General features: G+C 63.1%; 57 protein-coding genes (2 of these 57 running past the window's edge). 15 read left to right on the top strand and 42 right to left on the bottom strand.

The window, feature by feature from the left end; genetic code table 11:
- The 8 genes from hflX to dusB all read right to left on the bottom strand — a co-directional run.
- Positions 1-1,195 carry the 5' portion of a GTPase HflX gene (hflX, locus tag D3227_RS17355; protein ID WP_120015300.1) on the bottom strand. It extends 197 nt beyond the left edge of the window, so the window shows 1,195 of its 1,392 coding nt (coding positions 1-1,195); its start codon is at positions 1,193-1,195; its stop codon lies beyond the left edge, outside the window.
- On the bottom strand, positions 1,196-1,441 hold the full coding sequence (gene hfq / locus D3227_RS17350; protein WP_006202172.1) for an RNA chaperone Hfq: 246 nt from the start codon (positions 1,439-1,441) through the stop codon (positions 1,196-1,198).
- A 144-nt stretch (positions 1,442-1,585) separates the two neighbouring features.
- A complete protein-coding gene (locus D3227_RS17345) occupies positions 1,586-2,449 on the bottom strand; it encodes a D-amino-acid transaminase (RefSeq protein WP_120015298.1) in 864 nt (287 codons plus the stop codon).
- Between the two features lie 103 nt (positions 2,450-2,552).
- Positions 2,553-3,914, bottom strand: a complete 1,362-nt coding sequence (gene ntrX, locus D3227_RS17340; RefSeq protein ID WP_006202174.1) for a nitrogen assimilation response regulator NtrX — start codon at positions 3,912-3,914, stop codon at positions 2,553-2,555.
- Positions 3,904-6,237 carry a sensor histidine kinase NtrY-like gene (locus tag D3227_RS17335; protein WP_425374516.1) on the bottom strand — a complete coding sequence of 778 codons (2,334 nt, stop codon included), beginning with the start codon at positions 6,235-6,237 and terminating at the stop codon, positions 3,904-3,906. Before D3227_RS17335 ends, ntrX begins: the two co-directional genes overlap by 11 nt.
- A gap of 217 nt (positions 6,238-6,454) precedes the next feature.
- Positions 6,455-7,915, bottom strand: a complete 1,461-nt coding sequence (ntrC, locus tag D3227_RS17330; protein WP_120015297.1) for a nitrogen regulation protein NR(I) — start codon at positions 7,913-7,915, stop codon at positions 6,455-6,457.
- Positions 7,912-9,054 (bottom strand): two-component system sensor histidine kinase NtrB, encoded by a 1,143-nt coding sequence (locus D3227_RS17325; RefSeq protein ID WP_120015296.1) that lies wholly within the window; start codon positions 9,052-9,054, stop codon positions 7,912-7,914. The genes ntrC and D3227_RS17325 overlap by 4 nt, the downstream gene beginning before the upstream one ends.
- Positions 9,051-10,073, bottom strand: a complete 1,023-nt coding sequence (gene dusB, locus D3227_RS17320) for a tRNA dihydrouridine synthase DusB (RefSeq protein ID WP_120015295.1) — start codon at positions 10,071-10,073, stop codon at positions 9,051-9,053. The genes D3227_RS17325 and dusB overlap by 4 nt, the downstream gene beginning before the upstream one ends.
- A 139-nt stretch (positions 10,074-10,212) precedes the next feature.
- Here dusB and D3227_RS17315 point away from each other — a divergent pair, with 139 nt between their 5' ends.
- Positions 10,213-11,442 (top strand): bifunctional 2-C-methyl-D-erythritol 4-phosphate cytidylyltransferase/2-C-methyl-D-erythritol 2,4-cyclodiphosphate synthase, encoded by a 1,230-nt coding sequence (locus D3227_RS17315; RefSeq protein ID WP_120015294.1) that lies wholly within the window; start codon positions 10,213-10,215, stop codon positions 11,440-11,442.
- A complete protein-coding gene (locus tag D3227_RS17310) occupies positions 11,439-11,942 on the top strand; it encodes a CinA family protein (protein WP_120015292.1) in 504 nt (167 codons plus the stop codon). The genes D3227_RS17315 and D3227_RS17310 overlap by 4 nt, the downstream gene beginning before the upstream one ends.
- Here D3227_RS17310 and D3227_RS17305 read toward each other — a convergent pair.
- From D3227_RS17305 to eno, 12 genes are all read right to left on the bottom strand, one after another.
- Complete coding sequence (locus D3227_RS17305; RefSeq protein ID WP_120015291.1) at positions 11,924-12,376, bottom strand: type II toxin-antitoxin system RatA family toxin; 453 nt, start codon at positions 12,374-12,376, stop codon at positions 11,924-11,926. The genes D3227_RS17310 and D3227_RS17305 overlap by 19 nt on opposite strands.
- Before the next feature lie 12 nt (positions 12,377-12,388).
- Complete coding sequence (lipA, locus tag D3227_RS17300) at positions 12,389-13,354, bottom strand: lipoyl synthase (protein ID WP_120015290.1); 966 nt, start codon at positions 13,352-13,354, stop codon at positions 12,389-12,391.
- Between the two features lie 135 nt (positions 13,355-13,489).
- Positions 13,490-13,747, bottom strand: a complete 258-nt coding sequence (locus D3227_RS17295; RefSeq protein WP_120015289.1) for a GlsB/YeaQ/YmgE family stress response membrane protein — start codon at positions 13,745-13,747, stop codon at positions 13,490-13,492.
- 102 nt (positions 13,748-13,849) lie between these two features.
- Complete coding sequence (lpdA, locus tag D3227_RS17290) at positions 13,850-15,295, bottom strand: dihydrolipoyl dehydrogenase (RefSeq protein ID WP_120015287.1); 1,446 nt, start codon at positions 15,293-15,295, stop codon at positions 13,850-13,852.
- Positions 15,296-15,314: 19 nt separating this feature from the next.
- Complete coding sequence (locus D3227_RS17285) at positions 15,315-15,953, bottom strand: SGNH/GDSL hydrolase family protein (RefSeq protein WP_120015286.1); 639 nt, start codon at positions 15,951-15,953, stop codon at positions 15,315-15,317.
- Positions 15,950-16,375, bottom strand: a complete 426-nt coding sequence (locus D3227_RS17280) for a hypothetical protein (protein ID WP_120015285.1) — start codon at positions 16,373-16,375, stop codon at positions 15,950-15,952. Before D3227_RS17280 ends, D3227_RS17285 begins: the two co-directional genes overlap by 4 nt.
- A 14-nt stretch (positions 16,376-16,389) precedes the next feature.
- Positions 16,390-17,754 (bottom strand): pyruvate dehydrogenase complex dihydrolipoamide acetyltransferase, encoded by a 1,365-nt coding sequence (locus D3227_RS17275; protein ID WP_120015284.1) that lies wholly within the window; start codon positions 17,752-17,754, stop codon positions 16,390-16,392.
- A 53-nt stretch (positions 17,755-17,807) separates the two neighbouring features.
- Positions 17,808-18,086, bottom strand: coding sequence for a hypothetical protein (locus tag D3227_RS17270; protein WP_120015283.1), 279 nt, complete (start codon positions 18,084-18,086; stop codon positions 17,808-17,810).
- A gap of 19 nt (positions 18,087-18,105) precedes the next feature.
- Positions 18,106-19,491 carry a pyruvate dehydrogenase complex E1 component subunit beta gene (locus D3227_RS17265; protein WP_120015282.1) on the bottom strand — a complete coding sequence of 462 codons (1,386 nt, stop codon included), beginning with the start codon at positions 19,489-19,491 and terminating at the stop codon, positions 18,106-18,108.
- 15 nt (positions 19,492-19,506) lie between these two features.
- The gene (pdhA, locus tag D3227_RS17260) at positions 19,507-20,538 is read right to left on the bottom strand and encodes a pyruvate dehydrogenase (acetyl-transferring) E1 component subunit alpha (protein WP_120015280.1); all 1,032 of its coding nucleotides are present in this window, start codon (positions 20,536-20,538) and stop codon (positions 19,507-19,509) included.
- 195 nt (positions 20,539-20,733) lie between these two features.
- The gene (locus tag D3227_RS17255; RefSeq protein WP_120015279.1) at positions 20,734-21,057 is read right to left on the bottom strand and encodes an FtsB family cell division protein; all 324 of its coding nucleotides are present in this window, start codon (positions 21,055-21,057) and stop codon (positions 20,734-20,736) included.
- Positions 21,058-21,193: 136 nt separating this feature from the next.
- Positions 21,194-22,468, bottom strand: a complete 1,275-nt coding sequence (eno, locus tag D3227_RS17250) for a phosphopyruvate hydratase (RefSeq protein ID WP_006205399.1) — start codon at positions 22,466-22,468, stop codon at positions 21,194-21,196.
- 199 nt (positions 22,469-22,667) lie between these two features.
- Here eno and D3227_RS43755 point away from each other — a divergent pair, with 199 nt between their 5' ends.
- Complete coding sequence (locus D3227_RS43755) at positions 22,668-22,790, top strand: hypothetical protein (protein WP_281034914.1); 123 nt, start codon at positions 22,668-22,670, stop codon at positions 22,788-22,790.
- Positions 22,791-22,860: 70 nt separating this feature from the next.
- On the opposite strand, the gene D3227_RS17245 is transcribed toward D3227_RS43755, so the two are convergent.
- From D3227_RS17245 to D3227_RS43750, 6 genes are all read right to left on the bottom strand, one after another.
- Positions 22,861-23,226, bottom strand: a complete 366-nt coding sequence (locus D3227_RS17245; protein WP_120015278.1) for a PRC-barrel domain-containing protein — start codon at positions 23,224-23,226, stop codon at positions 22,861-22,863.
- 87 nt (positions 23,227-23,313) lie between these two features.
- Positions 23,314-23,517 (bottom strand): dodecin family protein, encoded by a 204-nt coding sequence (locus D3227_RS17240; protein ID WP_120015277.1) that lies wholly within the window; start codon positions 23,515-23,517, stop codon positions 23,314-23,316.
- Positions 23,518-23,591: 74 nt separating this feature from the next.
- Positions 23,592-24,422, bottom strand: coding sequence for a 3-deoxy-8-phosphooctulonate synthase (gene kdsA / locus D3227_RS17235; RefSeq protein WP_120015275.1), 831 nt, complete (start codon positions 24,420-24,422; stop codon positions 23,592-23,594).
- Positions 24,419-25,291, bottom strand: a complete 873-nt coding sequence (locus tag D3227_RS17230; RefSeq protein ID WP_120015274.1) for a VOC family protein — start codon at positions 25,289-25,291, stop codon at positions 24,419-24,421. Before D3227_RS17230 ends, kdsA begins: the two co-directional genes overlap by 4 nt.
- Before the next feature lie 288 nt (positions 25,292-25,579).
- A complete protein-coding gene (locus D3227_RS17225; protein WP_120015273.1) occupies positions 25,580-25,867 on the bottom strand; it encodes a Dabb family protein in 288 nt (95 codons plus the stop codon).
- Between the two features lie 104 nt (positions 25,868-25,971).
- Entirely contained in the window at positions 25,972-26,106 is a 135-nt protein-coding gene (locus D3227_RS43750; protein ID WP_281034913.1) for a hypothetical protein, read from the bottom strand.
- Between the two features lie 334 nt (positions 26,107-26,440).
- Here D3227_RS43750 and D3227_RS17220 point away from each other — a divergent pair, with 334 nt between their 5' ends.
- Both D3227_RS17220 and D3227_RS41140 read left to right on the top strand, forming a co-directional pair.
- On the top strand, positions 26,441-27,712 hold the full coding sequence (locus tag D3227_RS17220) for an SAM-dependent methyltransferase (protein WP_167480732.1): 1,272 nt from the start codon (positions 26,441-26,443) through the stop codon (positions 27,710-27,712).
- 26 nt (positions 27,713-27,738) lie between these two features.
- A complete protein-coding gene (locus tag D3227_RS41140; RefSeq protein WP_147377617.1) occupies positions 27,739-28,161 on the top strand; it encodes a hypothetical protein in 423 nt (140 codons plus the stop codon).
- Between the two features lie 59 nt (positions 28,162-28,220).
- Here the strand turns inward: D3227_RS41140 and D3227_RS17215 are convergent, their stop codons facing one another.
- Both D3227_RS17215 and D3227_RS17210 read right to left on the bottom strand, forming a co-directional pair.
- Complete coding sequence (locus tag D3227_RS17215) at positions 28,221-30,200, bottom strand: bifunctional 2',3'-cyclic-nucleotide 2'-phosphodiesterase/3'-nucleotidase (protein ID WP_120015272.1); 1,980 nt, start codon at positions 30,198-30,200, stop codon at positions 28,221-28,223.
- Between the two features lie 142 nt (positions 30,201-30,342).
- Positions 30,343-31,608, bottom strand: coding sequence for an NAD(P)/FAD-dependent oxidoreductase (locus D3227_RS17210; protein ID WP_120015271.1), 1,266 nt, complete (start codon positions 31,606-31,608; stop codon positions 30,343-30,345).
- A gap of 167 nt (positions 31,609-31,775) precedes the next feature.
- Here D3227_RS17210 and D3227_RS17205 point away from each other — a divergent pair, with 167 nt between their 5' ends.
- Positions 31,776-32,435, top strand: coding sequence for a 5-formyltetrahydrofolate cyclo-ligase (locus tag D3227_RS17205; RefSeq protein ID WP_120015269.1), 660 nt, complete (start codon positions 31,776-31,778; stop codon positions 32,433-32,435).
- Here D3227_RS17205 and D3227_RS17200 read toward each other — a convergent pair.
- Positions 32,432-32,905 carry an Lrp/AsnC family transcriptional regulator gene (locus D3227_RS17200; protein WP_006205413.1) on the bottom strand — a complete coding sequence of 158 codons (474 nt, stop codon included), beginning with the start codon at positions 32,903-32,905 and terminating at the stop codon, positions 32,432-32,434. The genes D3227_RS17205 and D3227_RS17200 overlap by 4 nt on opposite strands.
- Before the next feature lie 157 nt (positions 32,906-33,062).
- Here D3227_RS17200 and ald point away from each other — a divergent pair, with 157 nt between their 5' ends.
- The gene (gene ald / locus D3227_RS17195) at positions 33,063-34,178 is read left to right on the top strand and encodes an alanine dehydrogenase (protein WP_120015268.1); all 1,116 of its coding nucleotides are present in this window, start codon (positions 33,063-33,065) and stop codon (positions 34,176-34,178) included.
- A 426-nt stretch (positions 34,179-34,604) separates the two neighbouring features.
- On the opposite strand, the gene D3227_RS17185 is transcribed toward ald, so the two are convergent.
- The 7 genes from D3227_RS17185 to D3227_RS17155 form a co-directional block, all read right to left on the bottom strand.
- Positions 34,605-35,072 (bottom strand): DUF1203 domain-containing protein, encoded by a 468-nt coding sequence (locus D3227_RS17185; protein ID WP_120015266.1) that lies wholly within the window; start codon positions 35,070-35,072, stop codon positions 34,605-34,607.
- Positions 35,073-35,144: 72 nt separating this feature from the next.
- Positions 35,145-35,951, bottom strand: coding sequence for a 4-hydroxy-tetrahydrodipicolinate reductase (dapB, locus tag D3227_RS17180; RefSeq protein WP_120015265.1), 807 nt, complete (start codon positions 35,949-35,951; stop codon positions 35,145-35,147).
- Positions 35,952-36,062: 111 nt separating this feature from the next.
- Positions 36,063-36,620, bottom strand: coding sequence for an OmpA family protein (locus D3227_RS17175; protein WP_120015264.1), 558 nt, complete (start codon positions 36,618-36,620; stop codon positions 36,063-36,065).
- 112 nt (positions 36,621-36,732) lie between these two features.
- Positions 36,733-37,296, bottom strand: a complete 564-nt coding sequence (locus D3227_RS17170) for a GNAT family N-acetyltransferase (protein ID WP_120015352.1) — start codon at positions 37,294-37,296, stop codon at positions 36,733-36,735.
- Between the two features lie 5 nt (positions 37,297-37,301).
- Positions 37,302-38,153: a 3-mercaptopyruvate sulfurtransferase gene (gene sseA / locus D3227_RS17165; protein ID WP_120015263.1), complete on the bottom strand. Its 852-nt coding sequence runs from the start codon at positions 38,151-38,153 to the stop codon at positions 37,302-37,304.
- Positions 38,154-38,190: 37 nt separating this feature from the next.
- The gene (locus D3227_RS17160; RefSeq protein WP_120015262.1) at positions 38,191-38,934 is read right to left on the bottom strand and encodes an alanyl-tRNA editing protein; all 744 of its coding nucleotides are present in this window, start codon (positions 38,932-38,934) and stop codon (positions 38,191-38,193) included.
- Positions 38,934-39,968: a cysteine synthase A gene (locus D3227_RS17155; protein ID WP_120015261.1), complete on the bottom strand. Its 1,035-nt coding sequence runs from the start codon at positions 39,966-39,968 to the stop codon at positions 38,934-38,936. Before D3227_RS17155 ends, D3227_RS17160 begins: the two co-directional genes overlap by 1 nt.
- Positions 39,969-40,192: 224 nt before the next feature.
- Here D3227_RS17155 and D3227_RS17150 point away from each other — a divergent pair, with 224 nt between their 5' ends.
- Both D3227_RS17150 and D3227_RS17145 read left to right on the top strand, forming a co-directional pair.
- Positions 40,193-41,014, top strand: coding sequence for an SDR family oxidoreductase (locus D3227_RS17150; RefSeq protein ID WP_120015260.1), 822 nt, complete (start codon positions 40,193-40,195; stop codon positions 41,012-41,014).
- Positions 41,015-41,216: 202 nt separating this feature from the next.
- Positions 41,217-42,191, top strand: coding sequence for an alpha/beta hydrolase (locus D3227_RS17145; RefSeq protein WP_120015258.1), 975 nt, complete (start codon positions 41,217-41,219; stop codon positions 42,189-42,191).
- Positions 42,192-42,282: 91 nt separating this feature from the next.
- Here D3227_RS17145 and D3227_RS17140 read toward each other — a convergent pair whose 3' ends face one another.
- Complete coding sequence (locus tag D3227_RS17140) at positions 42,283-43,734, bottom strand: DEAD/DEAH box helicase (RefSeq protein ID WP_167480731.1); 1,452 nt, start codon at positions 43,732-43,734, stop codon at positions 42,283-42,285.
- A 391-nt stretch (positions 43,735-44,125) separates the two neighbouring features.
- Here D3227_RS17140 and D3227_RS17135 point away from each other — a divergent pair, with 391 nt between their 5' ends.
- The 3 genes from D3227_RS17135 to waaF all read left to right on the top strand — a co-directional run bounded on the left by D3227_RS17135 (position 44,126) and on the right by waaF (position 47,882).
- Entirely contained in the window at positions 44,126-45,658 is a 1,533-nt protein-coding gene (locus D3227_RS17135; RefSeq protein ID WP_120015257.1) for an acyl-CoA carboxylase subunit beta, read from the top strand.
- A 194-nt stretch (positions 45,659-45,852) separates the two neighbouring features.
- Positions 45,853-46,794: a glycosyltransferase gene (locus D3227_RS17130; RefSeq protein ID WP_120015255.1), complete on the top strand. Its 942-nt coding sequence runs from the start codon at positions 45,853-45,855 to the stop codon at positions 46,792-46,794.
- Between the two features lie 62 nt (positions 46,795-46,856).
- A complete protein-coding gene (waaF, locus tag D3227_RS17125) occupies positions 46,857-47,882 on the top strand; it encodes a lipopolysaccharide heptosyltransferase II (RefSeq protein WP_120015254.1) in 1,026 nt (341 codons plus the stop codon).
- A gap of 16 nt (positions 47,883-47,898) precedes the next feature.
- Here waaF and D3227_RS17120 read toward each other — a convergent pair whose 3' ends face one another.
- Both D3227_RS17120 and D3227_RS17115 read right to left on the bottom strand, forming a co-directional pair.
- A complete protein-coding gene (locus D3227_RS17120; protein ID WP_120015252.1) occupies positions 47,899-49,902 on the bottom strand; it encodes a hypothetical protein in 2,004 nt (667 codons plus the stop codon).
- On the bottom strand, positions 49,899-51,431 hold the full coding sequence (locus D3227_RS17115; RefSeq protein WP_120015250.1) for an NAD(P)H-hydrate dehydratase: 1,533 nt from the start codon (positions 51,429-51,431) through the stop codon (positions 49,899-49,901). Before D3227_RS17115 ends, D3227_RS17120 begins: the two co-directional genes overlap by 4 nt.
- A gap of 356 nt (positions 51,432-51,787) precedes the next feature.
- Here D3227_RS17115 and D3227_RS17110 point away from each other — a divergent pair, with 356 nt between their 5' ends.
- Both D3227_RS17110 and glnA read left to right on the top strand, forming a co-directional pair.
- Positions 51,788-52,126: a P-II family nitrogen regulator gene (locus D3227_RS17110; protein ID WP_006205430.1), complete on the top strand. Its 339-nt coding sequence runs from the start codon at positions 51,788-51,790 to the stop codon at positions 52,124-52,126.
- A gap of 51 nt (positions 52,127-52,177) precedes the next feature.
- Positions 52,178-53,587, top strand: a complete 1,410-nt coding sequence (glnA, locus tag D3227_RS17105) for a type I glutamate--ammonia ligase (RefSeq protein WP_006205431.1) — start codon at positions 52,178-52,180, stop codon at positions 53,585-53,587.
- A gap of 232 nt (positions 53,588-53,819) precedes the next feature.
- On the opposite strand, the gene D3227_RS17100 is transcribed toward glnA, so the two are convergent.
- Entirely contained in the window at positions 53,820-54,860 is a 1,041-nt protein-coding gene (locus tag D3227_RS17100) for a glutamine synthetase beta-grasp domain-containing protein (RefSeq protein WP_120015249.1), read from the bottom strand.
- A 1-nt stretch (position 54,861) separates the two neighbouring features.
- A complete protein-coding gene (locus D3227_RS41610; RefSeq protein ID WP_167480725.1) occupies positions 54,862-55,233 on the bottom strand; it encodes a hypothetical protein in 372 nt (123 codons plus the stop codon).
- Here D3227_RS41610 and D3227_RS17090 point away from each other — a divergent pair.
- Positions 55,232-55,366, top strand: coding sequence for a DUF2735 domain-containing protein (locus tag D3227_RS17090; protein WP_245451781.1), 135 nt, complete (start codon positions 55,232-55,234; stop codon positions 55,364-55,366). The genes D3227_RS41610 and D3227_RS17090 overlap by 2 nt on opposite strands.
- Before the next feature lie 88 nt (positions 55,367-55,454).
- Here the strand turns inward: D3227_RS17090 and D3227_RS17085 are convergent, their stop codons facing one another.
- Positions 55,455-56,165 carry the final stretch of an MFS transporter gene (locus D3227_RS17085; protein ID WP_120015245.1) on the bottom strand. Its footprint extends 1,179 nt past the window's final position, so the window shows 711 of its 1,890 coding nt (coding positions 1,180-1,890); its start codon lies beyond the right edge, outside the window; it ends in the stop codon at positions 55,455-55,457.

The raw sequence follows: 56,165 nt of genomic DNA, 5'->3' as shown, positions 1-56,165 counted from the left end.
GCGTCTCGACCTGCGCCCTCAGGGCATCGAGGCCTTCGCCGGTGACGGCGGAAATCGCAATCGGCGGCGCCTTCCTGCCGTCATTGCCATCGGCAAGCAGCCTGGCGCGGTTGCCCTCGTCAAGCAGATCGATCTTGTTCCACACCTCGACGACGCGCTTGGCATCGCCGGCATCGACGCCGAGATCGGCCAGGATGCGCTCGACATCCTCGGCCTGCGCTGCCGTGTCGGGGTCGGAGATGTCGCGCAGATGGATGACCAGATCGGCCTCGACCACCTCTTCCAGCGTTGCCCGGAAGGCCGCCACCAGATGCGTGGGCAAGTCGGAGATGAAGCCCACCGTATCCGACAGGATGATCGGCGTGCCGTGCGGCAGCCGCACGCGGCGCAGCGTCGGATCGAGCGTGGCGAACAGCATGTCCTCGGCCAGCACCCCTGCCCCGGTCAGCTTGTTGAACAGCGTCGATTTACCGGCATTGGTGTAGCCGACGATCGCCACCACGGGGAACGGCACCTTCTTGCGCTTGGCGCGGTGCAGGTCGCGGGTGCGGCGCACCGTCTCCAGCTCGTGCTTCAGCTTGATGATCTTGTCCTGCAGGATGCGCCGATCGGATTCGATCTGCGTTTCGCCGGGACCGCCGAGAAAGCCTGCGCCGCCGCGCTGGCGTTCGAGGTGGGTCCAGCTGCGCACCAGGCGGCCCTTCTGGTAGTTGAGATGGGCGAGTTCGACCTGCAGCGTGCCTTCCTTGGTCCGCGCGCGCTCGCCGAAGATCTCCAGGATCAGCCCGGTGCGATCCAGCACCTTGGCGTTCAATTCCTTTTCGAGATTGCGCTGCTGCACCGGCGTCAGCGGATGGTCGACGATGACCACTTCAGCGTGGCCCTCTTTGACGATCTCGGCGAACTCCGCGACCTTGCCGCTGCCCAGCAAGGTCGCCGGGCGCGGATCGTTGACGGTCGCCACCGCCGTGTGGATCAGATCGAGGTTGATGGCGCGGGCAAGCCCGACCGCTTCGTCGTGGCGGGCCTCGGCCGAACGCGTCAGCCGCGGACGGTTCGACTCGTCGTCGCTACGCTGATGGCGGGTAAGCACGGGCACAATGACAACCGCCCGGGTCGGGCCCTTGGCTTCCGTCCCCGGCTGATGTGCCAATTTTCCGCGGACGCTGCGGTCCGCGTCTTTCTCACGTGCCAATCAGGCGCCCTGGCTTTCCTCGCCATCGAACATCTGAACCGGCTGGCTCGGCATGATCGTGGAAATGGCGTGCTTGTAGACAAGCTGGGAATGGCCGTCACGCCGCAGCAGAACACAGAAATTGTCAAACGAAGTGACCACGCCGGTCAGCTTCACGCCGTTGATGAGGAAGATGGTGAGTGGATTTTTGCTCTTGCGAACTGAATTCAGGAACAGGTCCTGAAGGTTTTGCGATCGTTCCGCCATTGTTCTTGTCTTTCGCCGATCCCCTTCGGTTTGCAGCCAATGCGCCAAATTACCTGGCGCATGTCAAGCGCACAAACACCCTCTTGCCGTCAGTAACGACAAGCAGAACGAGATAAATTGATGTTCATTCCACCTGTGCGGTTATCAGGCTGGACTTTTTTCCGCAATGTCAAAAAAGGCTTGGCGCAACGAAAGTGTTATTGAGCCGGGGTGGCCGTTGGCAATGGGAGCCCCGTCAATTGCCACGACCGGCATGGCGATCGTGGTCGCCGAACTGATGAAAGCCTCTCGCGCCGCCTTGGCCTCAGCCACCGAAAAACCCCGCTCCTCGACCTTCAGGCCGAGCTTGTCGGCCACCTCGAACAGCGTCGTGCGGGTGATGCCGCGCAAGATGCCGTGCTCGGCCGGCCGCGTCACAAGAACCCCATCCCTGGTGACGATCCAGGCGTTCGACGAGCCGCCTTCCTTGACGGTGCCGTCGGTGTCAACGAACCAGGCTTCCTGGGCGCCGGCCTCCTTGGCCTTCTGCTTGGCGAGCACGTTGGGCAGCAAGCCGACGGTCTTGATGTCGACCCGGTCCCAGCGGTTCTCCGGCACGGTGATCACCTTGATACCGGTCCCGGCCTTTTTGGCCGCCGCGGCCGGGTCGGCTTTCCTGGCCGTCACCACCAGCGACCGCTTCGTGCCCGCTGCCGGAAACAGAAAGTCGCGGCTGGCGACGCCGCGCGTCACCTGGACATAGACCAGGCCGTTGGCGACATGGTTGCGGCGCACCACTTCGCGCAGGATGAGCGGCAGCACGCCGCGTGTGACCGGCCAGTCGATCGACAGCTCGTTCAGCGAACGGTCCAGCCGCGCAAGATGACGCGGCATGTCGACGATGAAGCCGCGCGCCACCTCGCAGACCTCGTAGACGCCGTCGGCGAATTGATAGCCGCGATCCTCGATATGCACGGCAGCGTCGGCATGGGCGACATAGCGCCCGTTCACATAGGCAATACGCGGCATGGGAACCCCTCGAGAAAAGTCCCGACTTTCTTAGGCGATTCCGCCGCAGCCGTAACGGGCAATTGCGTGGGCCAGACCGGCCGACCTCACGCGTGTCCCGCGGTCAGACGCCGAGCGACTTCAACTTGCGGTGAAGCGCCGAGCGCTCCATGCCGATGAACTCGGCCGTCTTCGAGATGTTGCCGCCGAAGCGGTTGATCTGGGCGATCAGGTAGTCCTTCTCGAACTGTTCGCGCGCCTCGCGCAGCGGCAGCGCCATGATGTGCTGGTCGGACTGGTTCGGCGTGCGCGGCATGACGTCGCCGATCTCGGACGGCAACAGGTCGGCCGTGATCGGCGCATCGACATTGTCGCCGCGTGCCAGGATCATCAGCCGCTCGACATTATTGCGCAGTTGGCGGACGTTGCCCGGCCAGTTGTGCGCCTGCAGCACCGCCAGCGCGTCATCGCCGATGCGGCGCGGCTTGATGCCGGCCTGGCGCGCGATCTGTTTCATGAAATTGTCGACCAGATAAGGAATGTCCTCGCGCCGCTCGGCCAGGCCCGGCACCATGACCGGGACCACCGCCAGGCGATGGTAAAGGTCCTCGCGGAAACGGCCGTCGGCGATCATCGCCTCAAGGTTCTGGGAGGTCGAAGAGATGATGCGCACGTCGACCTTGACCCGCTTGGTGCCGCCTACGCGTTCGAATTGCTGCTCGACCAGCACGCGCAGGATCTTGTTCTGAGTCTCGCGCGGCATGTCGGCCACTTCGTCGATGTAGAGGATGCCGCGATGCGCCTCCTCCAGCGCGCCGACCTTGCGCTCGGTGCCGTTCGATTCAGTGCCGAACAGCTCGATCTCCATACGTTCGGGCGTGATGTTGGCGGCGCTCAGCGTTACGAACGGCGCTCCCTTGCGCGTCGACAGCGCATGGATGGCACGCGCCGCCAGTTCCTTGCCCGAACCGGAAGGGCCGATGATCATGACGCGGCTGTTGGTCGGCGCGACCCGCTCGATCGTCTGGCGCAACTGGCTCATCGCCGACGACATGCCGATCAGGTCGAAGGTCTCGCCGCTGCGCTGCTTGAGGTCGGAGACTTCGCGTCTCAGCTTGGAGGTCTCCAGCGCACGTTCGGCGATGAGAATGAGCCGGTCCGCCTTGAACGGCTTCTCGATGAAGTCATAGGCGCCGCGACGGATGGCCGACACCGCCGTTTCGATGTTGCCATGGCCGGAGATCATCACCACCGGGAGTGTTGGGTGCATCGTCTTGATCTCGTCCAGCAATGCCAGACCGTCCAGACGCGAGCCCTGCAGCCAGATGTCGAGGAAAATCAGCCGCGGCGCTCGATCGGCGATCGCTGCCAGCGCACTGTCGGCATCGAATGCCGTGCGGGTTTCGTGACCTTCGTCGCTCAGGATACCGGCGACGAGTTCGCGGATATCTTCCTCGTCATCGACGATGAGAATGTCAGACGCCATTACCGACCTTTTCAGTTTCTCTTTCGTTTTCCGCCTTGCTCTCGCCGCGCGACGGCGCGGCAGCAGCAGAAGGCGGCAGGATGATGCTGATCATTGCACCCCGCCCGCCGTGGAAATCCGCCGGCGCATCGTGCAGTTCAAGCCGGCCGCCATGGTCCTCCACAATCTTCTTGACGATAGCGAGGCCGAGCCCGGTCCCCTTCTCGCGTGTCGTCATATAGGGCTCGAGCAGCCTCTGGCGATTCTCGCGCGGCAAACCTTTGCCATTGTCGATGACGTCGATTCTGATCGCGCCATTCTGCCGTCCGGCTTGAATCCGGATTGTGCCGTGCGAGCGGTCTTTTGCATCAAGTCCGTCAATGGCCTCGGCAGCGTTCTTGATGACGTTGCCGAACGCCTGCGCCATCAGCCGGCTGTCGAAGGTGCCCTTGAGCGCCTCGTTGCCGAAAATCCGCTCGAAGGCGATGTCGGAACGGCTGACCTCGACCAGAAACGAGGCCTCGCGCAGCGATTCGCGCAGATCGATGGCCTTCATCTCAGGTTTCGGCATGCGCGCGAAGGCCGAGAACTCATCGACCATGCGGCCGATATCCTCGACCTGACGGATGATGGTGTCGGTGCATTGATCGAAGACCTCGCGATCCTCGGTGATGACCTTGCCGTAGCGGCGCTTGATGCGCTCGGCCGACAGCTGGATTGGCGTCAGCGGGTTCTTGATCTCGTGCGCGATGCGCCGCGCCACGTCGGCCCAAGCCGACGAGCGCTGCGCCTGGACGAGGTCGGTGATGTCGTCGACGGTCACGACATAGGATTTCTCCTCCGCCCCGTCGTCGCCAGCCTCTATGGTGATTTGCACATTGAAGGTCCGCTCCGTGCCGGCGCGGTAGAAGGTCACCTGCTCGCGATAGACCGGCTTGCCCGACTTTCGGCCGATCTCGAAGACGCGGCCGACATGCGGCAGCACCGCCGAAAGGTTCTGCCCGAGCGCCGCGGTGGCGGAAATCGCCAGCATCGTCTCGGCCGAGCGGTTGACGATGGTGACTATGCCATAGGGGTCGACGCCGATGACGCCGGCGGTGACGCCGGCCAGCACCGCTTCCGAAAAGCGCCGCCGCTCGTCGATCAGGTCCTTGGCGGACAGGATCTCGTTGCGCTGCGATTTCAGCTCCAGCAGCATCTTGTTGAAGGTGTCGCCAAGCGAGGCGACGTCGCCGTCGGATGGCCTGACCGGCACGGCCACGTCGAGATTGCCGGTCGCGACCTCGTCGGCGGCGCCGATAAGCTGGCGGATCGGCCGCACCAGCCGGTCGGCGACCGCGATGCCGGTCCAGATCGCCGACAGGATAATGATCAGCGTCAGCGACAGATAGGGCAGCGCGAAGGCCACCTGCGAGGTGCGGCGGTTGTCTTCCAGCCCGCGATATTCGTCGGTGTTGGATCGGACAATCTGACGTGCCTTGATCACTTCGGGATCGACCAGGCGGATCGTGTAGAGGTAGAGCCCTTCGATTTGGCGCAGCTTGACGATGGCGCCCATGATGTTCCGCGTCTTCGGCTCGATCAGCACCGGCTTGCCGTCGGCGGCGCTGGTCACGGCACCTTCCGGCGGCTCCGGCATGGCGAAGTCGGCATCGGTCTTGGCGCTCATGACGAATGAGCCGTCGGGCTTGATCAGCGCCGCATGCGCCAGCGACCGGCCAACCGCTTCCTTGTTCATCAGGTCGAGAAAACCGGTTCGGTCGAGGCCGTAAAGCGTGCGCGACGCGTCGAGATCGTAGGCCATCGACAGCGTCGTGCCCTGAAGATTGCGGGCGTTTTCCTGGACATAAGCGTCGGCAATCGACAGCGACGAATTGACGATGGTCTTGGTGCGGATCTCGAACCAGCGGTCGAGGCCGATATCGAGCGTGATCGAGGCGATGATCGCCACCATGATGGCCGGGATGGCGGCGACCAGCGCAAACATAGCCACGATGCGCACATGCAGCCGCGACGCCGCCTTGCCGTGCCGCCGCGCCATCACGATGCGGTGAACTTCACGGCTGACCAGCGCGATCAGGAACAGGACGAAGACGGCATTGAGCGCGATCAGCGCCAGAGTCGTCCTCTCGTTCGGCACGATCGGCGTGGCGCCGACCAGGATGGCGAAGGAAATCGCCGCCGTGACCAGCGCACCGGCAATCGCCACCACGCCAGGCAGCGCCAGCAGCCGGCGCCTGTCTTCGACACCGTGCCTGCTGAAAATCGGTTCGTTCAGTGTAGGGGCCTGAGTCGCCATGTCGCCGTCTAGAGCCAGTGATTGCGTCGGATCTATGCAACGCATTGTGGCGATTATGCAACAAGTGTGGCCGGGACGGAAATCTTTCCCCGGCTCATTCGCCTAAAGGGTCGGTTACAGGACCCTTTTGCCCACAGGCGCTAGCGCACACGATCCCAAACCGAAGGTCCGCGTCAGCGAAAAGCGGAATCCGGTTTCGGAAAAGATCATGCTCGAACAACGAGATAGAGCCCATCCCGATTCTATCGGGATAGAAGAGGCTCTAAGCTGGCCTCGACGACTTGTAGACGTTGACGCCGAGCTCGCGGATCTTCTTGCGCAGCGTGTTGCGGTTGAGCCCCAGTAGTTCGGCGGCCTTGATCTGATTGCCGCGCGTTGCCGTCATCGAGGCCAGAACCAGCGGATATTCGACCTCGGACAGAATGCGCTGGTAGAGCCCGGCCGGCGGCAGGTCGCCGGCAAAGGATGCAAAATAGCGCTGCAGGAAATGCTCCACTGCCTGGCCGATCGAAAGGTCGTCCGGAATGAGATTGCCGCCGTCCGGGACGACCGGCCTCTCGCCGGTCTTCAGCTCGGCCTCGATGATCTCGGCGGAGATCTCGTCCTGCGAATAGAGCGCGGCCAGCCTGCGCACCAGGTTTTCCAGCTCGCGCACATTGCCCGGCCATGGATAGCGCTTCATCAATTCGATGCCGCCGGTCGAGATACGCTTGGTCTGCAGGCCTTCGCTGGCGCCGAGCTTGAAGAAGTGCCGCACCAGGTCGGGAACGTCCTCGGAGCGCTCGCGCAGCGCCGGCAGCCGCAGCGGCACGACGTTCAGGCGATAGAACAGGTCCTCGCGGAACAGCCCCTGGTTGATCAGCGTGCGCAGGTCCTTGTTGGTGGCGGCGACGATGCGCACATCGGTCTTGATCGGCGTGCGCCCGCCGACCGTGGTGTACTCGCCTTGCTGCAGCACGCGCAGCAGGCGCGTCTGCGCCTCCATCGGCATGTCGCCGATCTCGTCGAGGAACAGCGTGCCGCCTTCGGCCTGCTCGAAGCGGCCCGTGGAGCGGTTCTGCGCGCCGGTGAAAGCGCCTTTCTCGTGGCCGAACAGTTCCGATTCGATCAGGTCGCGGGGGATCGCCGCCATGTTGATGGCCACGAACGGCCCGCCGCGGCGGCGGCCATATTCGTGCAGCGCGCGCGCCACCAGTTCCTTGCCGGTGCCCGACTCGCCTGAAATCATCACCGTCAGGTCGGTCTGCATCATGCGCGCCAGCATGCGGTAGATGTCCTGCATGGCCGCCGAGCGGCCGACCAGCGGCATCGTCTCCGGTTGCTCGTCGGCGCGGGCGTCGATTTTCGGCCGCCTCGGCTCGGCCAGCGCCCGGTTGACGATGCTGAGCAGCTCGGTCAGGTCGAACGGCTTCGGCAGATATTCATAGGCGCCGGTCTCGGAGGCCCGGATCGCGGTCATGAAGGTGTTTTGCGCACTCATGACGATGACCGGCAGCTCCGGCCGCGCTTTCTTGATGCGCGGCAGCATGTCGAACGCATTCTCGTCGGGCATCACCACATCGGTGATCACCAGATCGCCCTCGCCCGCCGCCACCCAGCGCCACAATGTCGAGGCGTTGGAGGTCACACGCACCTCATGGCCGACGCGCGACAGCGCCTGGTTGAGGACCGTACGGATGGCCGCATCGTCGTCGGCGACCAGAATATTGCCGCGAACGGTCATTTGCGGTCTCCTTCATTGCCATCGTCGGTGCCGAACGAGGTTTGCTTCCAAGCCGGCATAAGTATGCGGAATGTGGTTGCGCGCGGCGTTGAATCGCATTCGATGATGCCGCCATGCTCGCCGACCAGCTTCGCCACCAGCGCCAGGCCGAGGCCCGACCCGTTCGGCTTGGTGGTGATGAAGGGATCGAACAGGATCGGCAGGATATCTTCCGAAACACCGGGGCCATTGTCGCGCACGCAGAATTCCAGCGGCAACGAGACGCGATCCTGCGTCCCCGGAACCGAAACGCGAATGCCCGGCCGGAACGCGGTCGACAGCATGATCTCGCCCTGCGGGTCGCCGCCGATCGCCTCGGCGGCGTTCTTGACCAGGTTGAGGAATATTTGGATCAGCTGGTCGCGGTTGGCGAAAACCGGAGGCAACGATGGATCGTATTCCTCCAAGATCTTGATCCGTTTGGCAAAACCGTTCTTTGCAATTGCCTTCACATGATCGAGAACGACATGTATGTTGACCGGATAGCGGTCGATCGGCCGCTCGTCGGAAAACACCTCCATGCGATCGACCAGCGACACGATACGGTCGGTCTCGTCGGTGATCAGGCGGGTCAGCGCCCGATCCTCGTCGGAGGCGGAGAGTTCGAGCAATTGGGCAGCACCGCGGATGCCGGACAGCGGGTTCTTGATCTCATGGGCAAGCATGGCGGCCAGGCCCGTGACCGAGCGCGCCGCGCCGCGATGCGTCATCTGCCGGTCGATCTTGTCGGCCATCGAGCGTTCCTGGAACATCACCACCACCGAGCCTGGGAACTCCGGCACCGGCGCGACATAGAGGTCGACGACCTTTTCGATGCCGAGGCGCGGCGACGAGACATCGACGCGGTATTCGTTGACCGGCGCCCGGCGCTCGCGCACCTGGTCGACGAGCGTCAGCAGCGGACTGCCGAAAGGCACCAGCTTGGACAGCGTGTTGCGGGCAAGCATATTGGCGCTGGAGCGAAAGAAGTCCTCGGCATCGGCATTGGCGTAGGTGATGAAACCTTCGCCATCGACCATGATCACCGGGCGGCGGATGGTGTTCAGCACGATCTGGGCGGCATCCACCATGTCCGGTCCTTGAGCGGCTGTGGCCTTCATGCCGCGCTCCGCAGGGTCACCGGCGCGCCGACGGTCGAGAACACGTCCCGCAGTTCGGCAATGACCCTGGCTGGCTCGAACGACGTCAGGATGGCCTTGCGCTGGTCGGGACCGACGCCGGCGGCGTGGCGATCGAGATACCAGCCAAGGTGCTTGCGCGCCTGGCGCAGCCCGCTTTCGCTGCCATAGAGCGTCAGCAAGTCCTCATAATGGGCGATGATGTAGTCGGCGAGAGCCTGCGGGCTTTGGGGAATGCCTGTTGCCGCCCCGCCTGCTGCCGCGATGCTGCCGGCAATCCAAGGCGCGCCGTAATGCGCCCGACCGACCATCACCGCGTCGGCGCCCGACTGCTGCAGAATATCAGCCGCCCCGGCGGCCGAACCGACATCGCCATTGGCAACGACCGGGATCGACACCGCCTCCTTGACCCGCGCGATGGCGCGCCAGTCGGCCTTGCCCTGGTAGAACTGGCAGCGCGTGCGGCCGTGTACGGTCACCATGCGCACACCGGCCTGCTCGGCGCGGCGCGCAAGCATCGGCGCGTTCAGCGCGCCTTCGTCCCAGCCGAGCCGCATTTTTACCGTGACCGGCACGGCGACGGCGCCGACCACCGCCTCGATCAGCGACAATGCATGGTCGAGATCGCGCATCAGTGCCGAACCGGCATAGCCGCCCGTCACCTTCTTGGCCGGGCAGCCCATGTTGATGTCGATGACGTCGGCGCCCTCGCCCTCGGCTATGCGCGCGCCTTCGGCCATGTGCGCCGCCTCGCGGCCGGCAAGCTGCACCATGTGCACCGGCAATCCGGAATGGCGGATGCGCAGATCACAGCCCGCCCTGCCCTTGGCCAGTTCGCCGCTCGCCACCATTTCCGAAACGACCAGCCCGGCGCCATGCGCATGGGCGCGCTGCCGGAACGGCTCGTCGGTTATGCCGGACATCGGCGCCAGAAAGACGCGATTGCGGATCGTCACGCCGCCGACGTCGAGCGGCACAGTCAATTTGGTCAAGTCAGGCATGCACAAAAACCAAGCATGTTCGATTGCTGCACATTCTCTAACCAGAACGGCGACAATGTGCAACGCGGAATGACGCCACATTAAGGCGCATTTGGGAAAATGCTGGCCTTCGCAATAAGCCGCGACTAAGCCTCTCGCCATGACAGACGCAAGCGAAAAACCTGCCGACGCGGCAAACGATAGGGTTGGCGTGGTTATCGTCGCCGCCGGTCGCGGCGCACGGGCCGGACAGGTCGACGGTCCGAAGCAGTATCAGAGCATCGGCGGCCGCGCCGTGATAGCACGCACGCTGGACACCTTCCTGGCGCATCCAAAAGTTGGCCAGGTGGTCGTCGCCATCCATGCCGACGACCGCGAGCTTTTTCGCAAGGCGGCCGGCGCCAATGCCGACCGGGTCATCGCCATCACGGGCGGCGATTCGCGCCAGGCCTCCGTACGGCTTGGGCTGCTCGCTTTGAGGGACCACGCGCCGGGCCGGGTGCTCATCCATGACGCGGTGCGCCCCTTCGTCGACGGCGGCTTGATCGAACGCACGATCGAGGCCATCGGCGAACGCCAGGGCGCACTGCCGACGCTCCCCGTCGCCGATACGCTGAAGCGCGAGTCGGCTGCCGGCATGATCGAAGAGACCGTGTCTAGGAACGGGCTGCATGCCGCCCAGACGCCGCAGGGGTTTCCGTTCTGGCCGATCCTGGCGGCGCATGAAAAGGCGCATCATCTGGGCAAGGCGGATTTCACCGACGATGCAGCGATCGCCGAATGGGCGCATATTCCAGTCAAGATCATCCCGGGCTCGCCCGACAATGTGAAACTCACCTGGGCAAGGGATATCGCCATGGCGGACCAGCGGCTTTCCGGCGAACGTCAGCACTTCCCGGACATCCGCACCGGCAATGGCTACGACGTCCACGCCTTCGAGCCCGGCGACCATGTCACACTCTGCGGCGTCGCCATTCCGCATGACAGGAAGCTCTCCGGCCACTCCGATGCCGATGTCGGCCTTCATGCCCTGACCGATGCGCTGCTCGCCACCTGCGGCGCGGGCGACATCGGCACGCATTTCCCGCCGTCCGATCCGCAATGGAAGGGTGCCGCTTCGCGCATCTTCGTCGAGCATGCGGCAAAGCTGGTGCGCGAGCGCGGCGGACGCATCGCCAATGCCGACATCACACTGATCTGCGAGGCGCCCCGCGTCGGCCCGCATCGCGAAGCGATGACGGCAGCCCTTGCTTCGATGCTGGGCATTGCGTCGGAACGGATCTCGATCAAGGCGACAACCAACGAAAAGCTCGGCTTTGTCGGCCGCGAGGAAGGCATCGCGGCGATTGCCACCGCCAGCGTCGTTTATCCGGGCGACGTTCCTGCATGAGCAACGACGGCCTCGCAAACGCCTTGCTCCAGGCCTGCCAGCGCCGCGGCATCATGCTGGCCACAGCCGAGAGTTGCACCGGCGGCATGATCATCGCCGCGCTGACGGATATCGCCGGCTCCTCCGCCGTGGTCGACCGCGGTTTTGTCACCTATTCCAACGAGGCCAAGATGGAGATGCTCGGCGTCTCCGCCGCCACGCTCGAGGCGCATGGTGCCGTGTCGCGCGAAACGGCACTGGAGATGGCAGAAGGTGCGCTGGTCCATTCGCGCGCCGGGCTGACGCTCGCCGTCACCGGCGTTGCCGGCCCGGGCGGCGGCTCGGCGGAGAAACCCGTCGGACTCGTCTGGTTCGGAGTCGCGCTGGCCGGCCGTCCTGTTGTCGCCGAGCACCGGCTGTTTGCCGGCAACGGCCGTGCCTTCATCCGCAGCGAGACAGTCAGGCACGCGCTCGAGCTCGGCCTGCACGCGCTTGGAGAAGATCAGGCTCTGGCGCCGTAAATGACGTTGGCGCGCTTCTCGAAGGCCTCGGAAAACATGCGGAAGCCGCGGTCGAACATCGTGCCCATCAGCACGCCGAGAATGCGGCTCTTGAACTCGTAGTCGATGAAGAAGTGGACCTCACAGCCGCGGTCGGCCGGGTCGAAACGCCAGATATTGCTTAAGTATTTGAACGGGCCGTCGATGTATTTGACGTCGATTGTGTTCTCGTCCGGCTTCAGCAGAACCTGCGTGGTGAAGCTCTCGCGGATCGCCTTGTAGCCGATGCTCATATCGGCGACAAGAATGGTGCGGCCATCGCGCTCCTTGCGCGAGCGCACGGTCAGTGCCTCGCACAGCGGCAGGAACTGCGGATAGGCCTCGACATCGGCGACCAGCCTGAACATCTCTTCCGGCGTATGGGCGACGCGGCGGGTGGCTTCGAATTTCGGCATGAAGACGGGATATCAGGCGGTTTTTCTGAGCTGCGCTTCGCGCGCCGCGCGCAGCCTGGCGAAATCGTCGCCGGCATGGTGCGAGGAGCGCGTCAGCGGGCTCGACGCCATCAGCAGGAAACCCTTGGTCTTGCCGATCGTCTCGAAGGATTTGAACTCCTCCGGCGTGACGAAGCGGATCACCGGATGGTGCTTCTTCGACGGCTGCAAATACTGGCCGATGGTCATGAAGTCGACATTGGCCGAACGCAGATCGTCCATCAGCTGCAGGATCTCGTTCCGCTCTTCGCCCAAGCCCACCATGATGCCGGACTTGGTGAAGATCGACGGGTCGAGCTCCCTGACCCGCTGCAGCAGCCGGATCGAGTGGAAATAGCGCGCACCCGGCCGCACCGTCAGGTAGTTCGACGGCACCGTCTCGAGGTTGTGGTTGAACACATCAGGCTTAGCCGCCACCACGATCTCCAGCGCGCCGTCCTTGCGCAGGAAATCCGGCGTCAGGATCTCGATCGTCGTCGACGGCGTTGCCGCCCGGATCGCACGGATGACCTCGGCGAAATGCTGCGCACCGCCATCGGCGAGATCGTCGCGGTCGACCGAGGTGATGACGACGTGGCTGAGACCCATCTGCTTGACGGCATGCGCGACGCGCGCCGGTTCGTCGGGATCGAGCGCGGTCGGGATTCCGGTGGCGACATTGCAAAAGGCGCAGGCGCGCGTACAGATCTCACCCATGATCATGAAGGTGGCGTGCTTCTTTTCCCAGCACTCGCCGATATTCGGGCAGCCGGCCTCCTCGCACACCGTGACCAGCTTGTGCGACTTCACGATCTCGCGCGTCTCGGCATAGCCCTTCGAGACCGGCGCCTTGACGCGGATCCAGTCGGGCTTGCGCAGCACTTCCTGGTCCGGCTTGTGCGCCTTTTCGGGGTGCCGCAGCCGCGGCGCATTGGCGATCGTGTCGAGAACAGTGACCATCTCAAACCCGGTTCATTGGCGAGCCCTGTCCGGGGCTCGCGTTCCAACGTCATCTAAGGCTTTTCGGCGCAAAGAAAAAGGTCATGCCGGCGCATGACGGCAGGGCCTTTTTCGCATAGCGGCATTCGGCCGGATCTAACGGCGCACCAAGCGTCCTACAAAGATCAGCAGGCAGGCACCGATGAAGCCGGTGATCAGATAGGCCAACCAGCCGACGCCGAAGGGCTCGATGCTGAGGGCTTTGAGGATTGCGTTCAGCACCACCGCGCCGACGATGCCCATAATGATGTTCATGAAGATGCCGGTGTTGCTCTTCATGACCATCTCGGCGAGCCAGCCCGCCAGACCTCCGATGATGATGGCTGCAATCCAGCCCACGCCATTCACGTCCATATGCCCACTCCTCGTATGATGGGGAAAAATGCATCCGCAAACGAACTGACCTGCCGTCGAGTTCCCAAGGCTTTCGCATCTGAGTCTCGCGCGGCCAATTTATCATGCGTTGAGCGCTCGGCCATAGGCGTCGAGCACGCTCTCCTTCATCATCTCCGACAGCGTCGGATGCGGGAAGATGGTGTGCATCAGCTCTTCCTCGGTAGTCTCGAGGTTCATCGCCACGACAAAACCCTGGATCAGCTCGGTGACTTCCGCGCCGACCATATGCGCGCCAAGCAGTTGCCCGGTCTTCTTGTCGAAGATGGTCTTGATAAAGCCCTGGTCCTCGCCAAGCGCGATCGCCTTGCCGTTCGCACCGAACTGGAAGCGGCCGACGCGGATATCCTTGCCTTCGGCCTTGGCCTTGGCTTCGGTCAGGCCGACCGAGGCGACCTGCGGGTTGCAGTAGGTGCAGCCCGGGATCTTCAGCTTGTCGGTAGCGTGCACGCCGGGGAAATTGGCGACCTTCTCGATGCACACCACGCCCTCATGCTCCGCCTTGTGGGCAAGCATCGGCGGTCCGGCGACGTCGCCGATGGCGTAGATGCCAGGCACGTTGGTCTTGCCATAACCGTCGACGACGACGCAGCCGCGGTCCGTCTTCACGCCGAGCGTTTCGAGACCGAGGTTCTCGATATTGCCCTGCACGCCGACGGCCGAGATCATACGGTCGGCGGTGATCTTCTCAACCTTGCCATCCTTCATCTCGACATGCGCGGTGACCGAATTGGCTGACTTCTCTACCTTGGTTACCTTGGCTTCGAGAATGATCTTCATGCCCTGCTTTTCGAACTGCTTCTGCGCGAATTTCGAGACCTCGGCATCCTCGACCGGCATCACCGCCGGCAACAGCTCGACCACCGTCACCTCGGCGCCCATGGTGCGGTAGAAGGAGGCGAACTCGATGCCGATGGCGCCCGAGCCCATCACCAGCAACGACTTCGGCATTTCCTTCGGCACCATCGCCTCGAAATAGGTCCAGATCAGCTTCCCGTCCGGTTCGATGCCGGGTAGCGCCCTTGGCCGCGCGCCCGTCGCCAGGATGATGTGCTTGGCGGTGTAGGTGCCCTCGGCCTTGACGCCTTTCGGCGCCGGCGGCTGCGGCTCCATTGGCTTCTTGGCTGTCTTGGAGACGACGATCTCGCCCGGCTTCGTAAGCTTCGCCTCGCCCCAGATGACGTCGACCTTGTTCTTCTTCATCAGGAAGGCGACGCCACCATTGAGGCGCAGCGACACCTTGCGCGAACGGTCGACGACGGCGGCAGTGTCGGCGCTGACCTTGCCGTCGAGCTTCAGGCCGTAATCCTTCAGATGATCCGAATAGTGCATCATCTCGGCCGAGCGCAGCAGTGCCTTGGTCGGGATGCAGCCCCAGTTGAGGCAGATGCCGCCAAGATGCTCGCGCTCGACGATCGCCGTTTTGAAGCCGAGCTGCGCGGACCGCACCGCCGTGACATAGCCGCCGGGGCCAGAGCCGATGATGATGACGTCGTAGGATTCAGCCACGGGTTTTCTCCCTGATTTTCTAGAGTTCCAGCATCACGCGCACCAGCGGTGCCAGCGCCTTGCCGATGTTTCGCGTGTTTTCGGCATCGAGGTGGACGCCATCGAGCGGCGTGGTCGTCGCCACCGTGCCGGCATCGAAGAAGCCGCAGCCGGCCTCGTCGGCAAGTGCCGAATATTGCGGTGCCAGCCGTTTTGACGCTTCGTCGCCGCCGGCGAACATTTCCTTGAACTCGGCATTGTCGGTGCGGCTGACCGCGGGCGGCGCAACGAGCAGGATCTGCGGCGCCGGCCAGTCGAACGGGTAGTCGTGGCCGCGCACGATATCGATCAGCCGCTGCATGCCTTGCTTGGCCGCGACCGGATTGCCGTGGATCCACGGCTTCATGTCGTTGGCGCCGAGCATGATGATGATCAGGTCGAGTGGCGCATGCGTCATCAGCACCGTCGGCAACAGTCTTGCGCCGTTGCGGTCGGCGCCGGCCAGGTGGTCGTCGAAGGCCGTGGTGCGGCCGTTCAGGCCGTCAGCGATGACCTCGATGTTGCCGCCCAAAGTTGCGCGCAGCACGCTTGGCCAGCGGTCTTCCAGCGCATGGCGGCCGAGGCTGGCGGCGTCATAGCCCCAGGTCAGCGAATCGCCAAAGCAGAGAATTGTCTTCATGCGTTTGTCCCACCCCTGCCGAACCCCGCCGCCGAGCCTTTGAGGCGCCAGCGCACGAACAGCCATTGCACGATGATCGCCACGACGCCGGGCAGGATCAGCCCGGCAACGATCGAAAGATCGCTTGCGGTCGCGCGGTTCTCGGCCGGCACGGAAAACGTCCAGCCGGCGAGCGCCAGCAGCGTTAGTGCGAAAACCGCAAGCAGCCACCACAACATCCGGTCGACCGCTCGAACCGGCTCGGCGCGGAACTGGACCAGAAAGAAGATTACCGTCACGACGATGATGATCAGGACCGTCGCCGCGAAAACCAGTATGTACTCTTCCGTCGCGCCGGTGAGGACGGCCAGTTCCTGCACCACCAGCCCGCCAGCGAGACCGGAAAGGATGAAAGCGAAAAGGCTGGTGAAGAATTTCCGCACCGCCTTTTCCTTTCCTAGACCAGCATGCCCATCGGGTTTTCGATCATGCGCTTGAAGGCGCCGAGCAGTTCCGCACCCAACGCGCCGTCGACGGCCCGGTGGTCGGTCGACAGTGTCACCGACATGACGGTCGCGATCTTGATCTCGCCGTTCTTCACCACCGCCCGCTCCTCGCCGGCGCCGACCGCCAGGATCGTCGCATGCGGCGGATTGATGACGGCGGCAAAGTCCTTGACGCCGAACATGCCCAGATTGGACACCGCCGTCGTGCCGCCCTGATATTCTTCCGGCTTCAGCTTGCGGCTGCGGGCGCGGCTGGCCAAGTCCTTCATCTCGTTGGAGATGGTGGACAGCGTCTTTTCCTCGGCGCGGCGAATGATCGGCGTGATCAGGCCACCGGGAATCGACACCGCGACGCCGACATCGGCGTGCTTGTGCTTGACCATGGCGCTGTCGGTCCACGACGCATTGGCATCAGGCACCGCCTTCAGCGCCATCGCCATTGCCTTGATCACCATGTCATTGACCGAGAGCTTGTAGGCAGGCGCCTCGCCCTTCTCGGTCTTCTTCACCGGTGCTGCCGCGTTGAGCTGCGTACGCAGCGCCAAGAGCGCATCAAGCTCGCAGTCAAGCGTCAGGTAGAAATGCGGGATGGTGCTCTTGGCCTCGACCAGCCGCCGCGCAATGGTCTTGCGCATATTGTCGTGCGGGACGAGCTCGTAGGAGCCTTCGGCGAACAGTTTTAGCACCTGATCGTCCGACATCGCCTTGGGCGCAGCAGCCGCGGGTGCGGGTGCGCCGGCGGGCGCTGCTTTCGCGGCCGGGGCCGCCTTGGCGCCACCACCGGCAATCGCCGCCTCGACATCGGCCTTGACGACCCGACCATGCGGGCCGGTGCCCGTCACCGCCGAGACATCGACGCCGGCATCCTTGGCAATGCGCCGGGCAAGCGGCGACGCGAAGGTACGCTCGCCAGCCGCGTGGCCATTGGCAACCGGCGCCGCTTCTGCTTTGGGGGCCGGCGCTGCAGCGGGTTCCGACTTCGGCGCTTCGGCCTTGGCAGCCTCAGCCTTGGGTGCCTCCGCCTTCGCCGGCGCGGCAGCGCCGCCGCTCTTGGCAGCTGCTCCTGCATCCTCGCCTTCGGCCACAAGCACCGCGATCAGCGCATTGACCTTGACGCCTTCGGTGCCGGCTGGAACGACCAGCTTGGCAACCGTGCCTTCATCGACGGCCTCGACCTCCATAGTCGCCTTGTCGGTCTCGATCTCGGCGATCACGTCGCCCGGCGAAACCTTGTCGCCCTCTTTCACAAGCCACTTGGAAAGATTGCCCTCTTCCATCGTGGGTGAGAGCGCCGGCATGGTGATGTTGATTGGCATAGGTATCCTTCTCCCAAGCGAAATGCGTTCACCGTATCAACGGCAAGCAGCGCTTATACAGACAGCGAAAGAGTCCTCCCCCCAATCGGTCTGCCGATCGACCAAGCGAGGAAATAGTTGAGTGCTAGGAAAGAGGCGATCAGTCCTAGAATGCCGCCACCCCACCCACTTACTTTCTGAAGAAGTTGCCGATCAACGCCGGCCATCGCTCCAATAAAACTGACGACAAATCCGAACACAAAACCACAGATAAAGCCGAGAAGAATGCCTGTCAGCCCTGCGCGCCAGAAAATAGCCCAGGCAATCCGTCGTGTCTCTTTCGCAGTCGCCACCGCAACCTCCCCCTAATCATCAGCGATACGTGACGGCTTTGACCGCCTCGACGACCTCGCCGATATTCGGCAATGCCAGCTTTTCGAGGTTGGCCGCATAAGGCATCGGTACGTCCTTGCCGGCGACGGTGATGACTGGCGCGTCGAGGAAGTCGAAGGCACGCTGCGACACCTGGTTGGCGATATGGTCGCCGACCGAGCTCTGCGGGAAACCTTCCTCCACCACGATCAGGCGGTTGGTCTTCTTCACCGAGGCGATGATGGTGTCGAAATCGAGCGGCCGGATCGACCTCAGATCGATGATCTCGGCGTCGATGCCCATGCCGCGCAACTCGGCCTCCGCCTTGATCGCATAGGTCATGCCGATGCCGAACGAGACGATGGTGACGTCCTTGCCCTGTTTGTGGATGCGCGCCTTGCCGATCGGCAGCACGAAATCGTCAAGCTTCGGCACGTCGAAGGACTGGCCGTAGAGGATTTCGTTCTCAAGGAAGATGACCGGGTTCGGATCGCGGATCGCTGCCTTGAGCAGGCCCTTGGCGTCGGCGGCCGTGTAGGGCATCACCACCTTCAAGCCCGGAATGTGGCTGTACCAGGCGGCATAGCACTGCGAGTGCTGGGCGGCGACGCGGGCCGCGGCCCCGTTCGGTCCGCGGAAGACGATCGGCGCGCCCATCTGGCCGCCGGACATGTAGAGCGTCTTGGCGGCGGAGTTGATGATCTGGTCGATCGCCTGCATGGCGAAGTTGAAGGTCATGAACTCGACGATCGGCTTCAGCCCGGCCATCGCCGCACCGACTCCGACGCCGGCAAAACCGTGCTCGGTGATCGGCGTGTCAACGACGCGGCGCGGCCCGAACTCCTGCAGCAACCCTTGCGTGATCTTATAGGCGCCCTGGTACTCGGCAACCTCCTCACCCATGACGAAGACGTCGCCGTCGCGGCGCATTTCCTCGGCCATGGCGTCGCGCAACGCTTCGCGCACCGTGGTCGAGACCATTTCGGTGCCGGCCGGAATGTCCGGATCGGCGGCGATTTCGGTCTTCGGCGCCGCCGCGACAGGTGCCGCGGCCTCGCTCTTGGCGGCAGCCGGCGCAGGCGCCGCTGTTTCAGCCTTGGCAGGTTCTTCGCCGATGCCCTCGCCAGCCTTGTCGACATCTTCGCCATCGACCGCAAGCACGGCGATCACCGCGTTGACCTTGACGCCTTCGGTGCCGGCGGGAACCACGATCTTGGCAATCGTGCCTTCGTCGACGGCCTCGACCTCCATCGTCGCCTTGTCGGTTTCGATCTCGGCGATCACGTCGCCGGCGACGACCTTGTCGCCTTCGTTCTTCAACCACTTGGAAAGATTGCCCTCTTCCATGGTCGGCGAGAGAGCGGGCATGAGAATTTCGATCGGCATGTCCTTGCCCTCCCCTTACAGTACGATATCGGTCCAGAGCTCGGACGGATCCGGCTCTGCGTCGTTCTGGGCAAAATCGGCGGCGTCGGCGACGATGTCGCGGACTTCCTTGTCGATGGTCTTGAGCTCGTCCTCGCTTGCCCATTTCTTGTCGATCAGCCGCGCCTTGACCTGCTCGATCGGGTCATGCTCGGAGCGCATCTTCTGCACTTCTTCCTTGGAACGATACTTCGCCGGGTCGGACATCGAATGGCCGCGATAGCGGTAGGTCTGCATTTCGAGGATCAGCGGACCGTTGCCGGCACGGCACCATTCGGTGGCGAGGTCGGCGGCGGCCTTCACGGCGCGCACGTCCATGCCGTCGACCTGGATGCCTGGAATCTTGAACGAGGCGCCGCGGTGCGAAAAGTCGGTCTCGGCCGACGAGCGCGACACCGAGGTGCCCATGGCATAGCGGTTGTTCTCGATGATGAAGATCACCGGCAGCTTCCACAGCGAGGCCATGTTGAAGCTTTCATAGACCTGGCCCTGATTGGCGGCGCCGTCGCCGAAATAGGTCAGTGAAACATTCTTGTTTTCGCGATACCGATTAGCGAAGGCGAGCCCGGTGCCGAGCGACACCTGCGCGCCGACGATGCCGTGGCCGCCATAGAAGTGCTTCTCCTTGGAGAACATGTGCATGGAGCCGCCCTTGCCCTTCGACAAGCCGCCGCGGCGCCCGGTCAATTCGGCCATAACGCCGCGCGGCGACAGTTCCATCGCCAGCATGTGGCCGTGGTCGCGGTAGGCGGTGATCATCTGGTCGCCGTCGATCAGCGCCATCTTCATGCCGGTGACGACCGCTTCCTGGCCAATATAGAGGTGGCAGAAGCCGCCGATGAAGCCCATGCCATAAAGCTGACCGGCCTTCTCCTCGAAGCGGCGGATGAGCAGCATGTGCCGGTAGGCGGCAAGCTCCTCGTCCTTGGTGAAATCAGCTGGCTTGGGGGCGGAAAGTCCCGATGATTTTACGGATTTGGCAGGCGCTTTTCTGGCGGCGGTGGCCATGCATCACTCCCTGTTGGCGTCTCTTTGCGGACATTAGAGCAGGATGAAATCTGCTCTGAGGGAGATCAGCTCTCCCCACCGATTTGAGCAAGGCTAACATGCGGGAAAGCGTTTCGCCATGCAGAAAAATGCATGGCTGTCATGCGTCTAAGCGATTAAAATCATTGAAAATAACATCGATTAACTGAGTTTCAGTTATTTCGCTGAGGCCGGCAGCATGATGGTGATTTCGTCGGCATGAGACACATTGAGCGCCTTGCGCGCCTGCTCGTCAAGCATGTCCTTCTCCAGCGTACCTTCATGCATCAGCTGGACACGGCGCTCGAGGTCGACCCGGCGCGCCTTGATGGCATCGAGTTTGCCCTGCAGATCGACCGCCTGGGCCTCGAGCTGGTACTTGGAGTAGATACCGAACTCGCCATGGTAGGCGTGGAAGCCGAAATAGGCCAGAAACAGCACGCAGAGCGAGGGGATGATCAGCCGGCCGGTGTTTCTCTGCTTGTGCTGGCGTGTCCACATGGCGCTCGTCCTCTCAACGCCTCTTTCTCGCCGATTGTGCTTAATGGACGGTTACGGACGACCGGATTCGGCAGCCGCGAAAAACAAAAGGGCGGGAATGTTCCCGCCCTTTTCGTTGCTGGACATGGTCCGGAGATCAGCTTTTCACGATCGACTTGCCGGCATAGCGCGCCTGCTTGCCGAGCTCTTCCTCGATGCGGATAAGCTGGTTGTACTTGGCCATGCGGTCGGAGCGCGACAGCGAGCCGGTCTTGATCTGCCCGCAATTGGTGGCGACCGCCAGATCGGCGATGGTCGAATCCTCGGTTTCGCCCGAGCGGTGCGACATGACGGCGGTATAGGCGGCCTTGTGCGCGGTCTCGACCGCATCGAGCGTCTCGGTCAGCGAGCCGATCTGGTTGACCTTGACCAGGATCGAATTGGCGACGCCCATGCGGATGCCGTCGCGCAGCCGCGCCGTGTTGGTGACGAACAGATCGTCGCCGACCAGCTGCGTCTTCTTGCCGATCAGGTCGGTCAGGATCTTCCAGCCTTCCCAGTCGTCCTCGGAGAGGCCGTCCTCGATCGAGATGATCGGATAGTCGGCGGCGAGCTTGGCCAGGTACTTGGCCTGCGCCTTCGGATCGCGGGTCTTCTTCTCGCCTTCATAGACGTAGTTGCCGTCCTTGAAGAACTCGGTCGCCGCACAGTCGAGACCAAGCGCCACGTCCTCGCCCGGCTTGAAGCCGGCCTGCTCGATCGATTCCATGATGAAATCGAGCGCCGACGGCGCGCTCTTGAGGTTGGGAGCAAAGCCGCCCTCGTCGCCGACATTGGTGTTGTGGCCGGCATCCTTCAGCTTCTTGCGTAGCGTGTGGAAGATCTCCGAGCCCCAGCGCACGCCGTCGCGCAGCGTCGGCGCGCCGATCGGCAGGATCATGAATTCCTGGAAGTCGATCGGGTTGTCGGCATGGGCGCCGCCATTGATGATGTTCATCATCGGCACCGGCAGCACATGCGCCTTGGCACCGCCGACATAGCGGTAGAGCGGCAGGCCGGCCGCTTCGGCGGCAGCCTTAGCGACCGCCAGCGACACGCCGAGGATGGCGTTGGCGCCGAGCCGGCTCTTGTTGGGCGTGCCGTCGAGCTCGATCATGGTCTGGTCGATATGGATCTGGTTTTCGGCTTCCATGCCGCCGATCGCCTCGAACAGCTCGCCGTTGACGGCCTCGACGGCCTTGAGCACGCCTTTGCCGAGATAACGGGGGCCGCCGTCGCGCAACTCGACCGCCTCATGGGCGCCGGTCGAGGCGCCCGAAGGCACCGCGGCGCGGCCCATCGAGCCGTCCTCCAGCACCACATCGACCTCGACGGTCGGATTTCCACGGCTGTCCAGGATTTCACGCCCGACAATGTCGATGATGGCGGTCATTTGCGATGTCCCCGATTGATCGATTGAAGCGTCGCGCCCCTCTTAGCCAAAGCGCTGCAAAAGGCAATCGGGCGGCTCGCAAATAGTGCCGCTGCGCCGATTCACGAAGCGCAAATTTCTGTCATCATAAGTCATGCGCGGCAAACTGGTTTTTGGTCTATGATTCTCCCGCGCGGGGCGAAACAGGAGGAGTTTCGCCATGTCCCAGTTGAGCGGTATCGTGAGTTTGTTCCTGATCGCGGCGGCGTTCCTGACATCGTGCGACAGCCAGAAGCCACCGCAGGGCGCGGTGCAATTGTCGACCCTCAACGCAGCGGAGTAGGTTGTCTTCGCAGAAAAGGGCCCCCGCCATGCGGGGGCCCTTTCGATTCCAGCTGGGCTGGCTCAGCCGGTCAGTGCCAGTAGGGGGCGACCTTGTAGTAGTCGTATGACGCATCGCGCGCCAGTTCGCCGTCAGCGCCCGTCAGTTCGTTGATCGAATAGGCCGGAGCTGATTTCAGCTGCTCCTTGGAGAACGGCACGACATAGCCGCCCTTGTCCTCGTCATAGTCGAGGCTTGCCCATGGGATGGCGTGATACTTCTCGCCGATGCCGAGAAATCCGCCAAAGCCGATTACCGCGAACATGATGCCGTTCGAGGTCTTGTCGAGCATGACGTCCTCGATGCTGCCGATGTGCGTGCCTTCGGTGTTGTAGACCGACGTGCCGATGACGCGCGAGGCTGCAATGGCTTCGGTATGCCCGGTCTGGGTTGTCATGGTGTGCTCCTCTCTGTCTCTGCCACTATGCATTGACAATGAGGGCCGCTGACGAAGGTTCCAGACTTTTCTTCGGCTTCGTTTGGTTTACTCAGCCAGAATGAAAGTGACCTTCATATTGACCCGGTAAGCGGCGATCTTGCCGTCCACGACGACGATCTTCTGGTCCTGGATCCAGGCGCCCTCGACGTTCTTGAGGGTCTTTGCGGCGCGCGCAATTCCCTTCTCGATAGCGTCCTGAAAGCTCTTCTTGGACGACGATGTGATCTCGGTGACGCGGGCGACGGACATGGCTTCCTCCTGCCAAGACGCTAAGTTGCAAGGCAAGCCTACAACCGGCTCCGGCGGACGACAAGCGCGGGCGACTAGCCCTTGGCGACCCGGTCGAACGCCATCAGCCTTTCGAGCAGCGCCGGCAGGTCCTTGAGCGGCACCATGTTGGGACCGTCGGAGGGCGCGTTGTCGGGATCCTGATGCGTCTCGATGAACACGCCGGCGACACCGACCGCGGCCGCGGCGCGCGCCAGCGTCTCGACGAAGCGGCGGTCGCCACCTGTGGATCCGCCCTGCCCGCCCGGCTGCTGCACCGAATGCGTGGCGTCGAAAATCACCGGCGCGCCGATCTCGGCCATGATCGGCAGCGCGCGCATGTCGGAGACCAGCGTGTTGTAGCCGAAGGATGCGCCGCGCTCGGTGACCAGCACATTGGCATTGCCTGAGCCCGTCACCTTGGCGACGACGTTCTTCATGTCCCATGGCGCCAGGAACTGGCCCTTCTTCACATTGACCACCTTGCCGGTCTTGGCTGCGGCGATCAGCAGATCGGTCTGCCGCGACAGGAAGGCCGGTATCTGCAGGATGTCGACATGCGGCGCGACCAGCGCGCACTGCTCTTCGGTGTGGATGTCGGTCAGAATTGGCAGCGAGAATTCCTTGCGCAAATCGTCGAACACCGGCAGCGCTGCATCGAGCCCGGCGCCGCGCGTGCCGCCGAGCGAGGTCCGGTTGGCCTTGTCGTAGCTGGTCTTGTAGACGAGCCCGATGCCGAGCTTCCCGGTCAGTTCCTTGAGCGCCCCGGCCATGTCGAAAGCGTGCTGGCGCGATTCCAGTTGGCACGGTCCGGCTATCAGCGACAGCGGCGCTGTGTTGGCGAACACGACCTTGCCGACGGTGACTGACGAATTGGGCTTGCTCATGGGGTCTCCCGGAAAATAACGGCTGCGCCCTGTCCGGACGCCGGCGGCACGACAATTTCATTGCCGCGTATGTTGTGTTCAACAGACCCGGCTGCAAGCAGCCTTGCAACGGTGTCGGCACTGCCTACCGAAAGGACGATCGCCGCAAAACGAAGTTGCGACGGCGCTCCGGCCGGAATGCCGAAGCGGGTGGCAAAGGCGGCAGGATGCAGGATGGTCAGTTTTGCATTCGGCAACTCGAACACATCGCCATCCTTGCCCTGCGAGCCGGCGGTGATCGAGATCAGCCGGCGCTGCCCCGCGGGCAGATCGCTGACCGCCACGACTTCGGAAATGCCGGTGACGCCATTGGCATGGGCCTGCAGTGCTGTGCTTATCGGCGCATTGATCCGCTCGCAAGCGAACAGGAACGCATCCGTGGCCGCGTCGCCTGCAGCGAAGGCCAGCTTGAAGGACGCGGTGTCGCTCTTGCCGCTCGCATCGCTGAAAGCCCGCGAAAAAGTCAGTTCGTCTCCGGCCGACAGGCCGGCTTCGACATAGCGCGCGTGATCCGCATCGGCGTCGGTCGTTCCGAGGACTAAGGCGGAGAACCCTTCATTGCCAAGTCCGTGGCGATAGAGGCGGTCGCGCGCGACGAACACATTGCCCTCTGCGATCGCGCTTGCCGCCGCCTGTCTATCGCCGACCGCGAGTGGCTCCAGATAGGTGCCGTCGGCGAAGAAGACGCAGCAATTTTCCGTGCCGAACGGATGGATGCCGGTCGGTGCCACGACAAAGCCAAGCGAGGCAAGTCGCGCCCGCGCGACATCGAGGCTTACGGTCGGCAGCACAAGGTGATCGAGCGGGTGAGCCGGGGGCGTTTTGGTCATGGGGGTGCGGTGTGCATCATTCCCAAGGCTGGTTCAAGAGCTTCAACTCATGCACCCTGGCATCGGTTGCCGTCCCTGATCGCACTTGCAGTCGCCGGGAAGCAACCCTAGGTCACAACCATGAAGAGAATCGTCCTCATGGCAATGGCGGTTGCAGCGATCGTGGTTGTCGCCGCACTGGTGCTGAGCAAGCGGCCGGGCGTCGACCCGGCCGAGACTTCCGCCGTCCAGACGGAATGAGACCGTTCATCCCATGCATTCGAGCGCATTGCAGCAGCCGAATTTCGCTCAGGCAGCCACGACATCGGCTGAATAACGCAATTCGCGCAATGGTTTGACCCGGCTGGTCGTCTCGGCGTAGAGCGGATGCGCCTTGTAGGCTGCGAGTGCGGCATCATCTTCGAATTCGGCATAGACGACCACGTCGATCGCATCCGAGAGCGGATCGACTTTGGTGTTGAGGGTCACTTCGAAAAGGCTGGAATGCGGGATCTTGCCCAGCGCCATCAGTCCATTGCGCACGGCTTCCACATCCTCTTTGCGCCGGGCGCTGAAGAAAACGATATGCCGGATCAACCCAACCTCCTTGATCGGTATGCGCGGGTGTTTTGTGCGAGGGCAGCCGTCGCGTCAACGGGCAACGATGTCGCGCCAGGTCCTTTGGAAGGCGGATGTCGGAGTTAGGCCGCGCCGGTGACGTAGCGCACGATGCGCGACATCTCCCTGACCGTGTAGTCGAGGTAGCGGCCCTCATTGTAGAGGCCGTCCCAGATCAGGAAGAAGGTGAAGCCAACGATCACGATTACATAGCGCATGGCTAAAACTAACGCATATGGTTGGGCGCAACCATAGCGATTCCAATCGCCACGGACACTCTCCAGCGGATTTTCGTAACGCCGGATCCGGTTGCCTGGAGATGCCGTGCTGGCCGCTTGCCTCTTGAAGTTCCCGTTGATGAAGTGGAAGATTGTCGTGGGAATTCACAGGGAAGCGCGAAAACCCTTGAGGGCGCGTTTTCATTCGAGCCCGCCCGCTGCCGAATCGGCCAGCTGCCGTGATCGGGGAGCGGAGTTCGAGCCTGGCGAAGGAACCGCAAGAGGGTGGGAGCCGGCATATTGCGCCAGCTCTGCGGAAGTTCAGGGGCGTGACATGACCTACAGCGAACACAAGAGCGGTGGCCCGGGCGGCATGGCCCTCGGCGACGCGGTAAAGCTCGACGAGTTCAACTTCGCCGAGATCGTCAAGGGGCTGCCGGCCAAGGCACGCATGGTCCTGTCGGCCGCCATGAACCTGCCGCGCGGCTCGCTCAAGGTCAGGATGCCGGACGGTCGCGCTGTCCTCGTCGGAGGCAAGGGGCCTGGCCCCGACGCCGAACTGGTACTGAAGAACTGGCGCCTGCCTGGCCGCGCCTTTTCCGGTGGCACGATCGGCGTCGCTGAATCCTACATGGACGGCGATTGGGAAAGCCCTGACGTGACCAGTTTCCTGGAGCTGTTCGTGGTCAACTCGGCCATCGGCGAGCGTGCCGCCGGCGGCGCCAATTGGCTGATCAACACCGTCCAGCGCATCCGTCATTGGTTCAACGACAACACCCGCACCGGCTCGAAGCGCAATATTTCGGCGCATTACGATCTAGGTAACGCCTTTTACAAGCAATGGCTGGACCCGAGCATGACCTATTCGTCGGCGCTCTACGCGACCGGCGCCAACGATTTGGAAAGCGCGCAAGCCGCCAAATACCGCGCGCTGGCCAAGGACACCGGCATCGGCAAAAAGGACCACGTGCTCGAGATCGGCTGCGGCTGGGGCGGCTTTGCCGAATTCGCCGCGCGCGAGATCGGCTGCCGCGTCACCGGCTTGACCATCAGCCGCGAGCAGCACGATTTCGCCAGGGAGCGCATCCACAAGGCCGGGCTTGCTGACAAGGTCGACATCAAGCTGCAGGACTATCGCGACGAGACCGGCACCTATGACCGCATCGCCTCGATCGAGATGTTCGAGGCGGTCGGCGAAAAATACTGGCCGGTGTTCTTCGCCAAGATGAAGGCCTGCCTGAGACCCGGCGGCACAGCGGGCCTGCAGATCATCACCATCAACGAGGATGCCTACGACACCTATCGCGCCCGCCCGGACTTCATCCAGCGCTACGTGTTCCCGGGCGGCATGCTGCCGACGCCGTCGATCCTGAAATCGCTGGGAAGAGACCATGGCCTCGCCCATCTGCGCGAGCGCGTCTTCCCGGACGATTACGCCCGCACGCTCGCCGAATGGCGCCAGCGTTTCTGGGGATCCTGGGAAAAGATCGTCCCGCTCGGCTTCGACGACCGCTTCAAGAAGCTCTGGGAATTCTACCTGCACTATTGCGAAGCCGGCTTCCGCGCCAGCTACATCGACGTCCGCCAGGTGGTCTACAGGGCCTGATGCGTAGCTAGGAGAGCGGTGATCGCATGAGCACGAATTGCTCATGCGATCGTGATGAAACCGCGATCGGACATCGGGCGTTTCCTGCTGTCCGCCGCTTGGCACTGCATCATATCAAAACGAGCGCGGAGCATCCTTGGCAACAGGAGGCTTCCTTGAACCGAACCCAGATCGCCGCCGGGCTGTTGCTTGCCGTAATATCGGCAACCGCAGCTCAGGCGAAATCGTCCATACCGACCGTCACCAACGACCCGCTGGGCTCAAACACGAGCGCGACCCTCACACCTGGAGTCAGCGACCTCATCAACAACACGCCGACATCCTCCATCCCGGCAATCCATCACCCAAAGGGGATGACGCCCTTGACGGTTCCAAGCGATCCGCTGGGCGTTTCCATCCAGCCCGCGTTCCCTGGACCGATCACCGCTCCCGCGACCGGCTCGCCGTAGATTGCCCCTTGCTGGGGTCCGAGCCGGGCCGCCAGCCGGGCAACAGGCTGAGTGCTGCCTCAAAGAGCGATGCGGTACTTTGCGAACCCCGCTTCGCCCTCGCCTGCCGGCTCGATCTTCAGGGACTTCACCTCGGCGATAAAATCCTTCGCCTTGGGTCCGGTCTCGAACACGACGCTGGTTCCCGACAGCGGCGCGAACGACCAGTTGTTATCAGCGGATGGGTTTATCGTACCCTCGCTGATGATGTAGCGCACGATCACGTCGCGGTTGGTGTCCGGCGCCTCATAGATGATCTTCGAGGCATTGATGTCGGGGAAGTTGCCGCCGCCGCCGGCACGGTAATTGTTTGTGGCCACGACGAATTTCGCTGCGGGATCAATCGGTTTGCCATCGAACATCAGATCGACGATACGGCTCGCTCCCGGATTCGCCAGCCCGCCCTTGGCATCGTATTTCGGGGGCTGCGACAGGTCTATCTTGTAACTGACGCCGTCGATCACGTCGAAATTGTAGGAGGGGAAATCGGTGTTGATCAGCGGTTCGTCAGCCTTGCCCGCCTCGATCCGGTTGAAGATACCGGTCGACATCTCCAGCCATTCCTTGACTTGCGCGCCGGTGATTTCAACCGCCCGCACGGTATTCGGATAGAGATAGAGATCGGCGACATTCTTGATGGCGATGTCGCCCACCGGCACGTCCGTATAGTAGTCGGCACCGCTGCGCCCACCGGCCTTGAAGGGAGCGGCGGCCGACAGCAGCGGCACGTCCTTCCATTCGGTGCTCTTGAGGATGTCCTTCAGGTACCAGCTCTGCGCCTGGTTCACGATCTGCACCGATGGATCGTCGGCGACCAAAGCGAAATAGGAATAGAGCGGCGCCGAGGTCTTGCCGACCGGACGGCGCACATAGGCGAGCGTTGCCTCATGATCCTGCTCCAACGCCGCAATGATGCGCTTGTCGTCGCCGACAGTCGCCTTGTTCTTGTTGTCGACCCGTTCATAGATCGGCCGCGCCTCGGAAGTCGCCGAAACGACCCGCCATTTCGAGCCGTTGCGCTCCAGCAAAAGATCGATCAGGCCCATATGCGAGCCCCAGAACCCGCCCATCACGGCGGGCTTGCCCTGCAGCGTGCCCTTCTTGGCGTCGACGGCCTCGAGCGATTGAAAGTCCTTCTTGCCGGGGAAGACGAGATGCTGGTGGCCCGTGAACACGGCGTCGATGCCCTCAACGCCGGCGACGAAGAAGGAGGCGTTTTCCATCATGTCGCCTTGCTTGATGTCGATGCCGGAATGCGAAAGCGCAATTACGATGTCGGCGCCCTGCTCCTTGATCTCGGGCACCCAGGCCTTGGCAGCTTCGACGATATCGCGCGTCTTGACGTTGCCTTCGAGGTTTTTCAGGTCCCAGACCATGATCTGCGGCGGCACGAAGCCGATGATGCCTATCTTGATCGGCTGCTCGGCGCCGGAGCCATCCTTGATCTTCTTGTCGAGGATAACATAGGGCTTGAGGTAGAGCTTGTCGTCGCGCGGATTGGCGGCGAGCTGGGTGCCGCGGATCAGGTTCGCGCAGACAAATGGAAAATTGGCGCCGGCCAGCACCTTGTCCAGGAACGACAGGCCGTAGTTGAATTCGTGGTTGCCGAGCGTCGAGCATTCGTAGCCGAGCAGGTTCATGCCTTTCATGATCGGATGCAGGTCGCCGTCCTGCATGCCTTTCTCATAGGCGATGTAGTCGCCCATCGGATTGCCCTGCAAAAGGTCGCCATTGTCGATCAGCATCGAGTTGACCGCTTCCTTGCGCACCGCATCGATCAGGGAAGCCGTCCGCGACAGGCCCATCGTGTCGTTTGCTTTGTCGGCGTAGTAATCATAGGGCAGCACGTTCACATGGATGTCGGTCGTCTCCATGATCCTGAGATGCGCCTGGTTGGCCTGAGCGCGGGCTGAGAACGGGTGCAGCATGATCAGCGCCCCGGTTGCGGCGGCGCCCGCCAGCAGTGCGCGGCGGGAGACAGGGTGGAGCAGTTGGGACATTGTTTTTTCCTGTTTCGACAATGCGACAAGCCCCTACCCCCGAAGCGAAAGCTTCGCGCTGAAATCCGGCCATGTCCATCGGGAATCCAGTCGATCAGCAAAAGGTGACGGGCGGATGAAACATCTGCCTGGGACGAAAAAGTCAGCCCTTGTCGTCGTCGCCCTGGGTGATCAGCCGTGCACTGCGCTGGCCGGTCGCATAAATCCATAGCCAGCTAAGCGAAACCGCCAGCCGGTTGCGAAAGCCGATCAGGAAGTAGATGTGGGCGATGCCCCACAGCCACCAGGCGGGCCAGCCGGTAAGCTTGATCCAGCCGAAATCGATGACCGCTGCACGCTTACCGATCGTGGCCAGATCGCCGTCATGCTTGTAGCGGAACGGCCGTGGCGAGGCATTGCCGGCAAGCCTGGCCTTGATGGTCGCGGCGACATGCCATCCCGCCTGCTTGGCCACGGGTGCCACCCCCGGCACTGGCTTGCCATCCGGCCGCAGGACATGCGCTGCGTCGCCGATAACGAAGATTTCTGGGCTGCCCGGCACGGTGAGGTCGGGCTCGACGAGCACCCTGCCCGCTCGGTCCGCTGCCGCCCCCAGCCATTCGGCGGCCGGCGACGCGGCGACGCCTGCCGCCCACAGGATTGTCCGGGCCGGCAGGACTGTGTCGCCGAAGACGACGCCCTCGGCATCGCAGCGTGTCACCGCGCCGCCGAGTTCCACCTCGACGCCAAGGCGCTCGAGCGCCTTCCTTGCATAATCGGAAAGTTCAGGCGCGAAATTGGCAAGGATGCGGTCAGCCGCCTCGATCAGCACCACGCGCGTCTGCCGCGTGTCGATGTTGCGGAACTCGCCGCGCAGCGTGTCGCGCGCGAGCTCGGCAATGGTGCCGGCCAGTTCCACGCCGGTCGGCCCGCCGCCGACGATCGCCAGCGTCAGCAGCGCCTTTCGCTTTTCTGGATCGGTTTCCCGCTCGGCCTGCTCGAAGGCGAGAAGGATGCGCCGCCGGATGGTCGTCGCGTCCTCGAGCGTCTTCAGCCCAGGCGCAAAAGGCTCCCATTCGTCATGGTCGAAATAAGCGTGTCTGGCGCCGGTGGCGAGCACCAGCGTGTCGTAGGCAACCGCGCTGCCGTCGTCGAGCAGCACGCGCCCGCCGGCGCGGTCGACGCCGCTGACATTGGCGAGCAGCGTCGTCACGTCCTTGCGCTTGCGCAAGAGATGACGGATCGGCCACGCCACCTCCGAGGTCGCCAGCGCCGTGGTCGCCACCTGATAGAGCAGCGGCTGGAAAAGATGGTGGTTGCGCTTGTCGATCATGGTGATGCGCACCGGCACACCGGATAGCGCCCGGGTGAACTCGAGACCGCCGAAACCCGCGCCGACAACGACGACATGATGGCTGGCTTCGTTCATCTCATTCACCCCATGGGCGCATAAATTCACCAGCTTCGATATAGGCATTATTGTGCACTGCAACAATGCCTCGACTGCCCGGGACTCGCCGCTCGATGTCGTGAATGCACATGCCGGCCAGCTCATGCGGGGTATAGCCTCTCCGGACTGGATGACGGGAGTGAAGCATGGCCAACGATCGTGACGGCGAAGGTCCGGCGCAGTATTCCTCGCCGCCCTGCTTCATGCACGAACTCGATCCGGAATTCCGCGCGCCGCTCACCGACTGGACCGATGTGCGGCGCTGGCGCAAGGCCGAGCGCGAGCGGCTGATCGCGGCGCGACTGACGGTTTCCGCCGACATGCGCACGGCAATGTCGCAGCGTATCGCCGAAGGCCTCGACGCGCTGATCGGCGACATTGCCGGCCGTCTGGTCAGCCTCTACTGGCCGTTTCGCGGCGAACCGGATTTGCGGCCATGGATAGCGTCCATCAACGAGCGCGGCGGCCACACGGCGCTGCCCGTCGTCATCGAGAAGGGACAGCCGCTGGTCTTTCGCGCTTATGTCCCTGGCGACCGGCTGGAGAAAGGCGTCTGGAACATCCCGATCCCGGCCGAAGGCCATCCGGTGCTGCCGGACATCGTCATCTCGCCGATCGTCGGCATCGATCCCCAAAACTATCGCCTGGGTTATGGCGGCGGCTTCTTCGACCGCACGCTGGCCGCGATGCCGTTCAAGCCTTCGATCATCGGCGTCGGCTACGAACTCCAGCGCATCGCCACCATCTACCCGCAACCACACGACATCCCGATGGATCGGCTGGTGACGGAGGCTTTCAACGGCTAGGCCATCTCCGGCCTCAGCCCGACGGTCGTCCTGTCGACGATCTCGCGCAAGGCGAAGGACGAATTGATCTTCGTCACATGCGGCATGGCTGACAGCCATTCCTTGTGGATGCGCTCATAGTCGACCAGATCCTTTGCCGCGATGCGCAGGATATAATCGTACTCGCCCGACATTAGATGGCAGGAAAGCACGTTCGGGCAACGCTTGATCGCGGCCTCGAAATCCGACAGCGTCTTCTCGAATTGCCCCGACAGCGATATATGCACGATCGCCGTCATCTGGTGGCCGAGCGCGGCATTGGAAAGCCGCGCGTGGTAGCCGCGGATGGTGCCGGATTTTTCCAGATTGTCCAGCCGCCGCGAACAGGCCGACTGCGACAGGCCGACCTTCTCGGCGAGCGCCGCGTTGGGTATCCGCCCATCCTTCTGCAATGTCTCCAGAATGGCGATATCAATCCTGTCGAGCGGCATTCTTCGGGATTCCTTCGAATATCTTGATATTTCGCGCAACGATTATCGAAGCATGCCGGCTAGCGCAAGCGCATTCGCAAACACCTGCGCAACGATTCATGGTTCACTGGGTTCATACAGGGAACGCGCCCTTAAAGGGCCGGATCAGGAGAAGAAAATGCGCGTCGGCTGCCCCAAGGAAATCAAGAACCACGAGTACCGCGTCGGCCTGACGCCGGGCTCGGTCCGCGAATATGTCGCGCATGGCCATGAAGTGCTGGTTGAGACCGGCGCCGGTGCCGGCATCGGCGCCGACGACAACGCCTACCGCGCCGCCGGAGCCACCATCGCCAAGACGGCGGCCGACGTATTCGCCAAGTCGGACATGATAGTCAAGGTCAAGGAGCCGCAGCCAAACGAGTGGGTCCAGCTGCGCGACGGCCAGGTACTCTACACCTATCTTCATCTGGCTCCGGATCCGGAGCAGACCAAGGGCCTGCTGGCTTCCGGCGTCACGGCGATCGCCTATGAGACGGTCACCGACGACCGCGGCGGCCTGCCGCTGCTGGCGCCGATGTCGGAAGTCGCCGGCCGCCTGTCGATTCAGGCCGGCGCCACCGCGCTGCAGAAGGCCAATGGCGGCCGTGGCGTGCTGCTCGGCGGCGTGCCCGGCGTTCTGCCCGGCAAGGTCACGGTGCTTGGCGGCGGCGTCGTTGGTCTGCATGCCGCCAGGATGGCGGTCGGCCTCGGCGCCGACGTCACCATCATCGACCGTTCGATCCCGCGCCTGCGCCAGCTCGACGACCTGTTCGCCGGCCGCGTCCATACCCGCTACTCGACTGTCGAGGCGCTGGAAGAGGAATGTTTTTCGGCCGACATCGTCGTCGGCGCCGTGCTGATCCCGGGTGCCGCCGCGCCCAAGCTGGTGACGCGCGAAATGCTGTCCGGCATGAAGAAGGGTTCGGTGCTGGTCGACGTCGCCATCGACCAGGGCGGCTGCTTCGAGACCTCGCACGCCACCACCCATGCCGAGCCGACCTACGAGGTCGACGGCGTCATCCATTACTGCGTCGCCAACATGCCGGGCGCGGTGCCTGTCACCTCGGCCCATGCCCTCAACAACGCGACGCTGCATTACGGCCTGCAGCTTGCCGACAAGGGTCTGAAGGCGCTGGTCGACGACCACCATCTGCGCAATGGCCTCAACGTCCACAAGGGCAAGATCACCAACCGCGCGGTGGCCGAAGCGCTCGGCTACGAGCTGGTCGAGCCGAAGGCAATGCTCGCCGCCTGACGCGCAAGCAAGAGCTTCCTCCCGTCTCGCCCGCCGGTTCGTTCCGGCGGGCTTTTTCTTGCCGGCAAAAGCGCGCAACAAAAAAGCGGAGCCAAAGCCCCGCTTCCTCGATGTCGAGATGCGCCGCCGGTTCATCCGCGGTCGGCAATCGATCGACGACTACCTTTTAGCGCGCTTATGCGACGGGAGTACGACAGCCGTCACCGACATTGCGCTCGGCCGCCATGACCAAACACGCGCTGTGTGAAGCATTTCACATTCGGCGTTCGAAAACTGTGCCTACACAGGTGTCGTTCCCTGACGGCTCGAGCCGCCTCCCAGACGCTGGCGAATACCAGTCTTTGCCGGCTGCTTCGGCCGCAGCTTCTGTCGCGACTATTTTCCCAACCGCCCGCCAGATCATCGGCGGGCGTCTTTTTGCGCACCTCAGGCGCGCTCGATCCGGCACTGGTAGCAATTGTTGCGCGCCGAGCGGACATGGACGTAAGCGATGTCGTCGCGCTCGAACAGCGCCTCGGCGCGTGCCGCGATTGCAGCCGTCGGGATGACGCCGCCGCTGCCGTAGACGATGCGGTCATCCCGGCCGTAGCCGCGCACGATGTAGTCGCTGCTTTCCAGCATGTCGGGGAGCGCCCCGGCCTCAGCCGCGCGCTCGCATTCTTGCGCATGCAGAAAGATCGGCCCGGTCTCGGCGTAAGGCTGCAGTTCCGGAAACGGCCGGTAGGCCAGGATCAGATAGGCATCGCCGGCGGCGACGTTCCTGAGGCAATGCCGGCACGGCACGCCGTCGCCGTCGGAAATGCTCCGCTCGGGCCTGTGGCCGTAGGCGTCAGGCCCACCGCACTGCAAGGCTCTCACATCTTCCGTCGGCAAGGCTTTGAACTGGATGGTCATGACGAAATCTCCGGTGTTGTGACCGAAAATTATGCCTGCCAGGCGGCATCTCCCACCCGATTCCTGCCAAACTCAATCCATCAGCGCGTCAAGCCCACGCACCAGCCCGGTGATTTCCTGCACCCGCCGGACGGCAAGCAGCGTGCCTGCAACATAAGGCGCGGCGGATGAGCCGGCGTCATGGCGGATGGCCAGCCGCTCGTCGGGCAGGCCGAACAGCGCCTCGCAGGAAAGTATGTAGGACGGCAGACGCAGCGCATGCACTTGCACCCCCTCGCCCGCGCCGACCGCGGCACCGCGCGTTCCTGGCACGCCGGAGACCTCCGACACCGGCCGCGCGGTGGATGCCTTGCGGATGTCAGCCAGCGCTTCGGCCAGCTCGCGCGCCGTGCCTGACGGCGCATCGGGCTTCCTGGCGCTGGCATAGTCGATGACCTCGACATCAGGCACATATTTCGCCGCCATCAGGGCGAAGCGTTTCATCAGCGTGGCGGTGATCGAAAAATTGCCGGCCGCGATAACGCCGACCCGGTTGGCGCGCGCCGCAGCATCGATGTCGGCATAGTCGCCGGCCCCGAGCCCTGACGTGCCGATGACCACATGCCGACCCTTCTCGATGGCGAGCAGCACGTGGTCCTTCACGACATCCGGCTTGGTGTAGTCGACCAGCACTTCGGACGGCGCCTGCAGCGCCTCCGCCAGCGAGGCAGAAGCGATCACGCCATTGGCCGGCACGCCGACCAGCAGGCCGGAATCCTGTCCTGCGCCGCTGCGCGACACCGCACCAGAGAGCTGCATGTCGGCCTGCGCCGCGATCGCCGGCACCAGTGCCTTGCCGACCCAGCCGGTTGCGCCTGCCATCACCACCCGTATCGTCATGATCCGATCCTTTCGCCATCGCTATTGGCCGTGGACGATCAGCGATATGGGAAGAGCCCGGCTCGTTCAAGCCGGGCTCTTTCAGCATTGCCCCAATAGTTCCGAACGAGGCTATCTTATGAAATCGTCGAAGCGGCGCAGCGTCACCCGGCGATTGCGCCAGTTCTCGTTCTGGGTCGGCACGAGCAGGAACTCCTCGCCATAGCCCACGGTCTCGAGCGCATGGCCCGGCACGCCGAATTCGCGCACCAGCGTGCGCTTCAGCGAGGCGGCACGCTGTTCGGACAGGATCTGGTTCGACTGGAAGGAACCGACGGCGTCGGTATGACCTTCGATCAGCACCCGCGCGCGACGATCGCGCCGCAGGATGCGATCGAGTGCGTCGGCGATATTTTCGATCTTGCCGTACTGCGATTCGGAGATGGCGGCCGAGCCGAAGGCGAAATTGATCGACTGGATGTCGATCGAGCGCGCCATGCGCCGGAGATCCGGCCGCCGCTTGAACTCACGGATTGTGACGCGCTGGTTGGGGCGCAGCTTCACCTTGGGCGGCGCTTCAAGCTGGCGTTCGATCGTCGCGGCGGAAGGTGTGGTTGCCTGAGCGGATGCCAGGCTCGGCATGGCAAGTGCCGCAGTCATCGCCACGGCAAATGTGCGTCGGGTCAGCATGTCTCTTCTCCTTCGGCGCCGCTCTCAGATGGGCGCGTTAATGCATGCTGATGGCACCATCGCAAAGACAGTCTGAAGCGCCGATGAACGGTGGGTTCAGCTTGCGGAGAAGCTACGGCCGCATGACGCTGGCCGAGCGCTCGGCGAAGGTCATCGGATGCACGATCTCCTTCTTTTGCGCCACCGGCGCAAAGCCGAGTTTCTGGTAGAGCGGCAGGGCCGCGGGATGGTCGAGCGTGCAGGTCTGCACAGTCACCCGCTTCGGTCCGTAAGACCAAGCGGCAGCGATCGCCGCACCCAGGAACCAGCGGCCGATGCCTTGCCCGGTGGCGTGCTCCATCATGCCGAAATAGGCGAGCTCGACTTCTTCCGGTAGATGCGGCTTGAGGTCGAAAAAGCCGGCCGGCGAGCCATCGAGATAAAGCACTCTGATGTCGCGATCTTCGCGATGCAGGCCGGCCGAAAGCTCTTCATCGTCCAGCCTCAGCACATTCACCCAGTGCCATTTCCGCCCCACCCGGTCCATCAGATAGCGATAGAAATGCAGCGGAATATCCTTGGTTTTCAGCAGCGCGATCTGGCGGTTGTACGGCACCGGCGGCGAGTAGGCCGGCGGCACATGCATTTCGAGAAACGTTACCGTGACGTCGATGTCTTCCAGCACTCCGTTTTCCATCACCGTCATTCCTTGCCCGTCACCACCGGCGTATCGCCAAGCCCGCCCCATTCCGTCCATGAACCGTCGTAAAGCCTGTTCTCGGCATGGCCAAGCGTCTCCAGCGCCAGCGTGATCGCCGCCGCCGTGATGCCCGAGCCGCACGATGTGACGACCGGCTTCGACAGATCGATCCCGGCATCCTCGATGACCTTGCGCAGGCGATCCTTGGGCAGCAATTCGCCGTTCTCGGCAAGTCCTGTAACCGGGACATTGCGCGCGCCAGGCATATGGCCGGAACGGATGCCGGCACGAGGTTCAGGCTCCGTACCGGCGAAACGGCCGGCGGATCGCGCATCGGCGATCTGGCTCTCTCGTTTATCGACGATGCGGCGCATCTCGGCGAGGCTGACGACTTGAGCGGCATCGAAGTCGGCATGGAAGATGCAAGGTGCGATCTTCGTCTGCTCGGCAGTCACCGGGCGTCCCTCGGCCTTCCAGCGGTCGAAGCCGCCGCTCAGGATGTATACCTGGAACACGCCCATGACCCGGAACATCCACCAGCCGCGTGGCGCCGAAAAATAGCCCGGACCGTCATAGACCACGATCGTATCGTCGGCCGAAACGCCCATGGCGCCAACATACTGCGCGAAATTCTGCGGCGACGGCAGTGTATGCGGCAGGCCGGACTCCGGGTCCGAGATCACATCCTGGTCGAGAAACCGCGCACCCGGAATATGCGCCGCCTCGTATTCGGCGCGCGCGTCGCGCTTCTGCGCAGGCAGGTACCAGGACGCATCGATGATCGTCAGGCCCGGCTCCCCGAGGCGCTGCTGCAGCCAGTCCGCGTCGACGATGAAAGGACTGTCCTCGGCCATTCTTTTTCTCCTGCTCGCCTGTGGTGGCAACTGACCTTCAGATCGCCGGCATCGGCCCGAAGCGTATACGGAAGCGCCGGTTCTCGCGGCCTTTCTTTTCGATCTTGCCGATATGGATCTCGCCGACCTCGCTGGTGCTCTTCACATGGGTACCGCCGCAAGGCTGGCTGTCGATCGAGGCATTCTCGCCGATGCAGACCAGCCGGATCCTGCCGGTGCCGACAGGCGGCCGCACATTCTTGGATTTCACCAGGCCGGGATTGGCCGCCAGTTCTTCGTCGGTGATCAGCCGGGTGAAGATCGGATGGTCGGCGCGCACCAGTTCCATCAGCCCCGCCGTCACGTCCTCCTTGGTGAAACCGGCATCCGGAATGTCGAAGTCGACGCGGCTGTCGTCCTCGGAAACCGCGGCACCGGTGATCGGGTATGGACAGACGACGGTGAGCAAATGGCAGGCGGCATGCATACGCATCAGAAGGTGCCGCCGCTCCCAATCGATGGCGAGCTTCAGCCGCTCGCCGAAACCGGGAACCGCTTGCTCGGGAGATGGAACATGGATGATCTCGTCCTTGGTCTCGCCGGCGATGGTGGCAGCAATGACGATGCGACTGCCGTCAGCACGTTCCAATGTACCCGTGTCGCCCGGCTGCCCGCCCGACGTCGCATAGAAGATCGACCGGTCGAGGATGATGCCGCCGCGCTCGTTGACGGCGACAACTTGAGCCTGAGCCTTCCTCAGATAGGCGTCGTCGCGAAACAGCGCTTCGGTCTTGTGTGCCATCACGCGACCTTTTCGAACGGCACCGAGATTTTGCTCTGCTCGTCCATCCAGCCCGGCGCCGGCAGTCCTTTCTCGCGCAGGAACTCGGGGTTGAACAGCTTCGACTGGTAGCGCGTGCCGTAGTCGCAAAGGAGGGTGACGATTGTGTGGCCGGGACCCAGTTCGCGCGCCAGCCGGATCGCGCCGGCAATGTTGATGCCGGTCGAGCCGCCGACACACAGGCCTTCTTCCTGGATCAGGTCGAAGACGATCGGCAGCGCTTCCTCATCCGGAATCTGGAACGAAAAATCCGGCGTGAAGCCTTCGAGGTTGGCGGTGATGCGCCCTTGCCCGATGCCTTCGGTGATCGAGCTGCCCTCGGATTTCAATTCGCCGCTGGTGTAGAAACTGAAGAGCGCCGCGCCCAGCGGGTCAGCGAGCGCGATCTTGACGTCCTTGCTTTTGGCCTTCAGCCCAAGGCCAACGCCGGCCAGCGTCCCGCCGGAACCGACGGCCGACACAAAGCCATCGACCTTGCCGCCGGTCTGGGCCCAGATTTCCTGCGCGGTGGTGCGGACATGGCCGTCACGATTGGCCACGTTGTCGAACTGGTTGGCCCAGATCGCGCCGTTCGGCTCCGAACGCGCCATCTGCTCGGCCAGGCGCCCCGACAGCCTCACGTAATTGTTGGGGTTCTTGTAAGGCACTGCCGGCACCTCGATCAGCTCGCCACCGAGCATTTTGATCGTGTCCTTCTTCTCCTGGCTCTGCGTGTCCGGAATGACGATCACGGTGCGATAACCGAGCGCCTTGGCGACCAGCGTCAGGCCGATACCGGTGTTGCCGGCCGTTCCCTCGACGATGACGCCGCCCGGCTTCAAAAGCCCGCGCTGTTCGGCGTCGCGGATGATGAACAGGCCGGCCCGGTCCTTGACCGACTGACCCGGATTCATGAATTCGGCCTTGCCCAGGATCTCGCAACCGGTTGCTTCCGACGCCTTGTTGAGGCGGATCAGGGGCGTGTTGCCAATCGCTTCGATCACAGAACGATGCATGGAGATTCCTTGTGTAGGTGCGGCGAGACCCTAGAAACCCGAAGCTTTGGTTTCAAGGCAAGAATTTGCCTGGACTAGCGGCATTTCGGGCACCGCAATTGCCAAGATGCGTCTCAAAACGGATACGTTGTCAAAACGTTCATTTCCTCATTGCGCGGAACAGCGCTCTTTTCATTCGATTTATCCGCCGCTAGAGCACTATCGACACATTCACAGGGCACAGCATGACTCTCTATCGGGCCAACCCGAAGCACGGTGTCGCCTGGATCACCGGCGGCAGCAGCGGCATCGGCCGCGCATTGGCCAAGGACCTCGCGGCGCAAGGCTATGCCGTTGCGGTGACCGCACTCGACGGCGATCCGGTCGACACGCTGCTCGTCGAGACGGCGCAGATGCCCGGCCGCGTCACCTCCTTTCCTTGTGACGTCACCGACGAGCAGCGCATGGCAGCGACGGTCGCGACGATCGAAAAGGATCTCGGCCCGATCGTGCTGGCCGTCTTCAACGCCGGGAATTACATCTCCACGCCCGGCGAAGACCTGATCGTGCGGGACTTCCGCCGCTCCTTCGAGGTCAACTATTTCGGCATCCTCAACGGCCTGGTGCCTGTCGTCGAGCACATGCGGGTGCGTTCGCGCGGCCATGTTGTCCTTGTCGGATCGGTAACGGCCTATTCCGGCTGGCCGACCACCGCTGCCTATGGCGGCACCAAGGCAGCCATCAACATCCTGGCCGAGTCGCTGAAATACGATTTCGACAAGATGAACATTCGTGTCCAGGTGATAAACCCGGGCTTTGTCGACACGCCGCTGACCGAAAAGAACATGCTGCCGATGCCGGGCCTGATGCCCGTGCATCGTGCTTCGCGCCGCATGGCGCGCGGCATTAAATCCGGCGGCTTCGAAGTCACCTTTCCCTACCACATAAGCTGGCCCCTGAAGCTGCTCGGTTTGCTGCCGCGGCCGGTCGGCCGCTGGGTGATCGGCCTGACGACCGCCTGGATGGCCCGGCCGCTCAATTTCGACCGCAAGCCGCCCGGCGAATAGGCTCGGTCGACGGCTTTGGCGAAGCGCCGTCCAGGTGGCGAAGGTGCTGTCCACAAATGGCGGCTGGCCGTCCACTAGTGGCGACCGCGTCGTCCACAGGTGGCGGCTGGCCGTCCACAGGTGGCGGCTGGCCGTCCACAGGTACCCGTTGCCTGTTTGCAATCGCGCCCATAGGTTGAGAATTGTTGCGTGGAGTCTGTTAATGGGGCGACGGATCGTGCTTGCGGTGTTGTGCCTCGCCGTCGTTCTTGTCATGGCCTTCGTGCTTGGCCCGCGCGTTCCCGTCGACACCACGATCCGCTTCGATCCGAAAGCGATCGGTGACGATCCGCAGGCCTATCTGGTGCGCGAAGAGGCCGCCGTCCCCAATATCCGCGACGGGCTGGAGAAGGAAATCATCTGGGCCAACCCGATGGTTCGCGCCAGGACAAAGCTGGCGATCGTCTACATCCATGGGTTTTCGGCGTCGAAGGGAGAGATCCGTCCGCTGCCCGATGAGGTGGCCGACCAACTCGACGCCAACCTCTTCTACACCCGCCTCACCGGCCATGGTCAGGACAGCGCCGCGATGGCGCAGGGCAGCGTCAATGCCTGGATCAACGACTATGAGGAAGCGCTCGCCATCGGCCGGGCGATCGGCGACAAGGTGATCGTCATCGCCACTTCGACCGGTGGCTCGCTGGCGGCCTGGGCGGCTACGCAGCCGGGTGCGTCGGATGGCGTCGCGGCGATCGCATTCATCTCGCCCAATTTCGGCGTCAAGGCATCCGGTGCCGAGATCCTGACCATGCCGTGGGGCAAGCAGATCGCCGAACTCGTCGGCGGCAAGGAGCGCAGCTTCCCGACGCGCAACGCGCTGCATGAAAAATTCTGGACCTACAAATATCCGATGGCGGCGACGCTGCCGATGGAGGCGCTGGTGGAGCTTGCCTATGGCGCGCCGGTGGAGAAGGCGGCCATCCCCGCTTTGTTCATCTTTTCGGATTCGGACAAAGTGGTGCGGCCCGACCGCACGCGCGAGATCGCCGGACGCTGGGGTGCCGCGCATGAACTGGTGCCGGTTGACGACACCGGCGACCAGGACAACCATGTCATTGCCGGCGACGCCCTGTCGCCGTCGACCACGGCCTTCCTGGCGCAGCGAATCGTCGTCTGGGTCAAGGCGCTCACGGAATAGGCGCGAAACGAAAAGAGCGACCGAAGCACCGCTTCGGTCGCCCTTTTTTCAGTCATCGGCGGTCAAGCCAAGGCTCGACCGCGCAGTCGGTTCAGGCAGCGCGGGTAGCCGGCCGCTTGCCGCCGAAACGGCGCTTGTTGTTGCCCTTGAACGGCTTGCGGCCCTCCGGGCGCTCGCCTTGCGGCTTGGCCGCGAACGGACGATCGCCGGCTGGCTTGTCGCCGAACCGCTTCTTGCCGAAACCGTTGTTGCCGCCCGGCCGCCTGCCGTCGCGACGGCCATTGTGGTCGGCGCGGTCATTGGCTGGCTCGAAGCGCTCGTTCTTTTCAGCAGGATTGCGCTGCGGATCGGGGCTGCCGAGATGGTCGGCAACAATCGGCAGCTTGCTGCGGATGATGCGCTCGACCTGGCGCAGCTTGCTGTTCTCGGACGGATCGCAAAGCGTGATGGCGATGCCGTCCATGCCGTTGCGGCCGGTGCGGCCGATGCGGTGGACATAGCTTTCCGCCTCGTCCGGCAGGTCGAAATTCACCACATGGCTGATGCCGGGCACGTCGATGCCGCGCGCGGCGATGTCGGTCGCCACCAGAATGCGTACCGAGCCCTCGCGGAAATCGTTGAGCGCCTTCTGGCGGGCGTTCTGCGACTTGTTGCCGTGGATGACGGCGGCCTTGAAGCCGTCGCGCTCGAGATCCTTGGTCACCCTGTCGGCGCCGTGCTTGGTGCGCGAAAAGATGATGACCGACTTCATCGCCTCGTCGGCGAGCATCTTGGACAGCACCTGACGCTTCTGCTTGGTGCGGGCAAAGACGACGCCTTGCACGATCTCGGCCGCCGCGGTGCTCTGCGGCGAGACCTCGATGCGAACCGGGTTCTTCAACAGGCCCTTGGCCAATTCGGCGATTTCGTCCGGCATGGTGGCCGAGAACAGCGCCGTCTGACGGTCGGGCGCGGTCGCCTTGGCAATGCGCTTGACGTCGTTGATGAAACCCATGTCGAGCATGCGGTCACCCTCGTCGAGCACCAGCCATTTGGTGTCGGACAAAATGAGGTCGCCCTCGCGCACCAGGTCGGTCAGACGGCCGGGTGTGGCGATCAGGATGTCGACGCCGGGAGCAACCTTCTTCACCTGGCTGAAGCGGGAGACGCCGCCCAGCACCAGCGCGGTCGAGACATGCGCGCCCTTGGCGAGGATCTTGATGGTGTCCTCGATCTGCACGGCAAGTTCGCGCGTCGGCGCCAGAATCAGCGCACGGGTTGTCTTGGCGCGCCGCTTGGTGCCGAGCGCGATGATCTTCGACAGGATCGGCAGCGCGAAGGCCGCCGTCTTGCCCGAGCCGGTCTGGGCGATGCCGAAAATGTCACGGCCTTCCAGCTGCGGCGGGATTGCCTGGACCTGGATCGGCTTCGGATCGGCGAAGCCCGCGGCATGGGTGGCCTTGAGCAGCGCGCCCGAAATTCCAAGTGCTGCGAAACCCGAGAGTTCCCCAGTCTCCTTGGCGGGCAAAGTGTCCTTACCGGACAAAGTATTTTCGTTGGTCAAAATAGTCTTCTTTCACGCGGCCCGTGGCCGCAAACATCGATGGCGGCAGGGCGCAACCTGCCGTCGAACAAATTGTCATGGAACGACAAGGCGGCGGACGTTCTTCGTCCGCTCGGCTGCGCTGTCGTGCCCGCAGGCATCATGCCACGGGGCTTTTTCGCCACCTTGCCGATCAGCCGGAAAGAGGGAAAACAGACGCAACCAGTCTCATTCGTCGAGAAGGCCGGACAGTGCCGGCCCAAGCGCCTATGCCGCTGCATATGGCTGAGTTCGCCTGGAAATGCAAGGGGGCCATGTTGCAGCGCAGCAAAATCGAGGGCGAAAGGCAGCGCTTGCGCTCCCCTGCGGGCATCATTACCACAAATGCAGCTTTCCTTTTGGGGACCGGGCAATGAAGGACGTGCTGAAGGAACTCGAGCGCCGCCGCGAGATCGCCCGCATGGGCGGCGGCAAGGCGCGCATCGACGCCCAGCACAAGAAGGGCAAGCTCACCGCCCGCGAACGCATCGACGTCTTCCTCGACGAAGGCTCGTTCGAAGAGTTCGACATGTATGTCGAGCATCGCTCGACCGATTTCGGCATGGAGAAGACCAAGATCGCCGGCGATGGCGTCGTCACCGGCTGGGGCACCGTCAATGGCCGCCCTGTCTATCTCTTCGCCAAGGATTTTACCGTCTTCGGCGGCTCGCTGTCGGAAGCCCATGCCGAGAAGGTGGTCAAGGTGCAGGAGATGGCGCTGCGCAATCGCGCGCCGATCATCGGCCTCTACGATGCCGGCGGCGCCCGCATCCAGGAAGGCGTGGCGGCACTTGGCGGCTATGCCGAGATTTTCCAGCGCAACGTGCTCGCCTCCGGCGTCATCCCGCAGATCTCGCTGATCATGGGCCCTTGCGCCGGCGGCGATGTCTATTCACCCGCCATGACCGATTTCATCTTCATGGTGCGCGACACGTCCTACATGTTCGTCACCGGCCCGGACGTGGTGAAGACCGTCACCAACGAGACGGTGACCGCCGAGAGCCTCGGCGGCGCCAGCGTCCACACAACCAAATCCTCGATTGCCGACGGCGCCTATGACAATGACGTCGAGGCGCTGCTGCAAATGCGCCGGCTGGTCGACCTGCTGCCGGCTTCCAACACGGCCGAGCTTCCCGAGATCGAATGCTACCAGTCGGTGACCGATCACGATCTCTCGCTCGATCGGCTGATCCCCGACAACGCCAACAAGCCCTACGACATCAAGGAACTGATCCTCAAAGTTGCCGACGAAGGCGACTTCCTCGAGATCCAGCAGAGCTTTGCCAAAAACATCGTCACCGGATTTGGCCGCGTCGAGGGCCGCACCGTCGGCTTCGTCGCCAACCAGCCGATGGTGCTGGCCGGCGTGCTCGATTCCGATGCCAGCCGCAAGGCGGCGCGCTTCGTGCGCTTCTGCGACTGTTTTTCGATCCCGATCGTCACCTTCGTCGACGTTCCGGGCTTCCTGCCCGGCACTGCACAGGAATATGGCGGGCTGATCAAGCACGGCGCCAAGCTATTGTTCGCCTACGCCGAGGCGACCGTGCCGAAGATCACCGTCATCACCCGAAAAGCCTATGGCGGCGCCTATGATGTGATGGCCTCGAAGCATCTGCGCGGCGACATGAACTATGCCTGGCCGACGGCGCAGATCGCGGTGATGGGCGCCAGGGGCGCGGTCGAGATCATCTATCGCAAGGACATCGGCGACGCGGAAAAGATCGCAGCCCATACAAAGGCTTACGAGGACCGCTTCCTGTCGCCCTTCGTCGCCGCCGAGCGCGGCTATGTCGATGAGGTGATCATGCCGCACTCGACCCGCCGCCGCATCGCCCGAGCTCTGAGAATGCTGCGCAACAAGGACATGCAGAACCCCTGGAAGAAGCACGACAACATTCCGCTGTGATTTGAATGTCGCGAATGATCGTCGTTCCGTTATGAGCGGGGCCGCATCGTCGGTGCCCGTCGCGCGACGCACATGCGGTTGACGGACGCCCGCTTTGCTCGGAGCCCCTGGTATCAGCCGCGTTCCCGACCCGGCGTTAGACGGTTGACAATTAGCAGCCTCTAACATCATTGATGCGACGGGCGGGAAGGAAAATGCGAATAACCCTCGTGACGAAGGGCGTTGTTCCGTGCAAGGGCTATGGCGGAATTGAACGTCAGGTCGACTGGCTGACGACGGAGTTGGTCAGGCAGGGACACTATGTCGTGCTGGTCGCCGGACCAGGTTCGTCGCACCCGCTGTGCGAGGTTCGGCATGCAGTCACGGACGCCGAATGCCGGGCGGCAATCCCGAGCGACACACACATCGTCCATCTTCACGCGTGGAAGGTGGAAGTCCCGTTCCCGACACTCAACACCGAGCGCGGCCACTTGCCGGATTATCCACGGCCGCAGCCGAACTGGAGTTTCATCAGCGCCCGTCACGCCGAACTGCACGGCCGAAAAACCTTCGTCTACAACGGATTTCCGGTGGACGACTATCGGCTGGCGAAGTCGAAGAACGATCATCTCTTTTTCATGGCGGCTATCGCCAGGGCCGGAAAGGGCTTGAACCGGGCGGTGGACCTCGCCAAGAAGTTCGACTTCACTCTCGACATAGCAGGGGGCTCCCGGTGGAAACTTCTTGGCAGGAGCAAGACCCGACGCGAAGGCGTCTTCTTCAAAAGCCTATCCAGGCGATATCGCTTCAACGGCGTTGTCGACGGAGAGGAGAAGCTGCGCCTGCTGGGTGAATCGAAAGCCTTTCTCAATCCTATTGCCTGGGAAGAGCCGTTTGGCAACGCACCGGTCGAGGCCATGCTATGCGGAACGCCTGTCCTGACCACGCCGCGCGGCGCGCTGCCGGAGACTGTTGACAGGGAGACCGGGCGCTTCTTCGACACCGATGAGCAATTTGCGCGCGGGCTTGCCGAGATCGGAGCCCTGTCCGCGCAAAGATGTCGTGAATCGGCGGCAGACAGGTTCCCGATCGAAAAAACCGCGAAGGCCTACCTTGATCTCTATGCCCGCATCCTTGATGGCGAAGCGCTTCCGTGACAAATCACGAACCTGCTTGCTGACGCCGGCGGCTTTTCCCGATCGAAAAGGTATCGCGTATTTTGGACCCTATCCTCGTCTTCTGCTTGCCGGCGATCGGTGATTTCGTTCGTTGCCATTCGGCCGTTCAGGTCATCGCCGAACGGTTTCCCGGCCATCCCATCGATGTCATCACCTCGCCGCTTGCTGCACCCCTGGCGCGGCTGATGCCTAGCGTCAGGAAAGCCTGGGTGCTGGAGAAGCGGCACTTGCAGGCTGGTCTTGGCAACCGCATGCAGTTGGCCCGCCAGCTTCGCGAGCAGAATTATCGCGCGTGCTATCTTCTCTCCAGCAGCACCAAGGCGGCCTTGGTTCCCTGGATGGCGGGCATCCCCGAGCGCATCGGCTATCCGCGCGAACTGCAGTTCGGCATCGTCAACCGTCTGCCGGCCGGCTGGCTGAAAAGTTTGGTGGCTTTCGGCCCGCGCAAGACAAGGCTGTTCGAGCAGGTCTGCGCCATCGCCATGCTGGGCGAGAGGCCGGCTGACGGAACGCAGTTGCCGCCGCCGCGAATGGTGATCTCGCCCGAGGAACTGTCGGCTTGGCGCGTCCGGCACGGGATCGACGCAGCAAGGCCGGCGCTGGCGCTCTACACGTCGGATTTCGCCAACTTCCGCTCATGGCCGGCGGAGCGTTTCGTCTCGGTCGCCAGGGATCACGCCAGGCGCGGCTGGTCGGTATGGATTGTCGGCGGCCCGCGCGAACGCGAAGCCGCAACCCAGATCCGGGCTGCGCTTCCGGAGGCGGTGGATTTCACATCGACCCCTGATATCACCGACGCGATGTGCCAGATCGCTGCCTCGAACGTCTTCCTCGGTGTCGATGGCGGCATCTGCCATGCGGCTGCCGCCTTGGGAGGACCGTGCGTGCTGATCTTCGGATCGAACCGCTCCTACGAAACCGGTCCTGTGAACGACCAGGTCCGGTATGTCGAGCCGCCGATTTCGACGCCAAGCTGGATCGAGCATACGCGCGATGTCAGCGAGGACAATGTGCTTGAGGCCCTGGCGGCCGCCGTGACGCAAGCGCACCGTCCGCAAGGCGCCTGACCCGGGATATCTGGCCCTATTCCTCTTCCGCCGCGCCGAACCCCGCGCCCATTGTGGCATGCGCTGCACTCGCCCATGGCGTTGCGTGGTTGTCGATGCGCATCTGGAAGATGAAATAGGTCGGCGAGCAGAAGCCGATGCCTTTCACCTTGCCGACGCCGGGCGTGTCCGGCGGCAGTGACTGGCACATATAATCCTCGCGGCAGAAATGATCGGCCGAGCAGGCCGGGCGATTGCCGCGATTGACCGCGCCGCCGAGGCACTGGTCGAAATTGTTGGTCGCCACGCAAGTATCGAACTTTTTCCCGCCGACCAGCCCGCAGATCTCGCTGGGCATCGGCTTGCCAGCCTTGAAGGCGGCAAAGTTGCGATCCTTGTCGTCGCAGCCGCGATAGGCGATGCCGGCCGGCACGCCGATCTTCGGCGGACGGCAGGTATAGGCGGTGCGTGAAATATCGGTCGCGAAAGCCGCGAACTGCCCGGTGATCTTGTAGCGATCGTTGAAAGGCCGCGTCGCATTGCTGGCGATCGAGCCGGTCAGGCAGGGATGGCCGGAGAACATGTCCTTGCTGTCCTTCGGCAGCAGGCATTGCGCCAGCTTGGTGCGCACCCCCGATGCGGTGGCAAGCGGCGTGCAGACGGTGCCGCCACCGCACTGCCAGGTGGCGCCGAAGCGGGCGGCGTCCTCCGGCACGAGGCACGGCATCGCCATCTCAGCCGGCGCGTAGTCGACCTCGCCTGCGTCCGTCCAGGCGGCTGGCGGCGCGAAGGACAGCGGCCTGAACCGGTTCGGCTCCTTGCCCTCGGCCATGGCACGCAGCCAAGCCTGGCGGCGCGGTATGTCGGCATGGAGGTGCGGCGAGATACCGACCTCGATGCGGTTGAGCGGCGACGTCGTTCTGTCGTCGAGGCCGATGAAATGAAAGCCGGCGGTCGAGCCTGCCTGATGGCAGCCCTGGCAGGCGCCATTGTCCAGCCGCTCGACCAACGCCTCCGGCGTGCGCACCAGCTTCAGCCCGGAATAATCGAGCCCTGCGAAATCCGTTGGCTGGAATAATGGCGTAAACGGATGGTTGGCCTGCCTGGCGCTGCCGAAAGTCGACCACGAGATGACCTTCTTGGCCAAGAATTCATCGGGGATTTCGTAGATACCGAGATCGACCGCCGCGACGTTGTCGCTGATATAGTCGGCGAGCCTTTTCTTGAGCGCGGCGTCTTCCGCTAGCCGCGCCGTATCCGGCGTGTTTTCCAGCGGCATCTCGGCGATGGCGGCACCGTCGAAGTCGAATATCCGCATCAGATAAGCAGCCTGTCCGCCGAACTCCGTCTCCTGGCCGGAGGGAAAGCGGACCACCTGAGCATTGAGCTCGAGCTGCTTGAAGCTGAGGCCAGCCTTTTCCAGCGGCCCTCCAACAAGCCAACCGGCATCGACGCTCTCATCGAGCTGCGGCGTCCAGCGCCCGGCGACGCCGACACAGCCGCCATCGGCATCCGGCGCGACACTGTAGACGGCACTGAAATTGAACGGCAGGCGCGAGGCCAGCACCTTGCCTTTCTTCCTGAAGCTGTAGGCAAGCCGGTAGATGAACCGCACCTCGCCGCAGTTGCTTTCGCCCTGCACGTCAGCGAAATCGCGCCGGTCGAGCCGGTTGATGACACCGACCAGTCGGAAGCGCGCCGCATCGGTCTTCAGCCAGAGCATATCCATGACGCGGCCGACATTGCCGTCGGTCACCTCGTAGAGCGGCCGCCCGCCGGCCTTCATCTCCGCCCGCAAAGCGGCGACGTCGCCTGCCACCGTGTCGACGATCGCGTGATAGGCCGGCGACTCGTCATAGAGGGCTTTCAAATCGTCCTCGCCATCGACGGCGAAAACACCGGCAAAGCCAAAACCTTTGGCGTCAAGGGCGCCGAGAACCGCCGGATCGTCGACGATGGTCACCGGGCCCTCGGCACGCGCCGCATGGGCCAAAGAGAGCGCCACAAGAAATCCAGCAATCAGCGTGAAGCTGTGGATCATCCAGCGATTTCCTTGCGGCTGCCGATCAACTCGCGCAGCACCGGCACCATGGCAAGCGGCAGGTCCTCGGCGATCAGCCCGGGCCCGAAGCGGCTGCCCGCCTCGGCATGGATCCACACCGCGGCGCAGGCTGCCTCGAGAGGTCGCATGCCCTGCGCCAGCAATCCTGCAATTATGCCCGCCAGCACATCGCCGGAGCCAGCGGTGGCGAGCCAGGACGCACCATTGTTGTTGATCGCCGCCCGACCCTTTGGTGCTGCGATGACCGTGTCGGCGCCTTTGTAGACGACGATGGCATTGGCACGTGCGGCCGCCGCGCGCGCCTTGGCCAGCTTGGACAGGCTGTTGTCCGCGGCGATATCCGGGAAGAGCCGGCCGAACTCGCCCTCATGCGGCGTCATCACCAGCGCCGGGGCTTCCGAACGGCGCGCCGCTTCGAACAGCGTATCCGGCTCGTCGCGAAATGAGGTGATGCCGTCGGCATCGAGCACAAGCCCGTCGATCCCGCCGGCGGCATCGGGCCGTCCGGCACCCAGTATAGCCAAGGCAAAACCCCGGGTCCTGTCACCAACCCCAAAACCGGGGCCGAGGACGAAGGCCGATGGCCGCCGTTCTCCGATGAAAGTATGCACGTCCTCGATCGTATCGGCTTTGCGCAGCATGATCGAGGTAAGGTGCGCGGCATTCACCTGCATGGCGTTCGCAGGCGACAGCACCGTCACCGCCCCTGCCCCGCTCCTGGCGGCAGCAAGCGCCGAGAGCCGCGCAGCACCCGTCGCCGATGGCCCGCCGGAAAAGACGCCGGCATGGCCGCGTTTGTATTTGTGCGCATCGACCGCGGGCACAGGAAGCGTGTCCAGCCAAAGCGCCGGCACGTTCTCGAAGGCCTGCGTCTTGAGTTGCGCAATGATCTCGACGCCGATGCCGATGTCGGCAAGCACGATCTCACCGCACAGCTCGCGCCCGGGCAGCAGAAGATGGCCAGGTTTCTTGCGCGCGAATGTAACGGTGACGTCGGCGTGGAACGCCTGACCTAGAATATTGCCGCTTTCGCCGGAAACGCCGGAAGGCAGGTCGACGGCGACAACAGGCAGGTTCAGCGTCGTGGCGATTTCGACTGCCCGGGTTGCATCGCCCGACAGGGGCTTGGACAGCCCTGCTCCATAGAGCGAGTCGACCACTACCGCGTTCTTCTCGGCGGTGAATGCCGACAGGAGCCGGGGCGAGAGCGGACATTCGGCAGCTGCAATGGCCGCATCGCTGTCCGTCCTGGGCGGACCGGACGCCCACACCGACACATCGACGCCGCTGTTATGCAGCACGCCGGCAACGACATAGCCGTCGCCGCCATTATTGCCCGGACCGCACAGAACATGCACGCGCCTCGCTGCCGGATAGCGCGCCATGACCTCGGCGGCGACCGCTTCGCCAGCACGCCGCATAAGGCCGAAGCCATCCAGCGGACCGGCGGCGATTGCCTGCCGGTCGGCTTCGCCCATTTCGGCCGGAGACAGAAGTTCGTTGCTCATGGATTGCCGTCCGCTTTTCAATCGAGCATTGTCCAGTTTTCAGTCTGACGCAAACGCTGGGAGGCGGATTGCGAGAGCGAAAGCATCGTTGGAGGAACGAAGCACCGCGAAAACTGCCCGAAAAATGCGCTAATTGCCTAAATATTGGGCGGACGAGCGCCACCGCAGTGACTAGGCTTTAAGTGTCCATGCCGCTTCCAATGCAGCGAATGACGCGAATATGCATCGGGTTGCGGCATGGTGTCGAAATCGCGTGATACCGCTTTGTTTCAGCCGAAATTGGCACAGTTCGTGCTTGAAGGAGGCGCAAGCGGGGCTCACAACCCGTCTTTTTGGCAGTGGAGGCCATTTTTTACATGAAAAAGATCGAAGCGATCATCAAGCCGTTCAAGCTAGACGAAGTGAAGGAAGCGCTTCAGGAGGCCGGGCTGCAAGGCATCACCGTCACCGAGGCCAAGGGCTTCGGCCGACAAAAGGGCCACACCGAACTTTATCGGGGCGCGGAATATGTCGTCGATTTCCTGCCCAAGGTGAAGATCGAGGTCGTGCTCGGCGACGATGCGGTCGAAGGCGCGATCGAGGCCATCCGCAAGGCGGCGCAGACCGGCCGTATCGGCGACGGCAAGATCTTCGTCTCCAACATCGAGGAAGTTGTTCGTATCCGCACCGGTGAAACGGGTATGGACGCCGTCTGAGCTTTCTGATTTCAGTTTCCTCGAACCGTCAGCACACAGGGAAGAAATGACATGACGACAGCCAAAGACATCATGAAGCAGATCAAGGACAACGACGTGAAATTCGTCGACCTGCGCTTCACCGATCCGAAGGGCAAGCTGCAACACGTGACGATGGATGTAGTCGAGGTCGAGGAAGACATGTTCGCTGATGGCGTCATGTTCGACGGCTCCTCGATCGCCGGCTGGAAGGCGATCAACGAGTCCGACATGGTGCTGATGCCCGACCCTGACACGGTGCATATGGACCCGTTCTTCGCCCAGTCGACCATGGTCATCCTGTGCGACATCCTCGATCCGGTCTCCGGCGAATCCTACAACCGCGACCCGCGCGGCACCGCCAAGAAGGCCGAGGCCTACATGAAGTCCGAAGGCATCGGCGACACCATCTATGTCGGTCCGGAAGCCGAGTTCTTCGTCTTCGACGACGTCAAGTACAAGGCCGACCCCTATAACACCGGCTTCCGGTTGGATTCGACCGAACTGCCGTCCAATGACGACACCGACTACGAGACCGGCAACCTCGGCCATCGTCCGCGCATCAAGGGCGGCTATTTCCCTGTACCGCCAATCGATTCCGCGCAGGACATGCGCTCGGAAATGCTCACCGTGCTCGCCGAAATGGGTGTGCGCGTCGAAAAGCACCACCATGAGGTCGCCGCCGCTCAGCACGAACTCGGCATCAAGTTCGACACGCTGGTCCGCAACGCCGACAAGATGCTGATCTACAAATATGTCGTGCACCAGGTCGCCAACGCCTATGGCAAGACGGCTACCTTCATGCCGAAGCCGATCTTCGGCGACAACGGCTCGGGCATGCACGTCCACCAGTCGATCTGGAAGGGCGGCAAGCCGACCTTTGCCGGCAACGAATATGCCGGCCTGTCGGAAAGCTGCCTGTTCTACATCGGCGGCATCATCAAGCACGCCAAGGCGATCAATGCCTTCACCAACCCGCTGACCAATTCCTACAAGCGCCTGGTGCCGGGCTATGAAGCGCCGGTGCTGCTCGCCTACTCGGCGCGCAACCGCTCGGCCTCCTGCCGCATCCCGTTCGGCTCGTCGCCGAAGGCCAAGCGCGTCGAGGTCCGCTTCCCCGATCCGGGCGCGAACCCCTACCTCGCCTTCGCCGCCATGCTGATGGCCGGCCTCGACGGCATCAAGAACAAGATCCATCCGGGACAGCCGATGGACAAGGATCTCTACGACCTGCCGCCGAAGGAACTGAAGAAGATCCCGACCGTCTGCGGCTCGCTGCGCGAAGCCCTGCAGAGCCTCGACAAGGACCGCGGCTTCCTGAAAGCCGGCGGCGTCTTCGACGACGATCAGATCGACAGCTACATCGAGCTCAAGATGGCCGAGGTGATGCGCTTCGAAATGACCCCGCATCCGGTCGAATACGACATGTACTATTCGGTTTAAACTTCTGATCGGATTGAGATTTGAAGCCCTCGGAGGTCACTCCGAGGGTTTTTTCTTTGTGGCCTAATGGCCATTGTGGCTCAATGGGCCCTCAACCTGGCGGAGCCGATCCATCGCATTGTTGCCGGCCGTAAATCATCCCACAACAAAAGCCCCGGCGTCTTCGCCAGGGCTTTCCAGGAGCCGGTTTAACAGCACGGTGCGGCCATCCGGCCCGTACCGTGGCTAAGGGTCAGGCGGCAGCCGATACCTCGCCGCTGGCCGGAACCGACGCGATCGTCTTCAGGATCTGCGAAGCGATCTGGTAGGGGTCGCCCTGCGAGTTCGGGCGACGGTCTTCCAGATAGCCCTTGTAGCCGTTGTTGACGAAGGAGTGCGGCACGCGGATCGAGGCGCCGCGGTCGGCGATGCCGTAGCTGAACTTGTTCCACGGCGCAGTCTCGTGCTTGCCGGTCAGACGCTTGTCGTTGTCCGGACCGTAAACGGCGATATGATCCATCAGGTTCTTGTCGAAGGCCGCCATCAGCGCTTCGAAATAGGCCTTGCCGCCGACTTCGCGCATATAGGCGGTCGAGAAGTTGGCATGCATGCCCGAGCCGTTCCAGTCGGTGTCGCCGAGCGGCTTGCAGTGATATTCAATGTCGATGCCGTATTTTTCGGTCAGGCGCTGCATCAAGTAGCGAGCCATCCACATCTGGTCGGCGGCCTTCTTGGAGCCCTTGCCGAAGATCTGGAATTCCCACTGGCCCTTGGCCACTTCGGCGTTGATGCCTTCATGGTTGATGCCGGCGGCGAGGCACTGGTCGAGATGCTCCTCGACGATCTGGCGCGCGACCGAGCCGACATTCGAAAAGCCAACGCCGGTGTAATAAGGGCCCTGCGGCGCCGGATAGCCGCTCTCCGGGAAGCCGAGCGGACGGCCGTCCTTGTAGAAGAAATACTCCTGCTCGAAGCCGAACCATGCGCCCTCGTCGTCGAGGATGGTGGCGCGCTTGTTGGAGCTATGCGGCGTCACGCCATCGGGCATCATCACTTCGCACATCACCAGCACGCCATTGGTGCGGGCCGGATCCGGGAACACGGCGACCGGCTTCAGCACGCAGTCGGAGCTGTGGCCTTCGGCTTGCTGCGTCGAGGAACCGTCGAAGCCCCACAGTGGCAGCTGCTCGAGCGTCGGGAACTCGGCGTAATCCTTGATCTGGGTCTTGCCGCGAAGATTGGGGACCGGGGTGTATCCATCGAGCCAGATATACTCGAGCTTGTATTTGGTCATTCTAGAGCCTCTCGGTTGCTTGACCACCGCACACGGTGTCGATGCACGGCCGGATCGAGCCGGCCTGCCGGTCCGTTAAAATGCAAATCGTGTGCCACTCGCGCTCCAGCGGGTGCGGCAAAATGGTCGGGGGCATCGCGTTGAATTTGCTGAGCCGCCTCAGCATTGCGTCCAGATCAATCAAAAGCACTGCGTGCATAAATATTGGGCAAATATTGATCTTTTCGTAGGCATATTGCCTAACTGAATCGCAAAACCTATCTTGGGGAAAGGTGAATCGGCAAGTTCCTAAGGAAGAAGGGGAGCCGGCAATGGAAATCGTCTCTGGACGCCCATCGGCAAAAATCCTGATGTTCCCAACGGCAGCGCGCATGTCTGCCTCAAATTTAGGCGCAAAGGCCAAGTTCGCGGCAGAGCTTGCCTCGCTGCGCAACACGCATGCCGATTTTGACGGCTGGTACCATGAGGCCGCAATCGAGGAAGAGAACCAGCAGCGCAAGAGCTGATCTTTTCCTGCAACGCTTTCGCATGAAAAAGCCCGGCGTGATCGCTCACGCCGGGCTTGGCTTTTTAGCTAGAGGCGACTGATCAGCCCTACTGCTTGGTGTGCAGGTTGGTGCCGAGCGTATCCCTGACGAAGATCATGCCTATGATCAGCGACATCGCCGCGATCACCACCGGATACCAGAGGCCGTAGTAGATATCGCCTCGGTAGGCGCTGAGCGCGAACACCGTTGCCGGCAGCAACCCGCCGAACCAGCCATTGCCGATGTGATACGGCAGCGACATGCCGGTGTAGCGGATGCGGGTCGGGAACATCTCGACCAGGATAGCCGCGATTGGTCCGTAGACCATGGTGACGAAGATGACGAGGATGAACAGGATGCCGATCGTCATCGGCCAGTTCACCGCCGCCGGATCGGCGAACATGGCGAAGGCGCCGCCGCCCGGTATGTTGTAGACGGTGACCTCGGGCGCGCCGGCGGCCTCGTCGGCGGTCAGGAGCTTGTCCTTGATCGCCTGCTCGGTCGGAACCGTCGCCTTCTCGCCGGCGCGGATTGCGGCGGCATCGAGCTTCAGCTCAGGGTTGGCAGCGACAAAGGCATCGAGCTTCTGGTCCGTTACCTTGGCGGCAGCACGCTTCAGCGGATAGCCGCCGTCCTGCAGCGACATGTTGACGGCCTTGATGAAGGCGGTTTCCTTGGCCTTGGCCTGATCGCCGGCGGCGATCGCGTCGTAGGACTCCACGGTCTCGTTGCCGATCTTGACCGACGCGGCGGTTCCCGGTGCTGCCGTCGCCACAAC

This window comes from Mesorhizobium waimense (assembly GCF_003601975.1).
Lineage (GTDB): Bacteria > Pseudomonadota > Alphaproteobacteria > Rhizobiales > Rhizobiaceae > Mesorhizobium > Mesorhizobium waimense.
This window is presented reverse-complemented; position numbering and strand designations above follow the sequence as displayed.

Coding starts and splice junctions, on each gene's coding strand:
- D3227_RS41610 (WP_167480725.1), bottom strand. CDS start 55,233: ATGCGCGCTGCCGTTGGGAACATCAGGATTTTTGCCGATGGGCGTCCA.
- D3227_RS17205 (WP_120015269.1), top strand. CDS start 31,776: ATGGCCAACGATCGTGACGGCGAAGGTCCGGCGCAGTATTCCTCGCCG.
- D3227_RS17310 (WP_120015292.1), top strand. CDS start 11,439: ATGAGCAACGACGGCCTCGCAAACGCCTTGCTCCAGGCCTGCCAGCGC.
- D3227_RS17215 (WP_120015272.1), bottom strand. CDS start 30,200: ATGTCCCAACTGCTCCACCCTGTCTCCCGCCGCGCACTGCTGGCGGGC.
- D3227_RS17100 (WP_120015249.1), bottom strand. CDS start 54,860: ATGACCAAATACAAGCTCGAGTATATCTGGCTCGATGGATACACCCCG.
- D3227_RS17170 (WP_120015352.1), bottom strand. CDS start 37,296: ATGGAAAACGGAGTGCTGGAAGACATCGACGTCACGGTAACGTTTCTC.
- D3227_RS17115 (WP_120015250.1), bottom strand. CDS start 51,431: ATGAGCAACGAACTTCTGTCTCCGGCCGAAATGGGCGAAGCCGACCGG.
- D3227_RS17325 (WP_120015296.1), bottom strand. CDS start 9,054: ATGAAGGCCACAGCCGCTCAAGGACCGGACATGGTGGATGCCGCCCAG.
- D3227_RS17305 (WP_120015291.1), bottom strand. CDS start 12,376: ATGCCGAAATTCGAAGCCACCCGCCGCGTCGCCCATACGCCGGAAGAG.
- ald (WP_120015268.1), top strand. CDS start 33,063: ATGCGCGTCGGCTGCCCCAAGGAAATCAAGAACCACGAGTACCGCGTC.
- D3227_RS17220 (WP_167480732.1), top strand. CDS start 26,441: ATGACCTACAGCGAACACAAGAGCGGTGGCCCGGGCGGCATGGCCCTC.
- D3227_RS17130 (WP_120015255.1), top strand. CDS start 45,853: ATGCGAATAACCCTCGTGACGAAGGGCGTTGTTCCGTGCAAGGGCTAT.
- D3227_RS17230 (WP_120015274.1), bottom strand. CDS start 25,291: ATGACCAAAACGCCCCCGGCTCACCCGCTCGATCACCTTGTGCTGCCG.
- D3227_RS17295 (WP_120015289.1), bottom strand. CDS start 13,747: ATGGACGTGAATGGCGTGGGCTGGATTGCAGCCATCATCATCGGAGGT.
- ntrC (WP_120015297.1), bottom strand. CDS start 7,915: ATGACCGTTCGCGGCAATATTCTGGTCGCCGACGACGATGCGGCCATC.
- glnA (WP_006205431.1), top strand. CDS start 52,178: ATGACGACAGCCAAAGACATCATGAAGCAGATCAAGGACAACGACGTG.
- kdsA (WP_120015275.1), bottom strand. CDS start 24,422: ATGAGCAAGCCCAATTCGTCAGTCACCGTCGGCAAGGTCGTGTTCGCC.
- D3227_RS17315 (WP_120015294.1), top strand. CDS start 10,213: ATGACAGACGCAAGCGAAAAACCTGCCGACGCGGCAAACGATAGGGTT.
- D3227_RS43750 (WP_281034913.1), bottom strand. CDS start 26,106: ATGCGCTATGTAATCGTGATCGTTGGCTTCACCTTCTTCCTGATCTGG.
- D3227_RS17200 (WP_006205413.1), bottom strand. CDS start 32,905: ATGCCGCTCGACAGGATTGATATCGCCATTCTGGAGACATTGCAGAAG.
- D3227_RS17245 (WP_120015278.1), bottom strand. CDS start 23,226: ATGACAACCCAGACCGGGCATACCGAAGCCATTGCAGCCTCGCGCGTC.
- dusB (WP_120015295.1), bottom strand. CDS start 10,073: ATGCCTGACTTGACCAAATTGACTGTGCCGCTCGACGTCGGCGGCGTG.
- D3227_RS41140 (WP_147377617.1), top strand. CDS start 27,739: ATGAGCACGAATTGCTCATGCGATCGTGATGAAACCGCGATCGGACAT.
- D3227_RS17275 (WP_120015284.1), bottom strand. CDS start 17,754: ATGCCAATCAACATCACCATGCCGGCGCTCTCACCCACGATGGAAGAG.
- D3227_RS17160 (WP_120015262.1), bottom strand. CDS start 38,934: ATGGCACACAAGACCGAAGCGCTGTTTCGCGACGACGCCTATCTGAGG.
- D3227_RS17155 (WP_120015261.1), bottom strand. CDS start 39,968: ATGCATCGTTCTGTGATCGAAGCGATTGGCAACACGCCCCTGATCCGC.
- ntrX (WP_006202174.1), bottom strand. CDS start 3,914: ATGGCGTCTGACATTCTCATCGTCGATGACGAGGAAGATATCCGCGAA.
- D3227_RS17265 (WP_120015282.1), bottom strand. CDS start 19,491: ATGCCGATCGAAATTCTCATGCCCGCTCTCTCGCCGACCATGGAAGAG.
- lipA (WP_120015290.1), bottom strand. CDS start 13,354: ATGGTCACTGTTCTCGACACGATCGCCAATGCGCCGCGGCTGCGGCAC.
- dapB (WP_120015265.1), bottom strand. CDS start 35,951: ATGACGATACGGGTGGTGATGGCAGGCGCAACCGGCTGGGTCGGCAAG.
- D3227_RS17110 (WP_006205430.1), top strand. CDS start 51,788: ATGAAAAAGATCGAAGCGATCATCAAGCCGTTCAAGCTAGACGAAGTG.
- D3227_RS17145 (WP_120015258.1), top strand. CDS start 41,217: ATGGGGCGACGGATCGTGCTTGCGGTGTTGTGCCTCGCCGTCGTTCTT.
- D3227_RS17175 (WP_120015264.1), bottom strand. CDS start 36,620: ATGCTGACCCGACGCACATTTGCCGTGGCGATGACTGCGGCACTTGCC.
- D3227_RS17120 (WP_120015252.1), bottom strand. CDS start 49,902: ATGATCCACAGCTTCACGCTGATTGCTGGATTTCTTGTGGCGCTCTCT.
- sseA (WP_120015263.1), bottom strand. CDS start 38,153: ATGGCCGAGGACAGTCCTTTCATCGTCGACGCGGACTGGCTGCAGCAG.
- D3227_RS17345 (WP_120015298.1), bottom strand. CDS start 2,449: ATGCCGCGTATTGCCTATGTGAACGGGCGCTATGTCGCCCATGCCGAC.
- D3227_RS17210 (WP_120015271.1), bottom strand. CDS start 31,608: ATGAACGAAGCCAGCCATCATGTCGTCGTTGTCGGCGCGGGTTTCGGC.
- D3227_RS17285 (WP_120015286.1), bottom strand. CDS start 15,953: ATGAAGACAATTCTCTGCTTTGGCGATTCGCTGACCTGGGGCTATGAC.
- D3227_RS17150 (WP_120015260.1), top strand. CDS start 40,193: ATGACTCTCTATCGGGCCAACCCGAAGCACGGTGTCGCCTGGATCACC.
- D3227_RS17335 (WP_425374516.1), bottom strand. CDS start 6,237: ATGCGTTGCATAGATCCGACGCAATCACTGGCTCTAGACGGCGACATG.
- hfq (WP_006202172.1), bottom strand. CDS start 1,441: ATGGCGGAACGATCGCAAAACCTTCAGGACCTGTTCCTGAATTCAGTT.
- D3227_RS17185 (WP_120015266.1), bottom strand. CDS start 35,072: ATGACCATCCAGTTCAAAGCCTTGCCGACGGAAGATGTGAGAGCCTTG.
- D3227_RS17255 (WP_120015279.1), bottom strand. CDS start 21,057: ATGTGGACACGCCAGCACAAGCAGAGAAACACCGGCCGGCTGATCATC.
- pdhA (WP_120015280.1), bottom strand. CDS start 20,538: ATGGCCACCGCCGCCAGAAAAGCGCCTGCCAAATCCGTAAAATCATCG.
- D3227_RS43755 (WP_281034914.1), top strand. CDS start 22,668: ATGTCCCAGTTGAGCGGTATCGTGAGTTTGTTCCTGATCGCGGCGGCG.
- D3227_RS17090 (WP_245451781.1), top strand. CDS start 55,232: ATGTCTGCCTCAAATTTAGGCGCAAAGGCCAAGTTCGCGGCAGAGCTT.
- eno (WP_006205399.1), bottom strand. CDS start 22,468: ATGACCGCCATCATCGACATTGTCGGGCGTGAAATCCTGGACAGCCGT.
- D3227_RS17240 (WP_120015277.1), bottom strand. CDS start 23,517: ATGTCCGTCGCCCGCGTCACCGAGATCACATCGTCGTCCAAGAAGAGC.
- D3227_RS17135 (WP_120015257.1), top strand. CDS start 44,126: ATGAAGGACGTGCTGAAGGAACTCGAGCGCCGCCGCGAGATCGCCCGC.